Origin of the sequence: Clostridioides sp. ES-W-0018-02, from assembly GCF_020658175.1 — a bacterium.
GTDB lineage: Bacteria > Bacillota > Clostridia > Peptostreptococcales > Peptostreptococcaceae > Clostridioides.
The window spans coordinates 57672-115342 of the sequence record NZ_JACVVY010000007.1; the positions used below are offsets into that span (position 1 = coordinate 57672).

General features: G+C 28.6%; 61 protein-coding genes and 4 tRNA genes (2 of these 65 cut by a window edge). 9 read left to right on the top strand and 56 right to left on the bottom strand.

Annotation, left to right across the window (positions count from 1 at the left end; translation table 11 throughout):
* Nucleotides 1-731 carry the 5' portion of an amidohydrolase family protein gene (locus IC219_RS15295; RefSeq protein ID WP_227825060.1) on the bottom strand. It extends 454 nt beyond the left edge of the window, so 731 of the gene's 1185 nt are visible here — the first part of the coding sequence; its start codon is at nucleotides 729-731; the stop codon falls past the left edge of the window.
* A 43-nt stretch (nucleotides 732-774) separates the two neighbouring features.
* Between IC219_RS15295 and IC219_RS22065 the strand changes: the two genes are divergently transcribed.
* Nucleotides 775-882: a hypothetical protein gene (locus tag IC219_RS22065; RefSeq protein WP_227436595.1), complete on the top strand. Its 108-nt coding sequence runs from the start codon at nucleotides 775-777 to the stop codon at nucleotides 880-882.
* Here the strand turns inward: IC219_RS22065 and IC219_RS15305 are convergent.
* The 5 genes from IC219_RS15305 to IC219_RS15325 form a co-directional block, all read right to left on the bottom strand.
* Complete coding sequence (locus IC219_RS15305; RefSeq protein WP_227436436.1) at nucleotides 874-1791, bottom strand: SufB/SufD family protein; 918 nt, start codon at nucleotides 1789-1791, stop codon at nucleotides 874-876. The genes IC219_RS22065 and IC219_RS15305 overlap by 9 nt on opposite strands.
* Before the next feature lie 21 nt (nucleotides 1792-1812).
* Nucleotides 1813-2541, bottom strand: a complete 729-nt coding sequence (locus tag IC219_RS15310; RefSeq protein WP_227831473.1) for an ATP-binding cassette domain-containing protein — start codon at nucleotides 2539-2541, stop codon at nucleotides 1813-1815.
* Between the two features lie 194 nt (nucleotides 2542-2735).
* Nucleotides 2736-2936 carry a hypothetical protein gene (locus IC219_RS15315; protein WP_003420681.1) on the bottom strand — a complete coding sequence of 67 codons (201 nt, stop codon included), beginning with the start codon at nucleotides 2934-2936 and terminating at the stop codon, nucleotides 2736-2738.
* A 111-nt stretch (nucleotides 2937-3047) separates the two neighbouring features.
* On the bottom strand, nucleotides 3048-3428 hold the full coding sequence (locus IC219_RS15320; RefSeq protein ID WP_227436439.1) for a VOC family protein: 381 nt from the start codon (nucleotides 3426-3428) through the stop codon (nucleotides 3048-3050).
* Nucleotides 3429-3680: 252 nt separating this feature from the next.
* Nucleotides 3681-5039, bottom strand: a complete 1359-nt coding sequence (locus IC219_RS15325; RefSeq protein WP_227483294.1) for an MATE family efflux transporter — start codon at nucleotides 5037-5039, stop codon at nucleotides 3681-3683.
* A gap of 511 nt (nucleotides 5040-5550) precedes the next feature.
* On the opposite strand from IC219_RS15325, the gene IC219_RS15330 reads away from it, so the two are divergent.
* The gene (locus tag IC219_RS15330; RefSeq protein ID WP_227436443.1) at nucleotides 5551-6003 is read left to right on the top strand and encodes a staygreen family protein; all 453 of its coding nucleotides are present in this window, start codon (nucleotides 5551-5553) and stop codon (nucleotides 6001-6003) included.
* Between the two features lie 159 nt (nucleotides 6004-6162).
* Here the strand turns inward: IC219_RS15330 and IC219_RS15335 are convergent, their stop codons facing one another.
* The 6 genes from IC219_RS15335 to IC219_RS15360 form a co-directional block, all read right to left on the bottom strand.
* Nucleotides 6163-6780 (bottom strand): DUF488 family protein, encoded by a 618-nt coding sequence (locus IC219_RS15335; RefSeq protein ID WP_227483295.1) that lies wholly within the window; start codon nucleotides 6778-6780, stop codon nucleotides 6163-6165.
* Between the two features lie 47 nt (nucleotides 6781-6827).
* Nucleotides 6828-7433, bottom strand: a complete 606-nt coding sequence (locus tag IC219_RS15340; RefSeq protein ID WP_227483296.1) for a hypothetical protein — start codon at nucleotides 7431-7433, stop codon at nucleotides 6828-6830.
* A gap of 284 nt (nucleotides 7434-7717) precedes the next feature.
* The gene (locus tag IC219_RS15345; RefSeq protein ID WP_227483297.1) at nucleotides 7718-8530 is read right to left on the bottom strand and encodes a MerR family transcriptional regulator; all 813 of its coding nucleotides are present in this window, start codon (nucleotides 8528-8530) and stop codon (nucleotides 7718-7720) included.
* Nucleotides 8531-8611: 81 nt separating this feature from the next.
* Nucleotides 8612-10024, bottom strand: a complete 1413-nt coding sequence (locus IC219_RS15350) for a potassium/proton antiporter (RefSeq protein WP_227483298.1) — start codon at nucleotides 10022-10024, stop codon at nucleotides 8612-8614.
* A gap of 481 nt (nucleotides 10025-10505) precedes the next feature.
* Complete coding sequence (locus IC219_RS15355; RefSeq protein WP_227831474.1) at nucleotides 10506-11288, bottom strand: DUF2268 domain-containing putative Zn-dependent protease; 783 nt, start codon at nucleotides 11286-11288, stop codon at nucleotides 10506-10508.
* Nucleotides 11289-11566: 278 nt separating this feature from the next.
* Nucleotides 11567-11971 carry a pyridoxamine 5'-phosphate oxidase family protein gene (locus tag IC219_RS15360; protein WP_227436455.1) on the bottom strand — a complete coding sequence of 135 codons (405 nt, stop codon included), beginning with the start codon at nucleotides 11969-11971 and terminating at the stop codon, nucleotides 11567-11569.
* A gap of 232 nt (nucleotides 11972-12203) precedes the next feature.
* Here IC219_RS15360 and IC219_RS15365 point away from each other — a divergent pair, with 232 nt between their 5' ends.
* The gene (locus tag IC219_RS15365) at nucleotides 12204-12530 is read left to right on the top strand and encodes a winged helix-turn-helix transcriptional regulator (protein ID WP_227436457.1); all 327 of its coding nucleotides are present in this window, start codon (nucleotides 12204-12206) and stop codon (nucleotides 12528-12530) included.
* A gap of 90 nt (nucleotides 12531-12620) precedes the next feature.
* Here the strand turns inward: IC219_RS15365 and IC219_RS15370 are convergent, their stop codons facing one another.
* The 22 genes from IC219_RS15370 to IC219_RS15475 form a co-directional block, all read right to left on the bottom strand.
* A complete protein-coding gene (locus tag IC219_RS15370) occupies nucleotides 12621-14456 on the bottom strand; it encodes a glycerophosphodiester phosphodiesterase (RefSeq protein ID WP_227831475.1) in 1836 nt (611 codons plus the stop codon).
* A 492-nt stretch (nucleotides 14457-14948) separates the two neighbouring features.
* Entirely contained in the window at nucleotides 14949-15398 is a 450-nt protein-coding gene (locus IC219_RS15375) for a GNAT family N-acetyltransferase (protein ID WP_227483301.1), read from the bottom strand.
* A gap of 314 nt (nucleotides 15399-15712) precedes the next feature.
* The gene (locus IC219_RS15380) at nucleotides 15713-16117 is read right to left on the bottom strand and encodes a YmaF family protein (protein WP_227436462.1); all 405 of its coding nucleotides are present in this window, start codon (nucleotides 16115-16117) and stop codon (nucleotides 15713-15715) included.
* Between the two features lie 116 nt (nucleotides 16118-16233).
* On the bottom strand, nucleotides 16234-17100 hold the full coding sequence (locus IC219_RS15385; protein ID WP_227483302.1) for a pentapeptide repeat-containing protein: 867 nt from the start codon (nucleotides 17098-17100) through the stop codon (nucleotides 16234-16236).
* Between the two features lie 350 nt (nucleotides 17101-17450).
* Nucleotides 17451-17690 carry a hypothetical protein gene (locus IC219_RS15390; protein WP_227436466.1) on the bottom strand — a complete coding sequence of 80 codons (240 nt, stop codon included), beginning with the start codon at nucleotides 17688-17690 and terminating at the stop codon, nucleotides 17451-17453.
* 104 nt (nucleotides 17691-17794) lie between these two features.
* Nucleotides 17795-18139 (bottom strand): zinc ribbon domain-containing protein YjdM, encoded by a 345-nt coding sequence (locus IC219_RS15395; protein WP_227436468.1) that lies wholly within the window; start codon nucleotides 18137-18139, stop codon nucleotides 17795-17797.
* Between the two features lie 326 nt (nucleotides 18140-18465).
* Nucleotides 18466-20976, bottom strand: coding sequence for a diguanylate cyclase domain-containing protein (locus IC219_RS15400; protein WP_227831476.1), 2511 nt, complete (start codon nucleotides 20974-20976; stop codon nucleotides 18466-18468).
* Between the two features lie 998 nt (nucleotides 20977-21974).
* Nucleotides 21975-22400, bottom strand: coding sequence for a helix-turn-helix domain-containing protein (locus IC219_RS15405; RefSeq protein ID WP_227436472.1), 426 nt, complete (start codon nucleotides 22398-22400; stop codon nucleotides 21975-21977).
* Nucleotides 22401-22683: 283 nt separating this feature from the next.
* Nucleotides 22684-23316: a ketohydroxyglutarate aldolase gene (locus tag IC219_RS15410; RefSeq protein WP_227831494.1), complete on the bottom strand. Its 633-nt coding sequence runs from the start codon at nucleotides 23314-23316 to the stop codon at nucleotides 22684-22686.
* Nucleotides 23317-23421: 105 nt separating this feature from the next.
* Nucleotides 23422-24327, bottom strand: coding sequence for a 4-hydroxy-tetrahydrodipicolinate synthase (dapA, locus tag IC219_RS15415; RefSeq protein WP_227483334.1), 906 nt, complete (start codon nucleotides 24325-24327; stop codon nucleotides 23422-23424).
* Between the two features lie 4 nt (nucleotides 24328-24331).
* On the bottom strand, nucleotides 24332-24934 hold the full coding sequence (locus tag IC219_RS15420) for a KpsF/GutQ family sugar-phosphate isomerase (protein WP_227436474.1): 603 nt from the start codon (nucleotides 24932-24934) through the stop codon (nucleotides 24332-24334).
* Nucleotides 24935-24997: 63 nt separating this feature from the next.
* A complete protein-coding gene (locus IC219_RS15425) occupies nucleotides 24998-26269 on the bottom strand; it encodes a PTS ascorbate transporter subunit IIC (protein ID WP_227825068.1) in 1272 nt (423 codons plus the stop codon).
* Between the two features lie 27 nt (nucleotides 26270-26296).
* Entirely contained in the window at nucleotides 26297-26584 is a 288-nt protein-coding gene (locus IC219_RS15430) for a PTS sugar transporter subunit IIB (RefSeq protein WP_227436477.1), read from the bottom strand.
* A 15-nt stretch (nucleotides 26585-26599) separates the two neighbouring features.
* Complete coding sequence (locus IC219_RS15435) at nucleotides 26600-28681, bottom strand: BglG family transcription antiterminator (protein ID WP_227483306.1); 2082 nt, start codon at nucleotides 28679-28681, stop codon at nucleotides 26600-26602.
* 494 nt (nucleotides 28682-29175) lie between these two features.
* Nucleotides 29176-29697, bottom strand: a complete 522-nt coding sequence (locus tag IC219_RS15440) for a cysteine hydrolase family protein (RefSeq protein WP_227831477.1) — start codon at nucleotides 29695-29697, stop codon at nucleotides 29176-29178.
* A 309-nt stretch (nucleotides 29698-30006) separates the two neighbouring features.
* Entirely contained in the window at nucleotides 30007-30186 is a 180-nt protein-coding gene (locus IC219_RS22070; RefSeq protein WP_227831495.1) for a MerR family transcriptional regulator, read from the bottom strand.
* A complete protein-coding gene (locus tag IC219_RS15450; protein WP_227831478.1) occupies nucleotides 30183-30311 on the bottom strand; it encodes a winged helix-turn-helix transcriptional regulator in 129 nt (42 codons plus the stop codon). The genes IC219_RS22070 and IC219_RS15450 overlap by 4 nt, the downstream gene beginning before the upstream one ends.
* Before the next feature lie 196 nt (nucleotides 30312-30507).
* Entirely contained in the window at nucleotides 30508-31362 is an 855-nt protein-coding gene (locus IC219_RS15455) for an acetyl-CoA hydrolase (protein ID WP_227483308.1), read from the bottom strand.
* Between the two features lie 31 nt (nucleotides 31363-31393).
* Complete coding sequence (locus IC219_RS15460) at nucleotides 31394-31906, bottom strand: DUF1097 domain-containing protein (protein WP_227436486.1); 513 nt, start codon at nucleotides 31904-31906, stop codon at nucleotides 31394-31396.
* Entirely contained in the window at nucleotides 31899-32168 is a 270-nt protein-coding gene (locus IC219_RS15465) for a hypothetical protein (protein WP_227436488.1), read from the bottom strand. Before IC219_RS15465 ends, IC219_RS15460 begins: the two co-directional genes overlap by 8 nt.
* Nucleotides 32169-32218: 50 nt before the next feature.
* The gene (locus IC219_RS15470; protein ID WP_227436490.1) at nucleotides 32219-33175 is read right to left on the bottom strand and encodes a flavodoxin family protein; all 957 of its coding nucleotides are present in this window, start codon (nucleotides 33173-33175) and stop codon (nucleotides 32219-32221) included.
* Between the two features lie 26 nt (nucleotides 33176-33201).
* Nucleotides 33202-34590, bottom strand: a complete 1389-nt coding sequence (locus IC219_RS15475; protein WP_227831479.1) for a hypothetical protein — start codon at nucleotides 34588-34590, stop codon at nucleotides 33202-33204.
* A 342-nt stretch (nucleotides 34591-34932) separates the two neighbouring features.
* On the opposite strand from IC219_RS15475, the gene IC219_RS15480 reads away from it, so the two are divergent.
* From IC219_RS15480 to IC219_RS21795, 3 genes are all read left to right on the top strand, one after another.
* Nucleotides 34933-35814 (top strand): LysR family transcriptional regulator, encoded by an 882-nt coding sequence (locus IC219_RS15480; RefSeq protein ID WP_227436494.1) that lies wholly within the window; start codon nucleotides 34933-34935, stop codon nucleotides 35812-35814.
* A gap of 108 nt (nucleotides 35815-35922) precedes the next feature.
* Nucleotides 35923-36156: a transposase gene (locus IC219_RS15485; protein WP_255606218.1), complete on the top strand. Its 234-nt coding sequence runs from the start codon at nucleotides 35923-35925 to the stop codon at nucleotides 36154-36156.
* Nucleotides 36153-36275 (top strand): hypothetical protein, encoded by a 123-nt coding sequence (locus IC219_RS21795; protein ID WP_413926954.1) that lies wholly within the window; start codon nucleotides 36153-36155, stop codon nucleotides 36273-36275. Before IC219_RS15485 ends, IC219_RS21795 begins: the two co-directional genes overlap by 4 nt.
* 308 nt (nucleotides 36276-36583) lie before the next feature.
* Here the strand turns inward: IC219_RS21795 and IC219_RS15490 are convergent, their stop codons facing one another.
* From IC219_RS15490 to IC219_RS15530, 9 genes are all read right to left on the bottom strand, one after another.
* Nucleotides 36584-37891, bottom strand: coding sequence for a M20 family metallopeptidase (locus tag IC219_RS15490; RefSeq protein ID WP_227831480.1), 1308 nt, complete (start codon nucleotides 37889-37891; stop codon nucleotides 36584-36586).
* A 63-nt stretch (nucleotides 37892-37954) separates the two neighbouring features.
* Nucleotides 37955-38434 (bottom strand): L-2-amino-thiazoline-4-carboxylic acid hydrolase, encoded by a 480-nt coding sequence (locus IC219_RS15495; RefSeq protein WP_227831481.1) that lies wholly within the window; start codon nucleotides 38432-38434, stop codon nucleotides 37955-37957.
* A gap of 46 nt (nucleotides 38435-38480) precedes the next feature.
* Entirely contained in the window at nucleotides 38481-39344 is an 864-nt protein-coding gene (locus tag IC219_RS15500) for a PTS system mannose/fructose/sorbose family transporter subunit IID (protein ID WP_227436499.1), read from the bottom strand.
* A complete protein-coding gene (locus IC219_RS15505) occupies nucleotides 39344-40099 on the bottom strand; it encodes a PTS mannose/fructose/sorbose/N-acetylgalactosamine transporter subunit IIC (RefSeq protein WP_003425166.1) in 756 nt (251 codons plus the stop codon). The genes IC219_RS15500 and IC219_RS15505 overlap by 1 nt, the downstream gene beginning before the upstream one ends.
* Before the next feature lie 27 nt (nucleotides 40100-40126).
* On the bottom strand, nucleotides 40127-40615 hold the full coding sequence (locus IC219_RS15510; RefSeq protein ID WP_227825074.1) for a PTS system mannose/fructose/N-acetylgalactosamine-transporter subunit IIB: 489 nt from the start codon (nucleotides 40613-40615) through the stop codon (nucleotides 40127-40129).
* A gap of 17 nt (nucleotides 40616-40632) precedes the next feature.
* On the bottom strand, nucleotides 40633-41034 hold the full coding sequence (locus IC219_RS15515) for a PTS sugar transporter subunit IIA (protein ID WP_227436503.1): 402 nt from the start codon (nucleotides 41032-41034) through the stop codon (nucleotides 40633-40635).
* A 2-nt stretch (nucleotides 41035-41036) separates the two neighbouring features.
* Complete coding sequence (locus tag IC219_RS15520; RefSeq protein ID WP_227831482.1) at nucleotides 41037-41534, bottom strand: PTS sugar transporter subunit IIB; 498 nt, start codon at nucleotides 41532-41534, stop codon at nucleotides 41037-41039.
* Nucleotides 41535-41557: 23 nt separating this feature from the next.
* Nucleotides 41558-41962 carry a PTS sugar transporter subunit IIA gene (locus tag IC219_RS15525; RefSeq protein ID WP_227436507.1) on the bottom strand — a complete coding sequence of 135 codons (405 nt, stop codon included), beginning with the start codon at nucleotides 41960-41962 and terminating at the stop codon, nucleotides 41558-41560.
* Nucleotides 41963-42192: 230 nt separating this feature from the next.
* The gene (locus IC219_RS15530) at nucleotides 42193-44760 is read right to left on the bottom strand and encodes a sigma 54-interacting transcriptional regulator (protein ID WP_227831483.1); all 2568 of its coding nucleotides are present in this window, start codon (nucleotides 44758-44760) and stop codon (nucleotides 42193-42195) included.
* Nucleotides 44761-44925: 165 nt separating this feature from the next.
* On the opposite strand from IC219_RS15530, the gene IC219_RS15535 reads away from it, so the two are divergent.
* A complete protein-coding gene (locus IC219_RS15535) occupies nucleotides 44926-45669 on the top strand; it encodes a PHP domain-containing protein (protein WP_227831484.1) in 744 nt (247 codons plus the stop codon).
* An 86-nt stretch (nucleotides 45670-45755) separates the two neighbouring features.
* On the opposite strand, the gene IC219_RS15540 is transcribed toward IC219_RS15535, so the two are convergent.
* The 6 genes from IC219_RS15540 to IC219_RS15565 form a co-directional block, all read right to left on the bottom strand.
* The gene (locus tag IC219_RS15540; RefSeq protein ID WP_227831485.1) at nucleotides 45756-45938 is read right to left on the bottom strand and encodes a hypothetical protein; all 183 of its coding nucleotides are present in this window, start codon (nucleotides 45936-45938) and stop codon (nucleotides 45756-45758) included.
* A 558-nt stretch (nucleotides 45939-46496) separates the two neighbouring features.
* The gene (locus IC219_RS15545; protein ID WP_227436516.1) at nucleotides 46497-46742 is read right to left on the bottom strand and encodes a hypothetical protein; all 246 of its coding nucleotides are present in this window, start codon (nucleotides 46740-46742) and stop codon (nucleotides 46497-46499) included.
* 243 nt (nucleotides 46743-46985) lie between these two features.
* On the bottom strand, nucleotides 46986-47465 hold the full coding sequence (gene rlmH / locus IC219_RS15550) for a 23S rRNA (pseudouridine(1915)-N(3))-methyltransferase RlmH (protein WP_227825079.1): 480 nt from the start codon (nucleotides 47463-47465) through the stop codon (nucleotides 46986-46988).
* A gap of 68 nt (nucleotides 47466-47533) precedes the next feature.
* Nucleotides 47534-49636: an EAL domain-containing protein gene (locus IC219_RS15555; protein WP_227825080.1), complete on the bottom strand. Its 2103-nt coding sequence runs from the start codon at nucleotides 49634-49636 to the stop codon at nucleotides 47534-47536.
* Between the two features lie 12 nt (nucleotides 49637-49648).
* Complete coding sequence (locus IC219_RS15560) at nucleotides 49649-50446, bottom strand: MBL fold metallo-hydrolase (RefSeq protein ID WP_227436522.1); 798 nt, start codon at nucleotides 50444-50446, stop codon at nucleotides 49649-49651.
* A gap of 84 nt (nucleotides 50447-50530) precedes the next feature.
* Entirely contained in the window at nucleotides 50531-51994 is a 1464-nt protein-coding gene (locus IC219_RS15565; RefSeq protein WP_227831486.1) for a M1 family metallopeptidase, read from the bottom strand.
* A 124-nt stretch (nucleotides 51995-52118) separates the two neighbouring features.
* On the opposite strand from IC219_RS15565, the gene IC219_RS15570 reads away from it, so the two are divergent.
* Nucleotides 52119-53177, top strand: coding sequence for a DnaD domain protein (locus IC219_RS15570; RefSeq protein ID WP_227436525.1), 1059 nt, complete (start codon nucleotides 52119-52121; stop codon nucleotides 53175-53177).
* A gap of 8 nt (nucleotides 53178-53185) precedes the next feature.
* Nucleotides 53186-54178: an ATP-binding protein gene (locus IC219_RS15575; protein WP_227436528.1), complete on the top strand. Its 993-nt coding sequence runs from the start codon at nucleotides 53186-53188 to the stop codon at nucleotides 54176-54178.
* A gap of 365 nt (nucleotides 54179-54543) precedes the next feature.
* Here the strand turns inward: IC219_RS15575 and IC219_RS15580 are convergent.
* From IC219_RS15580 to dnaB, 7 genes are all read right to left on the bottom strand, one after another.
* Nucleotides 54544-54618, bottom strand: a tRNA-Thr gene (locus IC219_RS15580).
* A 26-nt stretch (nucleotides 54619-54644) separates the two neighbouring features.
* Nucleotides 54645-54720: transfer RNA gene (locus IC219_RS15585), tRNA-Val, on the bottom strand.
* A gap of 4 nt (nucleotides 54721-54724) precedes the next feature.
* Nucleotides 54725-54799 (bottom strand) — tRNA-Glu (locus IC219_RS15590).
* A 6-nt stretch (nucleotides 54800-54805) separates the two neighbouring features.
* Nucleotides 54806-54881 (bottom strand) — tRNA-Lys (locus IC219_RS15595).
* Between the two features lie 307 nt (nucleotides 54882-55188).
* Nucleotides 55189-56478 (bottom strand): adenylosuccinate synthase, encoded by a 1290-nt coding sequence (locus IC219_RS15600; protein ID WP_227831487.1) that lies wholly within the window; start codon nucleotides 56476-56478, stop codon nucleotides 55189-55191.
* A gap of 81 nt (nucleotides 56479-56559) precedes the next feature.
* Nucleotides 56560-56868 (bottom strand): hypothetical protein, encoded by a 309-nt coding sequence (locus IC219_RS15605; protein WP_227825081.1) that lies wholly within the window; start codon nucleotides 56866-56868, stop codon nucleotides 56560-56562.
* Between the two features lie 204 nt (nucleotides 56869-57072).
* Nucleotides 57073-57671, bottom strand: partial view of a replicative DNA helicase gene (gene dnaB, locus IC219_RS15610; protein ID WP_227483326.1) — the 3' portion only. Its footprint extends 730 nt past the window's final position; the window shows 599 of its 1329 coding nt (coding positions 731-1329); its start codon lies beyond the right edge, outside the window — the gene reads right to left on this strand; its stop codon occupies nucleotides 57073-57075.

The window sequence follows — 57671 nt, forward strand, 5'->3', positions numbered from 1 at the left end:
AATACAGATTCTCTCAAACTGCCAGATTCATTAAATATTCCATTTGTGCTATTTCCATATACAGGCGTAACTACATCTCCCTTTCCCAAAATATTCATTACTTCATCTATATATGATGGATACTCCCCTATATATACCACTAATGGTAAATTTAATTTTTCTGCAATTTGCTTTGACTTCTTAATTATATCTATACCATCTGTACTAGATTGAAATTTACTTGCTTTTACTTTTATACCTTTTATCTTTTCCATGTTTTTTTCTACAATAGACTCAATGTTATCAAAATTTATAACATCTAAAGATGTTGATTCATTCAATATATTTAATCCCTCATTGGTTACATTTAAAAATGAATACACTTCAGTCTTACATTCATCCATATATTTTTTCTTAAAATCGTAGTAATTTACAGGACCTGCTGTACCTGCATCAAATATAACTGTTGAACCTTTTTCAATTCCAATTGAATCAGAATCCATACCTGTAGGTAATTTTCTCTTATAACAATGGGTATGAACATCTATAAATCCAGGAGAAATATACATGTTGTTAGCATTTATTATCTCAAACTCTTTGTTTATGAGTATTTTTTCTTTTCTTATCATTTCTTTAAGATTTAATCCAATATCACATATCTTTCCATGTAAAACCAAGATATCTCTTTTCTCAAATTTGATACCATCTTTTGGAGATATTATTGTGCCATTTCTTATAAGTAAGTTTTTCATTTATTCCACATCCTAATTACAGTATAATTTCTCTAATAGTTTTATCTTACATAAAGAAAATAAGTCTAAAAATAAAAAAATTTTAGACTTATTCATTATATTATACTATATTAATTATATTAAATTAAATAAAAACTTGGACTTACTTTAAAAAACAATTTAGTATTTGTTGTTCTGCTTCTTCTTCTGTAAGTCCTAATGTCATCATCTTTAAAATTTGGTCTCCTGCAATCTTTCCAATTGCTGCTTCATGTACTAAAAGAGCATCTGGATGGTTTGCAGCAATTTCAGGTATAGCACTAATTTGAGAATTTCCCATAATTATTGAGTCACATTGAACATGTGCAGAGCAAAGAGAATCCCCAATAACACAAGGATTAAATTTTTGTTTAGAGTTGTCTTGACCAACTGTACGAGAAATTACTTGAGCAGAAGAATTTTCACCTTCCAATATAACCTTCATATTAGATTCTGCAACTTGATTTCCATGAGTTAACAACTTTTCAAATACAACTATCTTTGCTCCTTTACCTAAAGTGGCATCCATTTCTCTTTTAGTTGAATCAACGCCTTTAATCTGAATTGTTTCCATTTCACAATATGAATCTTCACCCATATTAACAATCGTAACTGGATTTAAAATTCTTTTTCCTTCTCCATCACCTTCGCCATAATGTTTTTCCACATATTTTAGACGAGCTCCTTTATGTAAGAAGAATCTATGTATTCCATTGTGTTCACTGTCATCATTACCACAATTATGTATACCACAACCAGCAATTATAACAACATCTGCATTTTCTCCAATTTCAAAATCATTATAAACCATGTCTTGTACACCAGCTTCTGTTACTATTACTGGTATATGAACATTTTCTCCTTTAGTGTTTGGTTTTACTATAATATCAATTCCAGGTTTATCAGTCTTTGGAGCTATAGTTACATTTTCAGTTGAATGTCTTTCTATACCTTGTCCATTTTTACGTATATTGTATGCTCCTAATGGAGTTCCACGAAGTTCAGCAACTTTTTCTAAAAGATTTAAGTCTATTTTGTTCATTTAATTTGCCTTCCTTTCTAATTAATTCATTTCTTTCATTAATTCACAGTTTGAATTAACTTGGCACATGATTTCAGGTAATATAGCATCTTTTGTTCCATGGCTTTTTACTGAACCATCTTGTAAAACAATTATTTCATCAGCTAACTCTAGTATTCTTTCTTGGTGAGAAATTATGATTATAGTTTGGTCAGATTCCCCATGAATTTTCTTAAAACTTTCATTAAGCTTTCCAAAACTCCAAAGGTCTATACCTGCTTCAGGTTCATCAAATATAGAAACCTTTAAATCTCTAGCAAAAAGAGTTGCTATCTCGATTCTTTTCATTTCCCCTCCAGAAAGAGAGTTATCAACTTCACGATTTAAATAGTCTTTTGAGCACAATCCAACATCTGTAAGATATTGACAACACACATCAGTAGACAATGGTTTTCCATGAGCAAGAGTAAGCAGGTTTTCAACTGTCATACCTTTTATTCTTGGTGGTTGTTGAAATGCATATCCTATTCCTTTTTTTGCTCTTTCTGTGATGCTAAGATTAGTTATATCTTCTCCATCTAAAAGTATTTGACCGCTAGTGGCTTTTTCAATTCCCATAATAAGCTTAGCAATTGTGGATTTTCCTCCACCATTTGGTCCTGTGATAACAATAAGTTTGCCTTTTTCAAATGAAAGGCTAACATCATTTATTATTCCTAGCTCCTCATTGTTAGACTCAACATTAAAGGAAAGATTTTTTATTTCAAGCATAATACCCCTCTTTTCTGTAAAATATTACATTTATATCCATTCTTTTATTATATCAGTACTTTTTATATCTCAGCAACTCTAAGGGATAAAATATATATTAAATATAAAACAAAGTTATGAAAAAATAAAAAAGATGAGTTTTCATAACTCATCTTTAAAAATCAGTATTATTTAATTATATATGTATCTAAAAATTAACCTTCTATATACTCTAATATTATTTTTTGATTATCTTTTAACATGATTTCTTCTTTTTTAGATTCAATCCCATTCTTTTTTATTTTTACTTCAGCTACAAAAGCGTCATTACCTTCAACCATTTCTAATAATTCATACGCTTTTTTACGTCCTATTTTAGTTGCTATATCTTTTAGTACTGCCATTTTCTTAAACATTTTATCACCTCTACTCAAATTTTACAATTGATTTTTAATTATATAATTATCGTTTAATACTAAATTATAATAATTATATCAGATATTGAGTAAATTTAACACTTTACAAAATTATTTATCTTCTCTGACTAAGTAAGAATTTCCATCTTGGTCTTTAAAAGAAAACATTCTTCCATAAGGCATCTCCATTAATTCCCCTACTTCAACTTTATTCTTTGCTATCTGTTCATAAGTTCCATGAATATCTCTTGTACTTAAAATTATTGATGGATGCAATAAATTTACATCTTGATTTTGCTTCATCATCAGATTTTTATCATACAATACAAATGTTGTAAATTCATTTTTACTTGGTGCTACTTCCACCCATTTCATATCTGGACCCATTTCTTTTTCATAAGTTACCACAAAATTTAATTTTTCTGTCCAAAACAATTTTGCATCCTCTTGATTATTTACATAGAGAGTTATTTTTCCTATTTTATTTATCATAAAAATACCCACCTTTATTATTAAATAAATATCTAATATTTTTTATATTTAATAATATACCCATATATATTTCTAATATTTGTCGCCAAATTATGTAATTCTCTACAGTATATAATTTATAGTGTCCATATAATTATATACTTAATTTACATATTTTAATTTTTCTATATATCATACTTATAATTATGATATTCTCTAAATAAAAAATCACTTTTAAATAGAATTTACTATCTAAAAGTGATTTTATATATTCTATGCAACTTTGTGTTTTAGCCACTTCGTTCCTCTTAATCTCAAACAATATAATGTTCCTCTAACAAGCCAATCTGTATACATACCTATCCAAATTCCTAGCACTCCAAATTCTAATACAACCCCTAATACGTAACCTGTAAAAATTCTAAAAATCCACATTCCTATTACGGCTGTCATCATTGTATATCTAGTATCTCCAGCACCTTTCAGCCCTGCTGATAATACAAAGGATATAGGCCATATTACCATAGCTAAACAATCACTTCGAATCAATTGTGTTGATACATCAATTACATTCGAGTTTTGAGTATACATGCTTGAAATCCATGGTGCAATTGGTATAAATATAGCACCTACTGCAAATAAGCAAACCGTTGCAAATTTAGTTAGATACAATAAGGTACTCTTAGCCCCTTTGATGTCTCCCCGTCCTATATATTGCCCCACCAAAGTGGTAGCAGACAAGGCCAATGCATTTCCAATTACATTTATAATAGATGCAATTGACATTCCTATTGCATTTGATGCAATCGCTGATGTTCCCATAGTAACTATAAATATTTGAACAATCAATTTACCTGCATTAAAAAGTAATTGTTCAACCCCTGCTGGTATACCTATATTGAATATAGATTTTTGAGTTTCAACATCAATCTTAAATGGAAATATTTTACCTATAGATATAAATTCATTCCCTTTAAACAAAGCCCTTACAATAACTATACATCCGATTATTCTGGCTATGGCAATAGACATAGCTGCTCCTGTTATGCCATAAGAAGGTGTCTGTAAATTTATTCCTAAAGTATTTAAATCAACACCATATATAAGTATATATCCTAATGTTACATTTACTATATTCATAAACATAGTCACATACATAGGTTTCTTTACATCTCCACAACCCCTTAGAATACCATTTGCTATCTGCTGTGTTGCAATAAATGGATAGGTGAATAATGTAAACTCTATGTATAGTTTTGCATTTGATTTTACCAATTCTTCTGCTGAACCATAAAACAAATTGATTACACCTATTCTAAAAATCCACATTAATACTGTTATTGTAAATGATAATATTACACCAGATATTAATGCTTGCTTGATAGTTTCATTTACTTTTTCATTATCTCTTTTCCCTATTTGTTGAGCTACAACAACAGTAGCACCAACAGATAGCGCAGCAAATACAGATATAAATATATTGTTGATTGAATCAACCATTCCAACTGCAGATACAGCCTCTTCCCCAATATGACCTGCCATCATTGTATTAAATACCCCTAAAAGCATAACAAATGTCTGCTCTATCATTATAGGAATTGCTAATCTTATAACATTCTTCCTTATAAACATTCCTTTTCCTCTTTTCCCTCTTTATATAAATTTAATTTTTAATTAGTTTATCAAACTATGAATTGATATCATAAGGTTTAGAATTGTATTTTCAACGTTATAATATACTGTATTCAAATAATATAAATCTTGTTTAATATCATTTGAACACAGTATATCTTTATAATTATCTTATGTTTATTATTCTTTATGGATACTAGATTTAAAATATTTATGAGTTAAATTAACCAGTTAATATAGCTGGACATCAAACGCAATCACTGTATTTCGATAATATTGTACCACTATTGTACAATAATAACAATTTCATAATATTATCACATATAAGTCCTGTAATAACAATTTGACACTATTACCAACCTGTACCTATTAGTGTAGAATATCTTATTAGGCTTGTTAATTCACTTTGTATCCTAATTCTAATCATTTATAAAATCTTATAAGATATCTGTAACAAAATCACATCAATTTAAATATTGTATCTTATAGACTATTTTTAGGATGTGATACTTTGGTTAATTTGAATGCGAATAATTTAAATGTAAATATGGTTTACCCTATTTCTGCCACAGCACCTATACGTTTCAGAAGATATACTGTTTCATACTTAGAAAACATGGAAAATATTTATTTAACTATAGCAACATACTTTGATACACTTGGTTTAGGTACAGTAAGTATTGACAAAGTTTATGGTCAATGGGCTTGGTTCGTTGATGATATATATGACTTAAATCTATTTGTTTTTGTAGGAAACTATCCTTATCAAATTGCTAAAAGTAGATATGATACATTTGTTGATATTTTACCAGTGGCTATTACTTCTATTGTCAATGGAGACAGAGTGTTTTTAACTTCGAATCCTTGTTTATTAAACTCAAAAATTACAGTTAGATTTATATCTAGCCATCCTACTCTTAATAGAACAGTTGATTATGGTAATATTAGAGATTTTATTTTTTAACAGTACAACATGATGTGCTATTTAAAACAATGTAACCTTTTAGATAATGATATTAATTTAACATAAAAACCTTAGCTAGTACATCATGTTTAACTGTTACAAATTTATAATAATTTTTCTTATCAAATGGTGTTTAAGTTTTTGGGTAGTTCATATATTTTACTTACCTATTTTTTCTGTTCTATATCCTATTTCTTTATTAGCTAATCTATAGCCTTCTTGTATCATATCTTCTCTTGTTAACGCATTTCCTAATAAATTATCAATACTCAGTTGTTTTCTATCACTAAAATACTTATCTAATAATGACTCTTCTATATCTTCTTGAGATGCTAAATGTCCTTCATGCATTATATATTTTACATTGAAACCTTCTTTATTTAATATTTTTCCTAGTAAAATACTTCTATGACACCTTATAGGCTCTTGCATTGCACCTAATAAAACTATTTTATAACCCATTTGACATCCCTTTTTTAATCTTTCGATTCCTTTTAAAAATACTTCTTCCTTTATTACCTCTTCAAAATCTGCATAACCTTCTTTTGTATATACATCTTTATTAGTTCTTTTTGCCCCAAATTCCTTGCCCATGTATATATATACAAATCCAGCCTTTCTTAGGGATTCATTGAATGCCTCCCTATTATACTGAATATTATATTTAGAATATGGTGTTTCTCTAATGTCAACTACACAGTTTATATTATATTTTTTTATCATATTAATAAGCTTATCAAATGGATAATTTGAATGACCTATTGCAAATATTTCCATACAATCACCTACTATTCTTAAAATTACTATTTTATACAATTGATAATCTATCTTACATACAAGCCCTCTACATTGCAAATATACTTAACTATATCTATACTTCCATTTAACCCTATATATACATTGCTAAATAATCCATTTATTTCTAATCCTATTCCCAAATCCAACATATATATAGAGAAATAAACTCTTTCTCTTAGTGCCAACTTCATAAGAGCATCAATTATATAGTAATTATACCCTATTTCTTTAAAATCAAATAAGGTATCGCTTAATTGTTCTAGATATGTACTCTCCTTTTTACTTAGTACTCTTTTTATATGTTTTTTATTTTCACTTACAAAATATTCACTTACAATTATTATTTCTTTACTGTAACTCATTATAATTAATAGTGCTCTTAAAAACTTATTTTCCTGTATAAAATACTTATCCTTTACTTTATCTAAATCCCAAAATACATCAAGGATACTATGTGGAGATTCCTTATCCATCGTTTTAGGAAAACTATCTATTTTAAAATACCTTTCATTTAGTATTATCTTGTCAGTCCTATCTAAATCTATATATGGTAAATCTTCATTTTCATAATCAATATAAAATCCATTAAATACTTGTTTTACTTTATCAGTTAATACTTTATATTTTTCCACTTTATCACCTCAACGAAAATATACAACTTTATAAATAAAATATCAATATATTTTATTTATAAAGTTGTATATTTTCATATCCTATCATTAATTAATTAAAATTAAACAATTAATTGTATGTCTTATGTTAGACCAGTTTTTCTAAGCTTAGTTGTATAAAACTCTATTTTAAATTGCATATTTAAATACATAAAAATCTAGTAAAATATATTAAATATAAAAATAAGGCCTATCTTTTTATTTAGACAGACCTTACTTAATTACTTATATATTATTTTAATTTACTATAAAATATGTTTCACAGGTATCTGGATTTCTGTTAACCATTCTTCTTCATTTTCCTTATTCCATATCCCATCTATATAAGATTCTCTAAATTGCCCTATTACTTCATACTTATTATCTTGTATCCATTTAAATGCTGCTGCATAAGTTTTTCCTAATGTTGAATATGAGCCATTATGCAATATACAAACTGCATTTTCAACTTCGTCTATTTCTTTAAATTTTAATAAATCTGTGTCTTCTTTTAGGTCATTTATCGCCTGACACATCTCAACATCCATATCTGTTTCTCTATATTCACCATCATGATATATATTAAAACAATAGTCTGGAACCATACATGTACACCCTGATTTCATCATTTCTCCAGCCATTACATTTGGAAACAAATTGAAAAGTTCATCATAATTCTTTAATACTTTTCTCATAGAAGCAATTTTAACTTTTGGTAGAGACTTAATAATTACATTATTCATATCGACTTCTCCTTTTAAGTTTTTAAGGTAATTACGTAGTTTAATAAGCTTATATTCTTCATTCCTCATTACATCTAATATCTCTTTTTCTTTGTTTATTAAAATCCTTTCCACTTCTTCAGGCTTTTCTATTATTTCTTTTATTTCAACTAGTGATATGCCCATTTGTTTTAAGGTGATTATTTGATGCAATTTTGGCAATTGTTCTGTTGTATAGTATCTGTATTTTGTAAATTCGTCTACGTATTCTGGCTCTAACAGCCCTATATCTTCATAATACCTTAATGTCTTTGTAGTTATTTTATTTATTTTAGAAAACATTCCTATAGAAAACATCTCATCACCTGCGCATTAGACTTGATTAATTTAAGTTTAAACCTTACCCTTAGGTCAAAGTCAATATTAAATAAATTATAATTATATTAATTCTTCAATTTTGTCTCCACTTAATACTAAAATATCCCCTCTTTTTATAACAGTTGACCCTTTAGGTACTAAAACCTGCTCTTTTCGTTTTATCATAACTATTAATATGTCTTCTGGTATATTAGAATCCATTATACTCTTGTTAGCCCACTTATTATCATCGTCTATATTTACTTCTATAAGCTTAGAACTAATTTCACCATCATAGTCATTAAATGTTCTTAATACAGGTGTATTATCATCAACCAAGTCTAACTTCCTTGCTACAGCTGGTATCAATGTACCTTGTAGTCCTACTGAAAGTAAGGCTATGAAAAATATTATATGAAATATGTCATTTTCTATAACTACTCCTTGAGTAACTGCATAAATTGCAAAAACTACTGATGCAGCACCTCTAAGACCTACCCATGATATAAACAATTTTTCTTTGTTTGAAAATTTAAATTTTGCTAGAGTTATAAATGTGGCTAATGGTCTTGCAATAATTATCATAAATATAGATATGGCCATTGCTACACCAAATACACTTGGTAGTTTGGAAGGGAAGGATAGCAATCCTAACATAAAGAATAACATTATTTGCATAATCCAAGAAATTCCATCAAAGAAATGAACTAGACTCCTTTTATGAGGTATCCTATTATTACCTATAATGATACCTGAAATATATACACTTAAATATCCATTTCCTCCAACATACTCACTAAGTGCATAAGAAAGTAACACAATAGCTATAATAAATATAGTATAAAATCCTTCTATCTCAAAATTTGAATTTTTCAAAATATAAACAGATAATTTTGCCAATATAAATCCTATTGCCAATCCAAAAGTTATTTGTTTTATTACCATTGGAATAATCAGTTCTACACCAGAATTATTCATCAGTGTCAAAATAATTAATGTTAACATATATGCTATTGGGTCATTACTTCCACTTTCAACTTCTAATAATGAAGCAAGAGAACCTTTTAGGTTTAGTTTTTGAGAACGTAATACAGCAAATACAGATGCAGCATCTGTTGAAGCTGCAATTGCTCCAATTAACAAACCTTCAAATACACTAGTTCCTATTACCATGTAACAAAAGATACCTGTAACACCTGCTGTAATTATTACGCCTAATGAAGACATCATTATGGAAGGTATTGCAACTGGTCTAGCCATATTCCAGTTTGTTCCAAATCCTCCAAAAAACATTATAAATATCAATCCAATAGAACATAATTGTTTTGTTAACTCATAGTTATCAAAATAGATTCCTACCATTCCATCAGACCCAAATAACATACCCAATAAGATAAAAATCAATAATATCGGTACTCCAAATTTATATAATACCTTGCTTGAGGTTATACAAATCAATAGCACTAACCCACTTATAATCATCAATTCTGTCATAGCATCATCTCCATTTCATATAAACTTTACAGATTAAATAATATCTGCAATTGTATTGCCTATTTAAGTATCAACATGATATAAGTTTTATAATTATAGTGTACAAAGTATAATTAAAATTTAACAATCTATTAGAATTTCCATATTATACTCAATTTTATATATTTACTTTAATTATATTCATTTAATCTTTATAGTTTGAATTTTATTTAATTAATATTTCATTTTTCAGTCGATTATTTAGTGTATTTCATATTTTTATAGTAAATTTACAGGTAACTATGAAATACATAATATTTAGATAAGTAATAAGAAACTAGCATGTAGTATTAGATACACTAGATATGAAATCTTCAAAATTTTATCATTGAAATATTTCTTTATATATATTATTGTATATTTCTTACAAATCATTGTCAATTTATTTTTCTCAAAAATAGAATAGTTGCATAATCCTTTTTAGATTATGCAACTTATAGATTTAATCCCAAAACTCCCTTATTACCTCTATAATTTCACTATATGGTAATAAAGTAGCCTCAACTATTGACTTGTTTGTTTTTTCTAAATAATACTTAATCATATAGTAACCACAGGCATATCCTGCACAATAAGGTAGTCCTACTGGAAAATATCCTTGCATTTTAGCTATATCATCACCAAACATCCATGTTGCAAAGTTTTCTGCAAGACCTTCATTTATCATCATTTCTTCTAAAGTTATGTTATTACTCCAATTTATAAATTGAAATCGAATATTGTGATTACATTCATGTGCTAGTGCTACTGGTAACCTATTAATAGTATACTCATTTGGGACTATTGACAAAAATATATATCCTGGAATTCCACCATCACCAAAATATCCATCACTTAATATTGTATAAGGGTTTTTGGGATTTGCTAATAATATTGAAAATTTATACTCCTCAGTGTTCAATTTATACCCCTCTTTTATAAAAGGCTTTATGGAACTTTCAATAGTTTCTTTACACTTGTTCCAAAGTTTGTCATTGGATAGAATATCTATGTTATTTATTTGACTTTCATTAATATCTTTTGGAGATAAAACCCCCATCATATCACTTGCCATAATTACATCATATCCACCTTCTTGTTTTGCAGTGATTGGAACATTTATACACATCCATTTAAACTCAAAAGGCTTCATCAACTCATATCTGTATATATCCTCTTTCTTATTTGCAGGTGCATTCATTATTTTTTTATATATTTTATCTGAGCGTACCTCTACAATATTCATTTTTATCATCTCCTTTAAAATAAAGTATATAGAATTACGTAGCGTCAATGTCAATATATAAACTTATACAAATAAACAAGAGAATCATTTAATTTCATATAATATGACTCTCTTATATATTTGTAATGTGATGGATTTGTATAAGATTTTTAAACATTTATTTTATTTCTTAAAATTAATTATGTTAAAACAAGTATAATATTATCATCTAACTTAAATTCTATTTTAATGTTGTTAAAATAATATTGCTAGCTCTTGATATTAATTATTTTTTTGTATTAAATACTATATTCTTTTGGTGGCTCGCCTGAAAAATCTGAGATTACAGCCTTAGCGTCCTCAAGATAAAATATTTCAAAAGTAGGATTATCTTCATTCTTATAGATTGATTTAACAAGTTCACTAGATTCAATTATTTTTTTCTTTATATCCTTATTGTCTGAGAATATGACTTTTCCACATAGTCTTATCCAAGCAAATTCAGGAGTTGACGTAGTTATTTCTACATATGGACTTTTTTTAACTTGTTTAAATACATCTTTTTCATTACTTGTACAAAAATATAATTTTCCACATTCTTCAATCATAAATTGGAATGGGCGAACTTTTGGCTTTCCATCCGCTCCTATTGTTGCAAAATATTGAACTGGATTTTCCTTTAAAAATTTTACTACTTCATTCATTTCATCTACCCCCTAAAATAATTTGTTGTATTTTTTATTTCTTTAATAATATAATAAACTCATTAGTATCTATTGTATAGTAAGCACTTTAAAGTACTATAGTTACCTAATAGAAACTATTGGCACAGTTTATTTTTTTAATACTTATATATTTAAAAGAAATTTTTATACGTATTCCCTAAAATGATATAATACTTTAAAGAAGATTATTAAAGAAAGGATGTTGTGATTTATGAAAAAAGATTTACCTGAATGTCCTGTAGAGATTACTTTACAACTCATCAGTAATCGATGGAAGGTATTAATTATACGAGAGCTATTAGATGGTACTAAAAGATTTGGTGAAATCAAAAAATCTATTGGAGATATAACTCAAAAAGTTTTAACATCAAACTTAAGGTCTATGGAAGAAAGTGATTTAGTAACTAGAAAAGTTTATCCAGAAGTTCCTCCAAAGGTAGAATATACTCTAACAGAAACTGGTTATAGTCTTGAGCCAGTTCTAAATTCAATGCATGAATGGGGAAATGATTACAGACACAAAGTTATTAACAAATAAAAATAACCGTATCTCTTCACTATGATACGGTTATTTAAAAATATTATAAAATAAATATATTATTATTTTGCAATTTGCACATTTTTTAGTCTAATACACTTCAATTATATCTTTATTAGAATCATGCCTAAATAAATAATTAGCTACTCTATTTATGAATCCATTTTTCTGCCAATAAATTGCATCATCTACTAAAAATGGATTATCTGTAATTATACTATCTACATTTAAAATAATCATTTTTTTCATTAATTTACTGCTATTAATAGTCCATACAAAAACTTGTTTTCCTTTTTGATGTATGTTATCTACTACCTTTTTATTTATAAAGGTGGACTCTATTCCATATATGTCAACATAGTCCCAGTCATAAAAATTCCCATATGCAACTGCTGTTAAATAACAAGTTACCATATTGGGATTTAATTTTTTAACCCTTTTTAATACATTTTTATTCATGGATGCTACAACGCATTGATTATCTATTCTATTTGATTTAATTAGCTCTAATACTCTTTTTTCTACATCAGTTTTTTCATGACCATTAAGCTTTATTTCTATTAGCAATTTTATTTTGCCTTTAGAATACTTCATTGCCTCATCAAGAGTTGGTATTTTCTCCCCAGCAAAATCTGACCTAAAATGACTTCCTACATCATATGTCTTAATTTCATCATAATTCACTTCCCAAACATTTTTATTTACACCAGCGACTCTTTCAAAATTAGAGTCATGAAATAAAATCAACTCTCCATCTTTAGTTTCTTGAACATCAATTTCAGCATATTCAGCTTGAGTTATGAAGGTTTCTTTAAATGCTGCTATAGTGTTTTCTGGAGCAACCAACGCTGAAACCCTGTGAGCCGTTGCTGTTGTGTTGTAAAAAAATGAAGTATTAAATAAAATATCATTATTTAAAGAGTACATCATTGACTCAATATGTAAGATAAATAAAATTACTACTATTTTCAAAGTAACTTTTAATACTGACTTTATTGAGTTTTTTTGTTTTTTTAGATTCTTTTTATAGACACGAATGTCATTATATTCATAATAAAATGCAGAAATAAATCCAGTACTAATTATAAATATAGCTATTGATGAAATAAATGCTGCATAATCATTAAACATAATGCATCTACTAATAAATATATCTTTTAAAAAGTTTGCATTTGTGTAATTTTTAGTCCATATTCCTATCAATATAATAATAACATGATAAATTATATACCCCATAACAGTAATTATTAGAGATAATCCTAAGGAATAAAGTATTAATTTTATTGCTTTTCCTTTTGTAAGGCTAGCACTTTTTTTCCTTGCTTCTTTAAAACTATTTGTATTTAGAGTTACCTCATGTATACTAAAAATCCATCTAATGACTGATATATATAATATTAAAATTAAAACCATATAAATTATATTCAGAACAATATTAGAACTTATATAATCCAATATATATTCAGGAAGTTTTATTTTCCCTATAAAGCCTGAGGTTAGGGCTATATTCGTTAATGGAACTATTAGTAATACAAACACAAATAATAATATATTTTTAGGATTCAATATGTTTATAGATTTTCTTAAGGATAATTTAATAAGTTTAAACAAAGTAATTTTTTCAGAAATTCGTGATTTATCAAAACAAATAATCACTGAAGTAAATTCAAAAAACATATAAAACGCCAATATTATAATTGACAGTATGGCTAATATTATTGATAGAGGATTCGTTAATATTTCTCCTATGTTATCAGTACTTAAATACACTATATTTGCACTTTTCATAGAGCTACTTAATACAAGTTTGATTGATGGTAATATAATCAACAAAGCTAATCCTTTATGAAATAGCTCAAATAGAATTAATGTACTCCAGTTATATTTCACCAATTTTATAAAATTATTTAAAACTTTCTTTTTCATGATATCCCCTTAATCTTTTTATTATATTTTAACCTGTAAATCACTTAAATATATATTATCTTTTAATAATTTATAATTTAATATCTCTCAAATTATTATATTTACAACTATTCACAAATAAAAAAGCACTTTCTTCTTCTTAAGAAAGTGCTTTTTACTATTAACTTGTATTTGCTTATATATTTAATATAGTGCTGAATCTATAGAAAATAAAATAAATTATTTTCAAATTTAATTGCTAGAATTAAAATTATAAGGTTTATCATTTTATAATATTATTTTATTGGACATATCAAACAATAACTAAATATAACTTTCTTCCTTCTTTACAGTCATATTTTAGTGTATTATCATTTGTAAGTTCTGTAGCAAATATAGTATCATATTTACCCAAATAGATTAGGACAATTACAATTTTATTTAAGTTGTAGAATTCTCTATATGCATATTTATATTTTCATATGCATATTTTTTCATTTAACTATATCTATATTAACTTAGCCTCATATGTAATATTGGAAATGGATTCCCTTGCCCATCTATTTCAGACCTATCAAACTCTTTAAATCCTAAGTGAATATAAAATCCCACTGCTTTTTTATTTTGTTCATTTACATCAACATATTTTATATTGTATTTATCTATAGCATATAATATTAGTTTTTTTCCAATACCATTACCCCTATATTCATCTTTTATAAATAACATTTCAATTTTATCTTTATCTATTCCCATAAAAGCTTTAATCATGTTATCAACTTTTAAACAAACCATAGTTTCTACTTGTGTCAAACCAATTTTAACTACTGGCTTCAAAGATTCAATATCTTTTTTTGTCAAAAAATCATGTGTTGCTCTTACTGATGATTCCCAAATTTGTAACATCTCTTGAAGCTCTTTTGCACTCCTTTGTTTAACTTCAAAAACTATTTCAGAGCTCATAATAATCTCCTCTCCATAGTATATTTTAATTACATAGTACAACCTTATGTTAAGTATAATCACGATAAAATTTTATTTTGTAAATAGTTTATTATAATTTATAATTATGTATTTTGGGCAAATAAATTCACTGTTGAATACTAGTTAAAATACCTCTGATACTTATAAATGAATATTCTTTTTTATCAAAGATAGAAGTTATAAAGGACTATGAAAGCTAATATCATAGTCCTCATTAAGTTTAAACATTGTATATAATACACTTTTATACTTTACTTACATTCAATAAATTTGCTACAATAATTTACCTTAGTTTATACTAAAGGTGCTTCTATTTGAGTAGTAAAAAGGAATTTATGGCAATGACCATCACTAACAGTAGTATTTCCACATACTAAGTGAACATGCTTATTAGTTCCTGGTATATTAATTGCTGGACCTGTTGTAACACATATCTTGTGGAAATGGTCAAGAAAATCTACATTATCATTTATTTTATGAACATGATTTGTTCCGCCATTTATTGGTATAACTTCACCTGTAACTCCTGCAGCACGATGATTATGTCTATCTTCACATTCTTCTGCTAATTTAACACTTTCTGAGTATTCATGGACATGTGTCATTTCTTCATAGTCATTATAGCACTTATTACACTTATTATATTTATAATCCTCATACATATAATTTTTTTCACATTTACAATTTTGACAACTCATTTTTATATCTCTCCTATTATATTATATATTAAGAAATTCCTCTAAAGAATCTCTAATATATACTATGAACTGGAGTCAAAAAGGTTCATATTTTGTAAAGTTATGTAATAATTTAATTATTTATCCCAGTATTTAGGATGTACTAGTGTATCTGGTAACTTCGTATTAGAATCTCCCTTTGCAGTATTAATCTGTAATTGTGTAAGGAATACACTATTTTTAAGATTTGCCCCTCTAATATCGCAGTCTCTTAAATCTGCCCCTATCAAATTAGCACCACTTAAATCTGTTTCCCTTAAATTAGCCGCTATAAGAAATTTACCTTTTAAATCTGCTCCTATTAAATTTGTTTTTCTAAGGTCTACTCCTATTAAATCTATACTTTTACTTAATTTTTTCTTATTTTTAAAATTAGAAGTCTTTACAAAGGATTTAGCTTTTTCTAGTACAAAGTCACTAGCTTGTGACAATAATGAATTAACTTTTGTTCGATGTGATATTATATCTAAATCTATTAGTTGTTCTGGACTCATATTAGTTAGCTCATCAGTTTCTTCAATTATTAGATTGAGTTTTTCTTTGATTGAATTAGGTATATCTAATGTAGATGCTTCTTTAAGATACCATAACATTTCATGTAACTGCCTCATAATTAAAAATACTTCAAACATCTGGTTTGCTAATTCTGGCTCTTGTATCCAGTTTTTTCCCTTGTATGTTACCTGTGCTACCTTTTGACCCGAACCAAAGCAATCATACGTAGTACAGCCTCTAAATCCTTGATTTCTAAGATTTTTATGTACAGAACATTTAAAATCTGATTGTAAGTTAGTGCATGGCTTACCTGATTCCTTATCAGCAGGAAAACCTTCTGAAGCAGAAAAATAAAGTGCCACACAACAAAGTCCAAAGCACTTTTCACAATCAATTTTTAAATCTTTAAATAATTGATTATTATATGTATCTCTATGTATAGCTTTCATATTTACTCTCCTTTTATTTTTACATTTTATAATATAAATTAATATTTATTAACAAGTTATTTTTAAACTATTTATACAAAATTACTTCTTCTTAATTATAAGTTAAAGTGTCCTTTATTCCAATAGTATACAGTAATCTATCAATATTAATATTTGTGACAATGCCTTTTTCATGCCAATAGTTTTTGCATCCACAATGGTCTAATATTACACATTGCAGAATAAACTAAAAATTTTTCGCTTTTTATTCTCCAATGTGAATTGATGTTTGTATTGCATCATTAATTTTCTTTTTAAATATATAATCTAAATTTGTCACAAAAAAAGAAAGAAATCATAAGATTTCTTTCTTAACCAATAATATATTCTAGTAATGTACCTTTTTCTATGTGTTTATCCATTTCTAATCTTTCATTTGGGCCAAATGTTATCCATAACTTTGCTTCCCCATTTTCGTCACACCCAACTACTGCTTCTCCATCTTCACTATCTTCACAGCATCTGTATACTATAGGTACTACTTTTTTCATTTCTTCCATTACTTTATTTACATAATAATCTTGTTCTTCACCTTTTAAAAAATAACACATACGTTACCCTCCTAATGAATTTTCTATTACTACATTAAAGTCTTAAATTTATATTTGTATAATAGCTATATAGATTATTTCATAAATACCACAAATTTTTTATACTATGCTTTTTTGACAACAGAAGACTTTAGTTTCATAGCTCCAAAACCATCTATTTTACATTCTATATCATGCCCATCAGATGGGTCATGAATTAAACGTATACTTTTTACTTTTGTTCCTATTTTTATAGATGATGAACTTCCTTTTACTTTAAGGTCTCTGATTACTGTCACAGCATCTCCATCATTTAACACATTTCCATTTACATCTTTAATAATGTTTGTATCTTCTTCTGTATCTAGTTCTAAAGTCCACTCATGAGAGCATTCTGGGCAAACTAGAAGAGTTCCATCTTCATAAGTATATTCTGAATTACATTTCGGGCAATTTGGCAAATTTTCCATATTCATATGTCCTCCATTTATTATTTTTAATTTTATTTTTAAATATATAAAATTTCTTTTGAGCCTATATGATACCACATTATACTTATATTGACAAATATAGCCTTGTACTTATAGTTTTAAATATTTATAAAAGAAAAAACAGTCAATCTGTTATAATCAACTGCTTTTAAAACTAATACTATTTTTTATAAATTGATATTTCAATATCATTACAAAATTTACCTAATTCCTTAAATAAGAACTCTAATATTTCCTATAGTCAACGAAAATATTTTGTCTAAAGTAAAATTTAATTTATGCCCAACATAGTACTTCTTTTACTACTAAATCATACTGACACATAAATATGCTTCCTTTTGATTCCATGTTATAAGAGTCTTATTAATATCTATAGAGTCATAATTACAATACTGCCCAATATGTAATTTAGGATATGTACTCTTAAATCTTTTATTTCCATACAATAACAAATTATCTTCCTTATCAACAACATAAATACATTGATCAATACTATCTATAATAGCCTGGTATTGCTGCATCTGTTGATTTAATTTCTTCTTTTTCTTACGTTGCAAAAATATTGATAGAACTTGAGAAATCAAAGCTAATGTACTGACTTCTTCTTGTGTCCATAGACGTAGACCAGTACATTCATCAAATCCAACAAATCCTCTGAATACCTCATCTTCTCTATATGCACATTGAAGTGTGGAATGTATGTCTTGACTAGAAAACAATTCCTCTAATTCAGGACTTAATGTATGTACATCACGACAATAGAAAACAGAATCATCTTCAAAGAGTTTTTCATAATCTCCATAGTCCTCATAATCAGCATTTTGCAAGTATTCTATTTGAGGAATGATTCCCTCATTACACCATTCATAAGTATTAGAAGTGTATCGACCATCTTCTGAATTTTCAAAGATATAAGCACGACTCACATTAAACTGCTTACCAATAATTTCAAGTATCATATTAATCGTCTGGTCTATATTATCGGTCTGATAAAGGACACGGAATATATAACGTGTAAGATTATCAGAAGATTCGACGTATTTTTTTTCTGAATCAATAGCTGTCCCAAGAGAAGAGTAATTCAATTCTTCCAAGCCTTTAAAGGCATCATGATTATAGATGACATAATTGTTTTTACCCAAACTTTTTGCCTGATATAAAGCCTTATCAGCTCTTGTATACATTTCCTTGAATGTATTACCATCTTTCGGATATATAGAGATTCCAATACTACAGGTTACTTTTACAGAGCTTTTTTCTTTCTGAAATAGATGACGGAACATATACAGCAATTCTTCTGCTTTCTTTTCTGCATCTTTAGTTGAAGAAATGTTCTTCATAAAAATTGCAAACTCATCTCCACCTATTCTGCCAACAACATCACTATCGCGCATTATTTTTTTCATGCCTGATGCCATCTCTGTGAGCACTATGTCTCCAATCATGTGACCTTCTGTATCATTAATATGTTTGAAATTATCTGTATCAATCATAAATAGCGCACCCATAGCATCTAAATTTTGTTCAACATATTCCTTAATCTGCTTTTCTGTTTCAGCACGATTATAAATTCCTGTCAATGCATCTTTCTCTGCTATGTATTGCAATTTCTCAATCTGTTTTCTTTCTTTTGTAATATCAAGTCCTACACTATAAAAAGATGGTATTCCATCCCAACTGTCTTCTCCACTAATATAACATAGAGTGATAGTCCATATACGTTCTTCTTTTGAGCGCGTATATGCTCTTGCTTCAAATACAACATTATCTCCAGACTCTTTTAAATCTTGCGCCATCATCTTCGCACGCTTATAATCCTCAGGATATAAATATAAACATTGGCTATTAAGTTCCTCTTTAAACTGCTCCTTTGTATATTCAATCATATTCAGAAATATATCATTATACCAGAGTATTGTAAGATAATCCCTTGCATCCATTCGAATCATTCCTGCTGGAATAGTTTTCAGGATTGATTCTCTTTCCTGATCTTTTTTTGCAAGTTTATACTCAGAACTGTACATATCATAAGACAACTCTATGCGTGCTCTGTGTCCTTCCCAATTTATCATACGATTTTTAATCATAAATGTTCGCTTCAACTTGGAATTGTAAAACTCCCATTCATATGTCTCATCTTTTTTTAAACATGAATTGGTACAGAATGGACATGGGGAAGTTCTACCTTGAATTACCTCATAGCATTTTTTCCCAATCACCTCATTTGCTGATGCCTGTAGAGTATTACATGACTGTTTATTTACGTACAACAACTCATATGTATCCATATCACTTATATATACATTTCCAGCATACTCTGACATCATCCACTTAAAACTCTCTGTACTTTCTTTTTCCATCTCATATAGTTCATTCTGTCTAATTTTTAACTCATCAATATTTGAATATATGATATAGACTATTGCTTTTCCATCCTCCTGTGGCTCAACTAATATACCAGTCATTATTACCCAAACATATTCTCCATGATTTACTGGAATGCAAGTTTGATATTCTACACTTTTCTTACCATTCTGATAAGCATCTAAAAAATGACTTTTCATAGCTTCAAAATGATAAAGATTATCTTCATAATAATGTCTAAGACTAGAAAAATGAGACAAAAATTCTTTCTCTGTATATCCCAACAACTGATAAAAAGCTGTATTTCCCCAGATAATTGTAAATGAATCATCTAAAATATGCTTACTAACTCCAATATCCATAGCTTTTAGCATGTCCTCTGAAATAACTTCATTATTTGTTACTTTCTCTTCTTTACACATTCGATGTGTCCCAGTATCTTCTTGCTTCATTTTTAATTATCCTCCTCTCTTTATACCCACTTCTAATCTATTGTGCTAATTAGCATAATGATAAAAGTGAATAATCAGTGTGTCAAATTATTTTATTTACAATATTGTTTTATTTAACTTTTAAATTTTCACACATCGTCCAGCTTGAATGCTAAAGGTATGGCTATTGTTGATTTCCCTAATGCTACAACTTCAAAAATTATACAAATTGATTTCTTCTAATTTAGGCAATAGGTTTGATTTGTTGCAAACAAAACTTGATTAATTTTATATATAGGGTGGAACTTATTGTTTCTTAACCATAATTTTCTGATATTTATCTAAAATTTGCCTTCTTTTAATGAAATTATATCATAACTTGAACTTTAAATCAGTCCTTTTCTAAATAGAAAAATAAGATAAAACCATTGAAATTATGGAAAAAATAATAGAAAATCATATCAATTTAAATATACTATCTACAGTGTTTTGTATTAACTCTACAAGTCTGATTGACCATTGCTATTTTTAATACGTATTTTTAAATATTCTTCTAAATTATCTTATAAAACTATATGTTTTTCGAGTTAATTATATATTAATATTCATTTTTTTAAACTTAGAGATACTATCTATTCTTAAATTCTTTTTAATATCAATTAAATATATTCTTTGTTTTTTATTCTATGTTATATACTATACACATAAAAACTGTATCTATTACTTATAGTATAGTTATTTGCTATACTATAAGTAATTTCTTCACTAAAAAATAACCACATAAGTAATTATCTTATATGGTCTATGTTAATTATTCATTATTATAAAGTTTTATTTTTAAGTGTACTACAGTAAATGTACTAAAATTGTTTAATAAATTTATTTTCTTTCTTATCAATAATTAAAAAGTAAGTGGTTATACCTAGATAATTATTATCTAATATAGCATCAGAAAAACTACCTCAATCTTCAACTAAAAGTAAATCTGTAGGTTTAACTTTTTTAAAATTTAATTTATTCTATTTTTTTATATAGTCCAGTATATAACTAATTCCCATACCTATAAAACTACCAACTATCCCCCACATAAAATTACTTGTGACAAATCCAATTGAGATGCCAATTATAAAACCACCTATAATTAAATTATCTGATGGGTCATTTTCTTCCTCATTTTTATCATAATCTGCGATATTATCAGTAGGTAATTTACCTGGTACAATCGTATCTTCAGCTTCAGTTTTATTTGTATTAACTATCAAATCATCTAAAGTTACATTAAATAGATTTCTTAATAGTATTAAATTTTCTATATCTGGATATGTTTTATTGGATTCCCATTTTGATATAGCTTGCCTAGATACATTTAGCATTTCAGCAAGTTGTTCTTGTGATAGATTTCTTTCTTTTCTTAGTCTTTTTAAACTTTCCCCCAAGTTCAACATAATCACCTCATCTCAATTTAAATTATATTTATTTATTGATTTATTCACAAGACTTATATAGTTGCACCATGTTAACTATTAGTTGCATTGCTGAATTTATCTACATTTCAAATAAAAAAATAATAAAGGAGTTGCCTTAAAATTGATTTTTTTCTAATCAAATTTTAAATTCAACTCCTTTTTTGGAATTTTAAATGAAATTTATTTCTTGAAAATAAGCTACTCTTCGTAAAAAAAAAGCTGTTACACATCAATCTATAATTGTTCAGCAACAGCTCTAACTTTAAGCTTTTCTTATATTTTTAATTGTTTCACGAATCTTTCTGGCATTTTCAGCAATATCTTCAACACTACCCTTGGTTAATAACCCACCAAATCCACACACATCAACACCATTTTCCAACCATATATGCAAGTTATCAAGAGTAATTCCACCACTTGCCAATATTGGCGTATCAGGTATTGGTGTTTTAAATACCTTTACTAGTTTAGGTCCATAGAAATCTGATATTGGAAAAGCTTTGATAAAGGTAGCTCCTAAACTCAATGCATCTACTGCTTCTGTTAGTGATGTACACCCTGGTGCGTAAGGAATTTGATATCTATTACAAGTTTTTGCTACACCTTCATTGTAATTCGGTGCAATAATGAACTGAGCTCCATGTAAAATGGCATGACGAGCTGTTTCACTATCCAAAACTGTTCCAGCACCCACACAAAGTCTTTTACCATACTTTTTGCTAAGCCCTTGAATGATTTCTCCAGCATTATTCAAGGTATAACTCATTTCTATAACTGGTACTCCACCTTTAATACAGCCTTCAGCAATCTCACATGCACGCTCAAGTGTTTCCACTCTTACAATTGCTAGAGCTCCACATTCTACCATTCTTTTAGTTATATTCATCTTTTTCATACCATTCACCTCTACATTCATCAAAGCATTTTGATTCTTCATTAATTCCAATCCCATTTTACAATACTATATTAGTTATATGTCAATGTGATGTCACTATCTGTGTTATCTATTCTCACAGTTTTTATTGAATAAAGTTTTATAATTTTCAACTACTTGCTTAATTTCTTCAAGCAATTCTCCCATTGGCTCAATTACAGGAAGTCGTGCAGTCCCAACATTAATTCCATTCAAGACAACAGTTTTCTTTATAACAGATGGAATAGTCCCAAATTTTAGGATACGACGAAGTTCTTCAATACTATTTTGAGCTTTTTGAGCTGCTCTTAAATCACCCTTAATAAAGTTATCATAAATAGCAATATCAATCTCTGTTAAAAAATTTGCTGTGGCTGCTACAGCACCTTGCCCACCAGATTTCAAAGTATCAAGAATAAGGGAATCTGAACCTGAAAATACACTAAAGTCTTCATTCCTAGTTATTTCAATATAAGCTTTTATATTATCAAGCTTACCACTACTATCCTTTATTCCAACAATATTCTTTACCTTAGATAATTCATGTACTGACTCAGGTTCAATATTAATTCCAGTCTTACTTGGCATGTTATACATCATAATTGGTAAGTTAACTGCATTAGCAATAGTTTTATAATGTAAAATTAATTCCTGTTGTGTTGGTGTTACAAAATATGGCGTAATAATTGATAATGCACTTGCACCTATTTCTTCCATTCTCTTGGATAAACTTATAACTTCACGAGTTGAATTACCTCCTGTTCCAACAAAAACAGGTACACGATTGTTAGTGTGATTGATAACAATCTTTGCAAATTCAACCTTTTCATCATCTGTAAGCACATGACATTCACCATTAGTTCCTAAAATAAATAATCCATAGATTCCTCTATCAATTAGATAATCAATCAATTCACATGTTGCGTGTGGATTGATATTTTGATTTTCATCAAATGGAGTTATCATTGCACATATAATACCTTTATATTTCATAAAATTATATTCCCTCTCTAATAGACTTTCCAAGACTTCCTCCTGGATGCCACTTTAAATACTGCTTTGCATCAAGACCTTTAGCGTACTGAAGTGCAACACTTAATGATTGTAATACTATAGTTTCAGCAAGAATTGATGCACGAGGAGCCTTATTAAGGCAATCTCCTTCCTGTTTAACGCCTGCAAATAGGAATATATCAGAAGAATTTTTTAAGTATGAATCAACATTACCACTCACCCCAATTATTTTTGCTCCATTTGCTTTTAATGTTTCAACAGTTGCTTTTAATTCTTGAGTTTCACCACTATTCGATATTGCAATAACAACATCACCCTCAAGTACTTGACCACTTGACCCATGTACTGCTTCTGTACCATGCAATACATATGCTGGTGTTCCAGTAGATGAAAGTAATGAAGAAATATACCCTGATACATGACCTGGTTTACCAATACCAGTTACATGCACACGTCCATAACTTCTTTCTGCTTCGAAAATTAAATCACATGCTTTGTTTATAGATACTTCATCTATTGAAGCAATGAACGTTGCAACTTCATTAGATAGATTCTCTAGAAATACAGGTAATGTATTTTCTACCATAGATTTATCCTCCTTAAAATTATAATAGGAATACCTATTATCCTTGTATAATATTAATATGTTTTAGATAGGTTTTATAAATTGTAAAATATTATGTAATATTGAACCAACCACGTTATAATCAATATTAGGGAAAGTTGCTCCTTCTATACCAAGTGTTCCATAAACTGGATATAGTATAACTGGTAAGAATGCAAGAAATAATCCTACAACGAATGAGCCAACAATAGCTCCTCTCCATCCTCCTGATGCATTACCAAATACCGCAGCTGTACCACCTGAGAAGAAACATATATGAGCAGCTGGAATAATTACTACAGGGAATATATTAGGAAATGATGCCATAATAACAATTGCTAATAGACCAGCAGCATATGCTGAGATAAATCCAATAATAACTGCATTTGGTGCGTATGGAAATACTGTTGGTACATCTAATGCAGGACGTGAACCTGGAATATATTTTTCTGAAATAATTACGAATGCTGCAGTTATTTCAGCCAAGAACATACGAACACCAGACATTAATATTGACATACCAGCTACGAATGTAAATGCTTCTATAAGAGGGAATACTAACCAATGTGTTGAGCCAGCAAGTTCCTGAGTAAATGCGTGTCCAGCTTTTAAAGTTGCTACATAGAATAAGATTAACATAACTATAGACAGACCCATTAAGAAATCTCTAAATATTGATAACCACTTAGGAAATTTAATCGTTTCTGTTGTTTCTTCTTTATGCTTTGAAAATAAACGACCAATATAACCTGATAAGCCATAACCAATCATGTTGAAGTGACCAATAGCTTGTTCATCCCCACCTGTCAGTTCACGCATAAATGGTTGACAGAATTGAGGTAATGCAGCAGACATAAATCCTAAGATAGTACCACCCACTAAAATAGTAATTGTGTTATCGAATCCATGTGCTTTCATAATCAAAACTAATACACAAGAAAAGAATAAACTATGACCTGTTGTAAAGAAAATATTTTTGAATCTTGTAATACGTGCAAAAACTAAGTTTAATATGAATCCAAGAATCAATGTACATGAAACCGCAAAACCATATGTACCTTGTGCAAGTGCAGTAGCTGCTTCTGGTGAAGCTATAACACCTGTAATTCCAAAACCTTGTTGAAATAATTTATTGAAGTTCTGTAATGCTCCAGTCATAGCTGAAGCACCAATACCAAATATCAAGAAACCTATAAGTGTTTTTGAAGCTCCAGTAAATACTTCAACAGCTGGTTTCTTTTGAAGAATCAATCCTATAAATGCAACTACACCAAGTAAAACAGCTGGCGTACTCAATAAACTAATAATAAACTCCATAAATAGCCCTCCTTATTCTATTAAATTTTATTTTTCTTTTGATGCAAGAAATTTTTCTAATGCTGTTTTAATTTCATTACGGTCAACAATGTTGTGAATTCCAATTATATCAAATTTCAAATTTTTATTTTTTAACTCTTCAGCAACATCAATTAATGTTTCTACAGCATCTCCATTGAATCCATTTAAGGAGTCTAATGAACCATGCTCTACTTCAATTGGAAAATTATTTTCCTTAATAATTTGTTGAGTCTTTATTTTTAACATCAAACTTGAGCCAACTCCTGCTCTACATGCGATTAAAATTTTATACATAATTAAATCCCCCTTTTATAATTCATGTGTTTTTATAAAATCAATAATTTCATTAGCTTCCTTAGCATTATCCAAAACTCTAAAGAATTCTTCTTCTTCCAATAGTTCAACTAACTCTGACATAGCACGTAAATGACTATTATTATCTATTGCACTTAAGCAAAATACATATTTTACAGGGTCATTATTATCATTTCCAAATTCAACAGGATTTTCTAAAGTAGCAATCCCTATTGCAATTTCTTTTGCCCCTGCTTCTGGTCTAGCATGTGGAAGTGCCACATGTTTTGTAATTACTATGTATGGTCCAGACGCTTTTGCTGAATTAACCATAGCATCTACATAGGCTTCAGTTACTTTATTATTTTCAACTAAGACAGAAGCTGACTGTCTAATAGCTTCCTCCCAATCTTTAGCTTTTATCCTTAGTTTTATTAGCGTTTCATTAGTAATGTCACTTAGCATAGGTCCTTCTCCTTCCTTAGACGTAAAATTTTCTATCTGTGTAAAATAGGCTAATAACTCACTTGAAAGCATACTTTCAGAAGTTACTTTCGCATATTTTTTTATTATATCCATAACCTCATCGATTTTAGGTTGCCTTAAAAAAATATCACCCAATTGAATGTACACTTCACGTGTAACCTTATATTTTTCTTTTGGGGTCATAACAGGACTAACTTTAATCACTGGCACATCTGTTTTTAAACCCTCCGCCTTATAATTAGTTGTAAACACAATGTCTACAGATTCACTAATATTTCCCAGTTCAGAGGATTCTAGTATTGGTAGAAAATGCAAATCAGGGAACAAGCTTGTAAGTTCTGCATGTAAAATAGCTGAACTGCCAACACCATTTGAACAAACTATCAATGCTCTCCTTTTTCTAGGTCCATCAAACTCTTTTTTATCTGAGAAAAGGGTTGCAAAATGCATAGTTAAATATGCCAATTCCTCTTCTTGAATGTCTTCTCCAAATAGCCCACAAAACTCTTTCATTGCATTACTCACAATTCTATAAACTAATCTATATTCTTCTTTTACCTTTTCACAAATTGGATTATAAATAGGTAATTTAAATAAAAGTCTGTAATAGGCTGGTCTAAAATGAGAATATAGTCTCTTAAATATTTTTTCTTGACTTATATAATAAACTCCACTTAAATATCCAAACTTTGTCATCATTTTATTTACAATTTTTGAAATAACAGCTCTATCTTCTGTATCTTCTTCATCATTTCCTACTGATATACCTAAAATCCAAGCACTAATATACATTATATTATGAGATTTTATCTTCTCTTTACTCTCATATACTTCTAATAACTCCCTAGCAAATTTGTATTCCTTCATCGAACTCATGACTGCAATATTAGGAATATCTATATTTTCTTGAATAACTATTCTATTTGAATACATTCTTGCTTTTAGAAAGATAAAGATATATATAAACTCTATTAATCTATCTTCAACAAAAGTAATTTCATATTTTTTTACAAGCTTTAATATAATTTTTTTAGCTTCTTCAAAACTATCTAACTTATACTCTTCAATAAAAATATCAAATACTCTTGAACTTTTCTCATTAGATAGAGTTTCTATAATGTTTTTAATAAGTACTCTTCTAATTTCCATCTCATTCCCGACTAGGTAATATCCGTTTATACGATTGTTCTTAACTTTAATGTTCTTTTTTTCAAGTTCTGGTATCAAATCTTTAAAATCAAGATTTACAGTAGACCTACTTACTTTTATAGAATCTATAAAATGATTAATTGAAATATCCTCCAGATTAATAAAAAGCATTAAATACATATATAAAAGTCTTTCTGTTTTGCTAAAATAGTAAGTATTCTTAGAATAGTTTTTTTCGAGGATTTCTCTAATTGCATCTTTTGTATCTTTTTTAACAATAATATCTTTATCAGCTCTTAAATATATAAGTGGTACTTTTTTTACTTTAAGTATGTCATTGATTTTATTTATTCTATAAGTAATTTGCCTCTTTGATGCATTAGATTCTTCTTGTAGTTCGTCAGCTGTAATCAATGTGCTATTTAATAAAACCTGAAGAATTGATACAATTTCTTTATCCACTTCTATTAATCCCTACTTTCTTGTTAAGATTAGTCTTTATATTATCACTAGATTTTCATCACCTCCACAATATTTATTTTATTTGATAATTTTAGCCTTTTCAATTTCATTTAAGTCTAACTTTTGTTTTAGATTAAGACAAAAATTAAACTTATCTAAAATACAAACTATAATACATGTATAGATTCTATAGATAAAAAAAGAGTTTCTTAAATAAAGAAACACAAGAAAAATTGATTTAAATAATAAAAATTATATTGATTATGAATAAATTACTACAACTAAAAAGCACATTAATTCAAAATAAAATTGATGTGCCTTATATATAACTCTAATATATTAAGTCTGATTTTTAATTTGGAATTTAACATCCCTTGTTGGAATTTAAATTTGAAATCAACTTATGTAAATATAAATGTCACAGTCTATGTTCCTTATGATTTTAATATTTTAGACTAAATAAGTTAAGTTTTTTCTTATGTAATAATCTATATTTATTTCATCCTTCTAAGTGTTTCGTCCACTGAAATACATTCTGCATATCTTTCATTCCAGATAAATTCATTGTAGTATTTATATGATTGTTCTGCTGACATAAATGAATTATCAACAGTTGTATTTGCATAAGCTGGGACTATTATGTTAAATCCATGTTCAAATCCACATTTTATAGTAGCATCAATACAGTAATCTGTTTGAAGTCCAGCAATAATTATATTTTTTTCACTAGTACTTTTTAAGTATTCTAGTAAGCCTGTTCCCTTAAAAGCACTATTTACTCCTTTATCAAAGATTTTTTCTTCATCACATGGTTTAAATTTTTCATATATTTCAAATCCGTTTTTACCTTTAGTCAACTCATTTTCAACTCCATCGTCATGACGTACATAGATTACTTCTATATTATTTTTTCTTGCTGTATCAATTAAGCTTTCTATATTTACTACAAATTCATGAAATTTATATAATTTTTCATTTGTTATTAGTTTTTGTGTATCAACAATTAATAAAACCATACCTATTCCTCCTTGAATATTCCTCTAATAATTTCTTTATATTTTACTATAAAAATAAATATTAGCCTATAAATTTTTATTGTGAAAAACCTATTAAAACTAGGCTCCAGCTTAAGAGAATATCTACAAGTAATTTTTACTTAAATTCAATTAATAAATAAGAGATAATCATATCACTCACTTAGCATATGATTATCCCTTACATTCTTAAAGAGTTTGTTCTTTCTCTTATAGCAAAAGTTCTAAGTTGTTTATACTCTTACTTTTTCTTATTTCTTGAATCTTTTTAATTTCTATCTCCATTTCTCTCTAAAAATTTATTGTTGTAATATCATATATATCAAACTGATTATATTTTCTATATCTGTTTTCATCATTTTTCTTGGGATTTACTAAGCCTTTGTTCTCATAAAATTTTAGTGTGTCTCTAGATATTCCTAAAAATTTAGATACTGTCCAATTGTATACATTGTATCCTCCTACTGTTATATGAGTTCTTCATGTTCATTAAATTTCTTCCTATTAACAATTCCAACACTTTCTAAAACTTGAAGTATCACAATCATCATACCATTTGTAATCTTTGGAATTACTCTTTTTACTTCATAACTCAAGTATAAACTTATTAATATGATACATTGTAAATATTATATTATCTACATGTATCTAACAATGATTCTTTACCTTTAAGATACACTCTCACATATTTAACTTTTACTTCAAAAGTTTTTCTAGACACAAAAATGTTCCCTTCATGATAACAGTTTTATTATTTTAACTATTTGTCATCATAAAAGGAACTTCTTGATTTTATCTCATTGGAATATATCCACGATACTGTGAATATGCGTCCATAGTTGCTATATCGCCTAAGAATACTGAGGCAATATTAAATTGTGGTTTTAAATATGGGAACTCTTCTTCTTGTGCCCATTCTGGCTTTTTGATAAATGATTTTGTCCCCTCAACCACAGCTTTATACCATTCTTCTTCTCCTTCAAACCATAGTTCTACTACACGATCAAAGGCAGTTGCTCCATAGTTAATCATGATTTTACTACTTACAAAACGATTAACATAACAGCAGTTTGTAAAGTATGGAACTACCTCATCATAGAACCATCCTTCTCCTTCTTCTTTAGAAATTCCATCTGGGTACTTAATCATAAATTGCCAACGATAGTTTGGTCCATCTTGTACAGTACGTCCTTTTCCTCTAAAATCTTCTTCCCAGTTTATTGGAACAAAAGCAAATATAAATGGTGGACATCCATTATCCCCACCTACTGCACGTCCTGCATCTCCACTTTCTGCATTCTCATGAACTTTTTTATTCTCCACATCTGGTATACACCCTTGCCAACGGAGAACATCCATAGGCATGTATTCTGTCATAATTCTATTTGCCATTTCAGGCATATGTTCATCTACAATCCAATAATGCTCTGTTAATTGCATCTTACGTACACCAAAACGTTCGCCTTCATCTGGTGTAGGATATGCTTGATAAAAAGCATATTTAGTACAATATGGTCCAAAATTACTAATACTATCTGGAATATGGTAGCGATATAACCAGTCCATTAATTTAGGTCTATACTCTTCCTTAGCAAGTCCTACATATATTAAACTTCTCATTATTTTAAATTCAAATCCCATAAACATTCTCCTATAATCAAATTATATTCATATGCTTTCAATTTCCCGTTTTTTTATCTTTCTCCAAAATACATACAGTAAATAAATCTACGCCTGCTCCTACATACCATACTCCTACTGCCATAGCCACAGCAACTTGAATACAAAGACTTTGTAAGTTAATAATACTTTCACCTGTCATAATAGTTAGACCTATGGCCCAACCACAAAGCCATGATGGTAAGAAAATTACTTTTTCAAATAAGGATGCAATTATAACTGCAAAAAAACCTAATATACCAAGTGTTAAAAATAATTCTAGATTTGGGTTGAGATTTATGTATTCCATAATTATAATAGCCAACACTGCCCATAAATCTCCACACCAAAAACCAAACATTATTTTTAATCCATCTTTTCGTTTATTACCATTTGTTACATATAATCCTGCACAAATTAATGCTACTGCTCCAGTTTTTATTCCTATATAAGGTGCTAACACTGCCCATAAAGGAGGTAGTAAAGCAATCCCTATGGATAGTGTTAATATTTCTTTTTTCTTTCTATCCATTTCCTATATTATAATTAGTAGTTTCTATAGCTTGATTCATTCCCACTAACCTTATTGTTATTGGATTTGCAATCATAGATACTACAAAACAAATTAAGTGTAGTGGTATAAACATAGCAATGAACACTGGAGCTAATCTAACATTGTAATATGCAGGTACTAAAGCAATAATTGCTTCTATAGTCGATATGATAAGTGCTATTTGGATATTATTTACTATATTAATAATTCCAATTTGTTTAAAGTGTGGCTTTTCATTCATATAATAAATCTCCTATAACACTAATTAAAATATGAATCTTCATATTTTAATTATTCTCCTAATGAAAGTTCCGCATGCTTTTCTTTGGTTAATGGTTCTATAAAATTGTAAGCGGCTTTTCTTTCTTTAAATTCTGGTGTTTTACGAACTTCTGCATAATGACCTTCCATTTTCTTAATATCATCACCATGTATAAACTTACCTGCTAAAGTATCATGAGCATGACCTAATTGCTCTTCTGGGAAACTAAATACAGTTTTTCCACTTGCAGTATCTAATTCTCCAACTATACCACATAGAGCACATATTGATTTTTTAGTACCTGGCTCAAGGTAGAATAATCTATTATTACAATGTGGACAGACTCCTTCTTCTCCTTTGTATAAAGCTTTTTCAAAATCTTCTGCTGCTTCAACTATGTTTAAACCTATTTGATGAACTTGAGCAAGTTTTGAGCCATCCATTACTAATTCCTTTGCCCATGGGAACCAAGCATTATCTATAACTTTCCACATTGGTATTAATGCTAACATAGCATGCTCACATTGAACTCTTGTACCCCAGTCTGACCCTCCTATTCCCATGAATGATATTACTTTATCATTAAGCATTCTTGGGTCTGGAGTTTTTCCTCCTGTAGCTTCTGCAACTTTTATTCCTATAATATTATTTCCTCTATCTGCTCTTGGTCCAAAACGGTCCATTATAGTATGGAATAGACCTGATGCTCCTTCCTCAAATATAGGGTCTGAAACTACTATCCCATCTGCATCTTTCATTTTGTCAAGTAACCATTCAAAATCATCCTTTAATACACACATACTACCTTTTCCAGATAATAAAGTCTTAACACATGCACAACATCCAGTACAATGTTTAATGTTAAGAGATGACATTTGAATAAATTCTACTTCAGCTCCTGCTTCTTGAGCACCTTTAAGTGCCACTTTACACATGGTGTCATTATTTCCATTTTTTGTTCCAAAAGAAATACCTAGTATTTTCATTTTTAACTCTCCCTCTTTAGTGTTTATTAATCTTCTTTCATTTTTAATATATAGAATCCATCATCTAGGGCATCTACAATGATGTAACCTCTATCGTCAACAATAAGATCTTCTGTTACTGCCAAGCGTGGTCCAGGGAATCCTGGGAAATAAGATTCTTCTGGCGTTTTATTTGGATTTGGTGGTATAAAATATGCTAACTCTTTGATGTAATATGGATCTGATACATCATAAACCCTTAATCCTGCATGGAAATAACAGCAATATACTCTATCTCCTCTTTGCTCTAGCCATGGTTTATTATCCATTGGCTCATGAAGGTTATGTGGACCAAATGGCCCTGGTTTTCCTAGCCCTGCAACATTAAAGTTAGGATATGGGAAATCCTTTGGTACTTCAGGATATGGGAATTGAGCAATTAATGTTGGTCTTGTTGGATTACTAACATCAACCATATGTATATTATTCATAGCTTGAACATCTGTAATACTCTCTGGCTTAAAAAACTGGAAACGTTCTCCCTCATTTTGCACAACAACTAAATCTCTTCCTGGTAATGGTAGTGCTGTATGAGTTCTTGCTCCTGCGAGTTTACTAGAAAATGCAGGCATAAATGGTAATTCACCTAAGCATCTTGGTCTTGTTAAATCTTCAACATCTAATACAACTAAACCAGCTCCTCCATAACCACAATATGCTTTTCCATCTCTTACAAATGGTGGTCCATGAAGCCATCCTTTATCCATAAATTCTGGGCAATGAGGTGCTCCTGCATCAAAAGTTCTATCTGGGTATCCATCTGCATATTGGTCTGGTCTCCACCACTTACCTATTTCCACTGGATTAGTTGGATCTATTATATCTATAACTCTATAAATCAGACCTTCAAATCCAACACAATCACTTGATAAATGTACATATCTTCCACCATTGTACATAAATCTATGAACACCCATTACATGCTTTAATCCACAATCCCAGTAACCTAAAAACTTAGGATTTAAAGGGTCTTCTTTTAAACTATATATTCTGATTCCTGCTTCACACTTAATACTTGCTAATTTAGCTTGATCTACAAGTGCTCCTGGTCCACTTCCACAACTCATAGCTACTATCATTAAATCATCTGCTATTTGAATTTTTGGAGTAGTTGTTGTAGGATACTCTTTTGGATTTAACATTTGAAAATGTTTTATAAATTGTGGATTATAAGGATCTGTCACATCACTAATCATTACTCCATTTTTTTTACTTCCCCCAAAACAACATCCATATAAATAGTATTTTTCATCTCTTTTGTACAGAGCCATCTGAAACATTCCACAAGTTCCATCTAAGTTATTAAAGGAACAAACTTCAAGATTTTTAACATATCCGTTATTTCCTTTTCCTTTTGCATAAAATTTATCTTCCATTTTTTCTCCCTTCTCATTTAAAATATTATTAATTGCTATACTTTCATTTTATGAGACAAACTTACTTAAATCCAATATCGTTTTCATGGGAATATATAAGTTATTCTTATTATTGAACTACTCCATATTAACTACCTTTCCAGCCTACTTATGTTGAGGAGGGAGTAGTTAATCTATCTTTGATAATTTTATAAAACCTAATATAGAAATATGTCTAAAACATATATTTTTATACAAATATTTTCCAATATTATTTAAAAGTAAATTTTCTTATACTATAATAAGTTTTAATTATATATGAATAAGGTCTACAAACAATAAAGTTTAAATAGGGGTGATTATTTGAATACTAAGCAATTGGAATATTTTATATCTGTAGCAGAAAATCTAAGTTTTACCAAAACAGCAGAAAAGTTTTATATTTCCCAAACTGCTGTTACACAACAAATAAAAGCTTTAGAAGAAAAAATAAATGTGACTCTATTTACAAGAAGTAAACGACATGTTGAGCTAACACCAGCTGGAAAAGTTTTTTTATCTGAGGCTCGTACTATAATAAAAAATATCAATGACGCTATTGAAAAGACACAACAATTTGCACATGGTTCTTTTGGAACTTTGAGTATCGGAATCTTAATAGGATATGAAAAAAACAAATTCCAACAATATTTAAAAGAATTTTCTAATACATACCCTAATATATCTATGGAAATTTGTACTAACGAGATAACTGAACTTTTAAACTTAGTAAAAAATAATTTTATGGATCTTGCCTTTGTTATTAATCCAGAGAATCAACCATTAAAAGATTTTGAATATAAAACTGTAGAAAGATATTCTTTGGTAGCTCTTTTACCCCATGGTCATCCACTTTGCAATGAGGATTCTATTGATTTAATTGAGCTACAACATGAGAAGTTTATTTTTGTAAAGGAAACAGGAGATGAGTATGGGCAAAAATCCATGATACAGAATAGATATCGTGAAGCGGGATTTGTACCTAATGTTGTACAACGTTCAAATGATTTTAATACTATTGAGTCACTAGTAGCCTCTAACATGGGTATATCCATTTTACCTTCATTTTGTGTTGTAGATACTATGATAAAACAGGATATTGCAATTGTACCTATAAATGAAGTACAAAATAGAATCGAGGTTGTAGTTGTATGGAATAAAAACAATACAAATCCAGCATTAGAAAAATTTATTTCTATAATATAAAATTAATTAATATTAACTTGGTCTTTAAAATAAAGTGTGTATTCTTCTAAAAAGTAATGATAATTAAAATATTAAATATCACTATATAAATGAAGGTGCACACTTTTTATGTTTAACAAAAACAAAATATTAAAAAAACTTATTGAAGAATATGATGTTAAAACAACTACAGATGTTCAAGACATGTTAAAGGATTTATTTGCAAGTACAATTCATCAAATGTTAGAAGCGGAGCTTGATGAGCATCTAGGTTATGATAGGTATGATAATAAGAATAAAAATACTAAAACTCTAGAAATGGATATAGAAATAAAAATGTTAAATCAGATTTTGGAGAAATAACTTTAAATATTCCAAGAGACCGAAATGGATATTTTGAACCAAAGGTAATTAGAAATTGGACTCAAATTTTAGCTCATTTAAGTATTTACTTTGAAGAAAGAATTTTAACTTTAAGTTAATAAAAAAATATTTCAAAAAATTCAAGAAATTTTCTTAAAGGGATAATAATTTTTGCAAAAATGGAAAAGATATCAAAATAAGCCTATGATTTTTAAAGCCATAGCCTTATCAATAAATATTTAATTATCACTTAAAAGATAAACTTTTATTTAAAGAATACACATAAATATTTCCAAACTCAAAAACCTTATTGTTTTAATAACACCACCAAGTTCAGCTGCTATTTTTATTCCTATTTTCCCAGTTCCAGGTATACCTACCTTTAATGTATTCTTAATTATATTTGCACATAAGTTCTATTTTCCTTTTACAATTCTAATAGTTTTATTAAAGCCAAGGTATATATCTCCATATTCTTTCGTATATGCTCTATTGGTACTCTTTCATCTGCTCCATGACCACCAGTTTTATACTCTAAGAACTTAGGTCCAAACGCCACCATATCTTTAAACCAACTTGCATATGTGCCACCACCCATAGCAATTGTATATCCATTTTCATCTGTTACTTTTTCATAGGCTTCTAATAACTTTTTAAGTACTAAACTACTCTCATCCACATAATGTAAGTCTTTATGATCAATAATCTTTATTTTCCAACCATTACAAAAAAACTTTTTGAATCTATCTATTATATTGTTTAAAACTATATTTTTACCATACCTTATATCTAGCTCACATATGATTTTTTCTTCATTCACTTTTAATATTCCTAAATTTAAAGTAGTGCTTTTGAACACCTCATCATATTGATTAATTCCCAATGCATCTCCATAATAGTCACTGCAAAGGTATTTTGAAACTAATTCTATATCTTCTCTATACTGAAAATCCATATTATCTTTAACTATCTTTATTATCATTTTAGATATAGCATTTTCTCCCTTTTCAGGATTACTTGCATGCACAGCTACTCCTTTAGTAGTTAATTCTGAAATAATTCCATTAATAATCTTTGCAGTACAATAAGACGGAACAACATTTTCTTTAGTTCCTCCATTTACTATTATGTAAGGTTTACTTTTATCAATTTTAATCTCTTTTTCTATCCTTATATGAACTCTTCCTTTTTCTCCATTAACCACTGGATACATAGCATCTGGAGTAAAGCCCATACTTGGAATTTCTTCACCTTTATCTAAGTAATATTTGATACACTTCATACCTGTTTCCTCATTTGTACCAAAAATTAATCTTATTCTTTTATTAATTGTAGGGTACATATCCTTTATGTTTTTCAATACATGTATAAGCATAGATACAGCCCCCTTATTATCTATGGCACCTCTTCCATAAATAACATTGTCAATTACTGCTCCCGAAAATGGATCTACACTCCAGCCATCTCCAGGAGGAACTACATCTAAATGCATTGGAATTCCTATTAATTCTTCTCCCTCTCCAATTTCTGCATATCCAATATAATTATCAATATTTTTAACGCTAAAACCCAAACTAGTGCAGTAATCTAAAGTTTTATCTAAAGATTTTTTAGGTCCGATACCAAAAGGACATTGTGAAATAGGTTCACCTTGTTGTGTATCAATTTTTATTAATTCTTTTAGGAATTCTACTGTTCTATTTAAACTATTATCTACACTTCTGCTTATATCCATAAATCAACCTACTTTCTGTTTTTTAAAGCCTGTTCTTAAAGAACAGGCTTTTAGCATTAAAAACTATTTTCTTGTGAATACTAATTCGCAAACTTCATCATCATGAGCACATTTTTGAGCAAACTCTAATCTAACACCTTGTGCACAATCAACTCTTCCATAATCACCGTAGCAAGCTAATCTACAAATTTCTTTTCTTTCTTCTTTAGTTAATCCATACTCTTTCCAAGCAGCATCTAATGGACAGTGATGGAATTTTAAAACTCCATTCTCATCTGTATTTTCTACTAATTCCATTTCAAACACTTTTTGTCCTTTACTGTTATATAACATTTCTGCCATTTTTCCTGGAGTATCTGCTACACTATATTTTTGACCTCTCATTTTGCCAAATCCATATATTGCTTCTTTACATATACCATCTGGATTAACTCCTAATTTTTCAGCTTCTTTCATAAGAAGATAGAACCATACTGCTCTTTCTCCTGTTGCTCCTCTAATTCCTTCTAAATATTCCTTCTCTGTATACATTTTTTCTGACATGTCTTTCTCCTCCTAAAATTAAATTCTATATTTTAATCATTGTAAATTAGAATATTCCAATTAATGATCCTACTAATGCTACTACAACTAAAATTACTAATAACTTAGTTATTGTCCACTTCTTGTATTTCATTCCCCAATATACGAAGAATACAACACCAAGTGGTAATAAACCTGGAGCAATCATATTTAATGTGTCTTGAACAACAATTGCTTTACCACCAATATCAAATGATAATGGAGTTGAAAGCTTAACTGTAGTTGCAGATAATGCTCCCATCATAAACATTCCTAGAATTGAAGCACCATCAATTATCTTATTGACAATACCACCTGATAGAATTTTCTTAATTGAATCTCTACCTAAAGAATATCCTAAATGGAATAAGTAATAACCTTCGCAAAATAGTAATATACTAAACATTATTGGGAAAAATGCACCTATAACACTTCCTTCTGCTCCAAATGAAGCACCTAAAGCCAAGAATATTGTTTGAAATGTACCAAAATCTAAAGTATCTCCAATTCCAGCCAAAGGTCCCATAAGCCCATTCTTAACACCTGAAATAACTTCTCCTGGGATTTTTCCTTCAGTAGCTTTCTCTTCTTCCATAGCTAAAACTGTACCATGAATTAACCCTCCCCATATAGCTTGAGTATTAAAAAATTGTAAATGCCTCTTTAACGCATCTATTAAATCTTCTTTTCTCTTATATAACTTTTCTAAAGCCGGAGTGAAACTTGCACAAACTGCTAATGCTTGCATTCTTTCAAAAGAGTTAGATAATTCTGCTGTCCACCACCATCTTAGATATGTTTTTGTTACATCTTTCTTCGTAAGTACTCTTGTCTTATTAACTTCAGTCGTACCTTGTTCATTTTTAACTTCTTTGTTTTTTATTTCTTGCATTATACTTCACCCACCCTTTTATCTTCTTTCATAAATGTAATTAAAAGAGCTATACAAACACCAAATATTGCAGCTGCAGTAATTGATATTTCAAAATATTGAACCATAAAAAATCCTATAATAAACATTGGTAAGAATTTATTTTTACCTATAGTAAATATTGTTGTTGCAAAACCTAATGCAGGTAATATACCACCCATTACTGTTAATCCATTCATTAACCATTGTGGTATAACATCTAATAATGATTGAACTAAATCTGCTCCAAAAAAGTTACATACAAAAACTATTGGAAATCTTAAAACAAACCCAAATATTAAAGAGTAAAGTGTTGCACATCTCCAGATACCTTTTGTATTACCTTCTTCGGCATACTTATCTGCCTTATGAACTAATACAGCATTACCAGTTCTTCTTAAGTTATTAACTAATACTCCTATAACACCTAAAGGTACCGCAATAGATACTGCAACTTCTGCATTAACACCAGTTTGAAGTGCTACTGGTATTGCAATAAGAGCAGCTAAACATTTATCTGATGGAATATTTCCTCCTGCTGCTACCATTCCTAGATAAACCATTTCTATACTTGCACCAACAATCATACCAGTTGTTACATCACCCCAAAGTAATCCAAGGCTAAAACCTATAAATAAAGGAGACTTTAGTGTTGAGAAAAGGGTATACCCTGCAAGACCTGCTGCAAACCAATACCATAATCCTGTTACAATTGCCAACATCAAAACAGATTCCATTTATAATTCCTCCTAATTTATAAATTTTTATTTAAATTTCTTTAACGCATTTTCATACGTCATAGATGATTCCTCTGGTATAACCTGTAGAACTATTTCAACCCCATTTTCATTAAGTTCATTTAGTTGTTCTACATCTTCATTTCCTAATGAAACAGCTGTAAATACCATCTTCTTTCCTGCTTCATTTGGAATACCTCCTAATTGAATCTTTTCATACTTAAGACCTGCCTTATACGCCTTATTTGCCATATCAACGTTCTTAAATAGAATAAATATATTTTTATCTCCTAAAGTATTGTTTTGGAATGCTTGCCCTGCATCTTCTACTGTTAAAATAGCCACTTCTACTCCTGATGGTGCTGCCATCCTATATACGTCAGCCATAAATTCATCTTGACCTAAGAAGTCATCAACTATTACTATTTTTTGAGCTTGAGCGATTTTCACCCATTTTGTTATAACTTGTCCATGAATTAATCTATGATCTACTCTTACTAATGTTATTTTTGCCATTATATCCACCTCATAATTTATATTTTTTTAAATTCTTTAATTAAATCCACACAAAGGCTATTATTTTTTCTGACGATTCTTTCTGGTAATGTATGTACTTTATCTTCTTTGCTTAATTCTTCATCTACGATTAAAATTGTCTGTAAGCTAAGTCCATTTATTGCATCTATCCCTCTTCTTATAGCAACAGCTATTGCAACATTTGATGTAGATCCCCCATACAGATCTGATATTATAATTTTCACATCCTCTTTATCTACTATTTCTTCAACCTCTTTCATGAATACAGAAACATCTTTTTCAGGGCTTAGTGATAAAACTTCGTATTGATTTGACAATCCAAAGTTTTTATTTGCTTCTTCTACTAATACTTTTCCCCAAGTTCCATGGCAGAGTATGATTGCCTTATATTTATTCATTGCTAAACAAACTCTCCTTTATAGCGATTAATAATGTGATTTAACTCTACTTCGTCCTCGTCAGGTACCATTTGAATTGATACATTAATATTTTTTTTAATAAATTCATCTATTAAAAGAAATTCTTTTTTATTAATGTATACACTTTGAGATATTTTCTTTTTTCCTATCCCTGTAGGTATTCTTCCAATAATAAGTTTTTTAATATCAATTCCTTCTTCTCTCATTCTATTTGCAGTATCTAAGTTTTTAATTAATACAAAAACGTTATCATCAGCTTGGTTATTATAAAAATACCTCCTTGATTCACTTACAGTTAATATTGATAAATCAATATTCTTTGGTGCTGCCATTTTTATCAAACCTTTAGCAATAACATCATTGGTTGTTTCATCATCTACTACTACTATTTTTTTAACACCTAGATGCTTAACCCATTTATATATCACTTGACCATGTATTAATCTATCATCACATCTGCAATATTTTACTAAAGACATTTTTAATCGAACTCCTTTTTCTATTACATTGAGCCAAGAACTTTATTAATATGGTTTATACCAGTTTTCCCCGCTTCAATACATGTCTCTGCTAACTCTTCTAAACTTTTTCCATCTCTATTAATTAAAGCTTCAAGTAGCATTGGAAGATTTACTCCAGTAAGTGCATGAAACTTTCCACCTTTTTTAAGGTTTAAACTTGCAACATTACTTGGTGAACCTCCTAATAGGTCAGCTAATACTAAAACTCCGTCACCTTCATCTAATTCATTTAACTTTTCTACAAAATTTCTATTTAAGTCTTCAATATTATCATTCCTATTTAGTTTAATTGCTGCTGTTCTTTCTGCTGGTCCTGCAATAAGTTCACAGCTTTTTATAACTTCTTCACTAAAATTCCCATGAGTCATAACTATTATCCCAATCACCAATCTCACCTCACTTTTCTTGTCACTTTTTATATAAGCAATTGTTGTGCCAACTTATGTGTATCAATAACAAATGGCTATTTTACAGGATTTAATCAAATCTTTTTACTTAATTTATAAAAAAAACTCACTTTTTCAATATGTATCAAAATCTTTTTCAAACCTGTATCAAATCTGTATCAAAAATAGGTAAAAAAAAGATAGCCTTTTGGCTATATTTAAATTTTGTATCAACTTTTGAATTTATCTGTATCATACTGTGATTCAAATATATCTAATATATTTGCATATTCCATATCTGAAATAATTATATCGAATGTCTCTTCTACAAGCTTAAAGCTTTCTTTTATAACTAAATATAATTCTTTACTTCTACTAATTCTTTCTTCATATAATTTATAAACTAAAGACTCTTTTATTATTACTCTTTCAATCATACATGAACAATGAAATATAAACTTTACTAAAAGCTCATCTTGAATTACTAAAGAATAATGTTCGCTAATTCTATTAATTACTTCTTTTAATATAAAATAAGCCTTTTCCCCATTTAAAAAAGTCAAAGTTTTACTAATATTATCAATTAGTAATCTATCAAAATATCTACCACCATTATCTTTTTCAGCATACATAATTTCCATATCTCCATAATGTTTCTTTATAGATTCTATAATATTAAAATATAATTTCTCTAATGTCATTTCCGGAGTTAAGGCCTTTCTAGTTGCTTCTATTACAATAGGTGTACTTACCATATCTATTGCTTTTACTTCTTTTCCAGTAGCATCATGAATAACTTTAGCAAATGTTAAAATAGATCCCATATCAGTTAGAATTAAAATTCCCTTTCCTTTGTCAATTTCATTGGCTATTTCTACAGCTTGGACTAAAATATCCTGAACTCTATCTTCTAATCCCATATTGATTGCCACCGCATGGTTACAATCCAGTAAAGTATTAGCTACATTCACCATGCTAGATGCCGTAGATTCACCATGCATTATAACTAATATTGCTATACTCTCCTCATTTAATCCCACATAAGATAAATAAAGAAACGTTGCTAAAAAAATTGCTTCATCTTCTGGAAACTCAACTCCATACATTAACGACATGCTAGATAATATTTCTTTTGCTATGTTATATTCATATGCTCTTTCCTTCATAATCTCATCTTTATTAGGATGCTTTACTATGTTCCCAATCTTTATTCTTTCAATTAAATTCTGAATATGTAGGGCTATAGCTTTTATTAATTTATCTAATCCTTCTCTTTTGCTCCATTTATCATGCTTTTGTAAAATATACTTCACAGTAGTTGCAATTGAATCATTAACAATATTGTTATAAGCTGTTTGATTACTACTATTATATATAAAAGTATTCATTAAATTATAGGAATACTTCTGTATATCTTCATCTATAACGCTTCTAATTTGTGACTCTTTAATCCCTTCCTGTTGAAGTTTATTCCAAGTTTCTTTTATCATTCCATAGAAATCTAAATCATATTTTTTATTTTCTATTAATAAATTTTCACTTTCAAAATTCTTTTCTTCTGGTAAAAAAATAATATCCTCTTTCCCAATAAAACTGAAGTTTTGTACAAACTCCTCTTTTCTATTATTTCCATATAATGATTCTCTAATATTGTTTGGTAGAAGAGAAAGTCTTACATATACACATTCTCTTTTATAGGTCATATAATCTAAAAAAGCTCTTGCACAAATTAATTGTATGTCGCTTTTTAATTGTCCTATATTTCCCTTACACTTATATAAAATAAATGCCTTAATAACTTCTTTTGAAACCTTTAACTTAACACCAATCCTAATACTTTCTTCTTTAAAAAAATAACATATAAGCTTCATTCTCTCTTGAAAGCCTCTTTCCTCTAAAGACGGAATCTTTATAGTTACAGGTATTCTTCTTAAAAACGTTTCCAACATTGCTATCTCTGGGTCTTCTGTAGTAGCTGCAATTATCATAACCCTACACTCATGTACCTTATTAGCCTCTCCTAATCTTCTATATATACCTTTATCCATAAGCAGAAATAACATTTCTTGTCCCTCTGCAGATAGTCGATGAACTTCATCTAAAAACAATATTCCATTATTAGCTTCATGTACAATACCATATTTATCTTTATCAGCTCCAGTAAATGCTCCTTTTACATATCCAAAAAGCTGTGCTAATAATAATTGCTGATTATCAGAATAATCAGCACAGTTAAATATGATAAATGGTGCATTATCACTATCTTCTTTTATAGTTAAACTATACTTATACATATATTCTGCAAATATAGATTTACCAACTCCTGTAGGTCCTATTATTAATGTACTCAACCCCTTAGGTGGATATATTACTGCTGCTTTAGCTTGCTCTATCTGGGACTTTAAACTTCCGTCACATCCTACTAAATTAAAAATATTGTTCTCTTTTTTTATACCCTCTACAATATACTCATCTTTGATAGAATCATTTTCACTATATTCGTTTATAGAGTTAATATTATCAAATATCCCTGTATTTAGTTTCTTTCCTAAAATACTCTCAATACGTTCTTTATATAAGTACTGAACAGGTTTTCCCTTTATCTTTATAATGATATTTTCCTTTATTAATTGATTTAATTCCTTACTAGCATTACTTCTATTTATACCTACTTCAGTAGCAATATGTTCTGCATCAAATCCAAATCTAATGCCATTATTAAGGTTCAAGTGTTCTTCTGTTAATCTTTTCAAGCAAATTAAAACTTTTTCTTTCCTTGATAGCTTCTTTTGTATCATAGTTAACCTCCCCTATAAGCAGTAATACTGTTAAATATTTATTATTAAGCTTAATTCTACAATATTTCAATATTTTTGTCTAATTGTGTAACTATTGATTTTCTTTCCTATTCATTTTATAATATAAATTACGTTACCCTCATCTTTTATAGAGGAGGAATTTATATGAATTTTTTATCAGATTTACACACCCACTCTATAGTCAGTGGTCATGGCTATAGCACTTTGTTAGAAAATATTAATTATTGTAAAGAAAATGGAATTAAGATACTAGGTACATCTGAACATGGTCCTAAGATGCCTGGTTCTCCCCACAAATGGTACTTTCACAACATTCAAAATATCCCAAGAATCATAAATAACATTATAATCTTAAGAGGATGTGAAGCAAATACACTAGACACTGAAGGAAACATAGATTTAGAACCCTTTGTCATTTCTCGATTAGATTATCTTATTTTGTCATTTCATGAAGCCGTTTTTTCACCAAATACATTAGAGAATAATACTAAAGCCTTAATAAATGCAATAAATAAGCATGATAATATTGAAATATTAGGCCACCTTGGAAACCCAAACTACCCAATCGACTATGAATTAATCATTAAATTAGCCATGGAAAAGAATATCTTAATAGAGATAAATAATTGTTCTATCAAAGGAGTGTCAAGAAATGGTAGCTCGGATAATTGTAAGTATATTGCTACACTTTGCAAAAAACATGGTACTAAAATCATACTAACTTCAGATGCTCACATTTGTTTTGATATAGGTAACTATGAGTATTCTGAGAATATCTTAAAAGAAATTAATTTTCCAAATGAATTAATAATGAATTATCCTAAAAAACTTATTAATCATTTTCACCAAAAAGGTAAATTACTAGATGTTGATTATACAAATATTTAAGTAATAATACATGCTTGCTTTAACTCTTATAAAAATTAGAGTATTATCCTATTTAAAATGCCAATCTCATATTAACTACAAATAGACTATAATTTACGTATTTGTATACTTTTTATATACTTACTTTTCAAATTTACACAATTTATTCCAAGTAAATACAAACAGGATGGGTTACCTTGTTCTTTAGGCAACCCATCCTTCATTAAGTATATTATCACATCATCATTTATTTGTATCTCTATGCTATCTATTTCTCTTTTCTTATTCATTATTACCTTTGAAACACTGCTCCATTATAAATCCAACAGAGCATATATTTTGCTACAATTTTATAAAATAATATTAAATTAGAGTTAATTGTTCATTGTTACTTGTTTCGTCAATATCTTGTTCTCTAAATAAATCATGTCCAGGTAAAATAGCTAAGTCATCTTCACACAATTCCTTAGCTTTTTTACTATTAATTTATTCTAGCTGTTATAAATCCAGCATAATCATCTTTTAAGTCGTACTCATAGCTTTCTTAATCTATGAAGTTACTACTTAACACATCTTTTAAGTTATCACCTAAATTATTTTTAATTATTTTGAAATAATCACTAGGTACTTTATTTAATATAGTTCTACTGTTATTCAGATTAATTATACATATATTTCCATTACAGTTAATTTAATTTTTATTAAACCCTTTATTTTTCAAATAATCTTTTGGGAAAATGTGATGATATTCATTTTTATTGACTATAGACAGTACTGACTGTGTATTTATTAGAGCTCCGTCCAGTAAGCTTCTAAGGTTGTTCCTAGAAAGAATAAGAGCATATGTTTTACTTAATGCATTTCTTAATGCAAATGAAATATGTTAACTGTAATGAATAAGGCAAATATCCATGACTAGTTAAAGGTAGTTCTGTTGTTATAAAGTCTACAGCATGTAAATATGCTTTCTTGCATTTCTCCGCAATATTTTTTAATTCCTCTGATGATAAATTTCTTAATTTATTCATTTCTTCTTTAGTTACACCTAAACCGACACAAGATGCTAAGTTTCTTAAAATTTCAACTTCAGCCACTTTTTCAAAGTTTTTCTCTTCTAAATCAGACCTCACCTAATTTATTATTTTATACTTCATTGTTTAATCCCTCTTTATATACTTATTTATCTATATTTTAATCAATTTCGATACTTTACTAAATCTAATCTGATAATTTATATCAAAATACTATATATTATTTGTACTTTAACTTATTATATGCCTGTAAAATAAAAGTAGCCTTAACCAACTTATTTCAGTGGTTAAGACTAACGTGCTCCCTTACTTATGATATGGTTCTCCATTATTTATCCTATAAGCCCTATAAATCTGCTCTAACAATATCAACCTCATCATCTGATGAGGAAAAGTCATCCTAGAAAAAGATAATCTATAATCAGCCCTATCCAAAACATCATCAGAAAGCCCTAAAGAACCTCCAATTATAAAACAAAGACTACTGTTACCTCTAACTGCTAAATCACTCATAGTCTTAGCCAGTTCTTCAGAAGACAAATTCTTTCCATCAATAGCAAGAGCTATAACATAGCTGTTATGCTTTATCTTACCTAAAATCTTCTTTCCCTCTTTATCTTTTATAATTTCCATTTCCTTAGCACTTAAATTTTCGGGAGCTTTTTCATCATCTAACTCTATAATTTCCAACTTGCAATACTTAGAAAGCCTCTTTCTAAATTCATCAATACCTAACTTTAAATATTTTTCTTTAATTTTACCTACTACAACTATACTTATATTCATATACTTCTCCTAAACTTAATCTTATTACAAATTTATATACCAATATGACTTACAAACTATTAGTAAGACTATTTAGCAAGTTCTCGATTTGCATAATCTATAAACTCCTCAAAAGGTATAGCTTTACTATAATAATATCCTTGATATATTTCACATCCTAAGTCATACAACTTATCTCTCTGATTTAAATTTTCAACATACTCCACGATTATATCAAAATCTAGGTTTTTTGAAAGATTTACAATAGACATTATGATTTCACTACTTCTTTTGTTTGTAAGTATCTCTTTAACAAGTGAACCATCTAACTTAACTATATCAAAATTATTATTTTGGAGGTATACAAGGGAACTGTGTCCCATTCCAAAATCATCCATAATAAGCTTTATACCCAAATCATGTATTGCATTTATTCGATCTATAATTATCTGAGAACCTGACAATGCAACCTGCTCTGTGATTTCTATACCAAGCATATTAGGGTTGATATTATTATTCTCAATTATATTTTTTATTTGCTCTGGTAAATTAGGAGCATTAAGTTGGTCTGGAGATATATTTACAGAAAATTTAATAGGATTTATTAATAAGCTTTCACTTTTCTTTAAATCAACACATGCTTTATTAATAATATACTCTCCAAGTTCATCTAAAAAACCTTCTTCTTTAGCTAAAAGTATAACAAGTGGCGGATAAATAAATCCACCTATTGAATGCCTCCACCTAAGTAACCCCTCTGCTCCTACAATATTCCCATCATAATTAACTTGTGGTTGATAAAAAATCTCTATATCTTCTTTTTTCATAGCAAACTTTAAATCTGATGCTAGCATTTTTGATATTGAACCTATTTTTCCACTATGATTTAAAATATTTGGTTGTTCTCCTGTTAATTCGCATTTTTTTACTAAATTTGTTAAATTTTCTATATTATTTTTAAACATGTAAATATATCTATTTTGTGACATCTTTATAAATGGAATATAAATCATAACTCCTACACACAAATTAAACAATTGCAACAAACTTCCTCTTATTGAATCTGTAGCCATATATCCACTTAAAAATATAGGTGATGTCCATTCTACTGCAGAAACTGTACAAGGTACAATACCTGTAGACATAGCTACATAACTTGTAATTGTTAGAATCATAGGTGTAATTATAAATGGTATAAACATGATGTAGTTAAAAACAATTGGAATCCCAAAAACTAGCATCTCATTTATATTAAAAAGAGCTGGTATTGAAGCAATTTTAGCCAGCTTTCTTACATTTATACGTTTCTCACTAAGAAAAATGGCAATTACTAAACACAACAAAGCTCCACATCCACCAAATAAAACCATTGTATCAAAAAAAGTCTTAGTAAAAATTTCTGTTGGTAATTGATTATTATTAACTAAATTTATGTTAATTGCCATCCCATTTTCAAATAAATTTTTTGCAACTGTGTCAAGTACATTACTTCCATGAATACCAAAGAACCACATAAAATGCATTAGAAATATAAATAGCAAAGCACTCATAAGGTTTCTTCCCATACTATTAAATATATTTGAAAATAAATTATAAAATATATCTTGAAAATTTGAACTTCCAATTAGATTTATTACTATTACACGCAAAATAGAAAATAAAAATACTACAGTTATAAATGGAATTATAGCTGAAACCACCATATTAAAATCAGCATCAGCCCCCTCTGTATGAAACTTTACACTTGTTATAAAAGACTCTGTGAGCTTTACAAATAACATAGAAGACGTTATGGAAACAATAATAGCTGTAAACAACCACTTTGTTTTAAATATCTCCACATAAGAATCTATTTCACTACCATGTGAAAATACTAAAAAAGAGCACATTGCAACTATAGGAACAAGTACTGTATACTTGCTCCCATAGATTTTTCCATAGCTATAACTTATTGTCAACAATATTATTAATGAGATAATTCCTAAGGTAGAATCATTTATAAATGTAAGCATATTTAAAATCTCACCATTAAATAAACTTGCTATATATTCTTGATAAATTTTTATTGGAAGATTCAAAATAACAAGTGCAATTGAACCAGTCATAATAGCAGGTATTGCTAAAATCATCCCTTGCTTTATAGAATATAAGATTTTATTATCCTCAACATTTTCGAAATTTCTTTTTAGCAAAGTTATTCACCTCTACTTCATCTTATAAACATTAGAAACATCATTGCGTGATAATACATCTAGTTTTACATCTTGCCCAACTACTATATCGTTTGATGCTAATACTCCCTTTGAAGTTTCATATGCCAATTCTGGAAAATTATTTTCTTTACTTAAATGTGCTAATAATATAGATTCTGTACCTTTATCAATAAGTTCAACACAGAAATTTGCTGCATCTTCATTAGATAAATGTCCTGTATCTGACATTACTCTTTTCTTTAAAGCATATGTATATGAACCCATCATAAGCATATTAGGGTCATAATTTGATTCTAATACCACTAATTTAGATTTATATAGATGTTTTTTTATATTTTCAGTAATACACCCTATATCAGTAGCTATAGACATTTTTTCATCGTTTTCTGTATAGAAATTATATCCAACTGGGTCAGCTGCATCATGTTCTATTGAAAAAGGTCTTACTATAACATCTCCTAATGAATAAGTTTTATCATTTTCAAAGACCTTCATATTTTTGTCCTTAATATCACCAAGCTTGTCTTTCATAGAACACCATGTCTTTATATTAGCAAACACTGGTATGTCAAACTTTCTTGACAATATACCTGCCCCTTTTATATGGTCAATATGCTCATGAGTTATAAATATCCCTTTTAATTTATCTGAATCTACTCCAATGTCTTTAAGACCTGTAGTTATTCTCTTTCCACTTAATCCTGCATCTACCAGTATATTAGTATTTTTATATCCTATATAGTGGCAATTTCCACTACTACCACTTCCCACTGAACAATACTTTAGCATTATTTCACCTCTTTTTCTGCCTTATAAATTATATTATACCAAAAAAACAGAGTATTAAATAAAATTTAATACTCTGTACGAAATTTACTTGTATTCACTTATAATCTTATTTATATCTACCCCTTTACTGTTCCATAACTCTACAAAAGCTCTTCCATTGGCATTTTTATATTTGTATTTATTGTAATATTCATTTAGTGTTTCAAAGAATACCTTATCTCCAACTTCTTTTCTTACTTCATTAAAAGCTGTTGCTCCTTTTGTATAAACATTTAAACTGTATTCAGTAGAATTTTTATACTCATTTGATGGTTTAAATATGTTTTCACTCAAATAACTCTTTGTTTGTATTTGCATAGTTTTTATAAGTTTATTTGCCATTTCTTTTCCATATTTTTGTTCAAAATAAACTATTGTAGAATATTCAGTAAGTGCTTCGTCTAACCAAGGTTCACTTATTTCATCATTTCCAACAGCAGAATACCACCATTGATGTGCTGTTTCATGTGCTATAACATACTCAAGTAAAAACTCATTTTTTTCATTATATAAGCTTTGGTCTATCATAACAAGCATTGGATATTCCATTCCACCTATAAAGAAATCACTTGCTACAACAGAATATTCTTTATATGGGTATTTGCCAAACAACTCACTAAATATATTTATTGAATCTTTTGCAATCTCTGTTGCTCTGCTAGAAAGTTTCTTATTTAAATTGTATGTACTAATAGCTACACCTTTTGAATCAACTTTATTTACATCAAATTTACTACTTAATATAAATGCAAAATCCCTAACGTTTTCAGCTTCTATCTCATACAACATTTTCTTGTTATCATGTTTGTCATTAACAAGTTTACCTGTATGAGCAATCTTATACTTATTTGGAATCAATAGTTTCACATGAAAATCACTAGTTTCACTATAAAATGGGTCCCCAATAGTTTCATAACTCTTTAGATTCCATCCTCTTTCATCATTAACACAAGCTATAGGAAACCAATTAGTAATATTTATAGTGTTTTCTCCATATCCAAATCTTCCCACTGAGTTTGGTATTTTTACGTTATATTTTATATCCAGAGATATCTTTTCATTTGGCTTTAACTCTTTCCCCAATTCTATTTCTAGTATATCATTTTTATCTCCTTTGATTTTATATTCCATTTTACTGCTATTATTTAGTATGTTTTTTATATCTATATATCCTTCATTGAATCCATTAGGATAAGCTCTTGTCATCTCATCTTTTTCAAAAGGAGCAAATTCTTTTTTAGAAAAAGCATTCGGATATATATGGAAATATATTTTATCCATGTTTGATTTTGTCTTATTTATGTACTCAACACTCTGATTGCACATTAACCTCTTAGTTTCATCATCAAATATAACATCCATATTATATTGATTTATCTTTGAATTAGATTTTTCTTTATACGTTTCTAAACTGTCATCCTTTTCTATGAAGCAACCTATTATTAGTACCATAAATAAAATTGCTACTGATAATGTTCTTCTTACTTTTTGGTTGAATTTTATAACCAAAATATCTCCTCCTTTTTAAAATGAATACTTTTAGAAAATATTTACATGCTAATCTTATGACCTTTTATTTGTTTACAACCAAATGTAATACAAAAAATGATATAATTTAATCTGAGGTGATAAAATGTTTTTCAAAGAAAGCAATGAAATAGATTTAGGTGAAATCACTATTCCCAATATCTTTATAGATATATTTATGCCAATGGCGGACGGGTTATACGTAAAAGTTTATCTTTTAGGCTATAGACAGGCTTGTGATATTACTTCTAATCCTAAGTTTGACAATAGCTCAATAGCCAAGAACCTAAATATACCTTTGTCTGATGTACTATCTGCTTGGAAATTCTGGGAAGAAAAAAAGATTATAAAAATACATGATAATGGAGAATATGATAATTTTAATTATTCAATAGAATTTTTAGATTTAAAAAATTTCTATATCGAAAATATATTAGGTAATAATTCATCTGTAAAATCTAATACAGATAAAGTTGTATCTACTTCTGAAAATCCAAGTATTAGAAAGATGTTCAATTCTATAAATAAAATAGTTGGTCGATATCTTGACCCAAGTGAAAAAATAAGTATTATGGATATAATGAATAAATACAACATGGGCCCTGATATGATACTTTGTGCTTATGAATATGTTAAAGATAAAACTGGTACATCTAAACCAGTTAAATACATCGAAGGCATTATTAGAAACTGGTATGATTCAAATTTATATACCCCAAAAGATGTTGAAGACAGCTTCTTGATTAGAAGTGAACGATATATTTTATATAAAACTATTTTCAATGAATTGGGATTTTCAAGACAAGCAACGAAATCAGAAAAAGAACTCATGGATGCTTGGTTTGATAAATTTGACATGGATATGGACTTAATAGTAAATGCATGTTCTAAATCTAAGAATATACCAAACCCAAGTATATCTTATATAAATGGAATAATTAAAAATTGGCACGAAAAAAATATAAAAAATTTAAATGATTTAAAGCAAAAAGAGGAAGAACGTATAGTTAAGGAGAATATTAATAAGAAGCAGATTAATACTACTCAAAACAACAATACTTACAAGAAAACTAAGTTTCATAATTTCAACGAAACATTTACTCAATATACATCTGATGAACTCGATGAAATTATTAAAAAAAGTCAAAAAGAAAAGTTTAAGTAGGTGATTAAATGAATGAAGATAAAATAAGAAAAATACTGGCTAAATATGCCAATAAAAGAGATAAAAATGAGCTACTATTGGAACATAGAAAAAATGAGGTCTATAATAGAATTCCTGAGATAAAATCTATAGATGATGATATTTCTAAAATAGGTCTTAACTTAGCTAAAACAGTTCTTTTAAATCCTAAATCTAAAGATGAAATTGTAAATGAGTCTAAGAAAACTATAGAATCTTTAAAATTGAGAAAAGAAGAACTTTTAGTTAAAAACAACATATCTCTTGATTACTTAGAAATAAAGTTTCAATGTGACTCTTGTAAAGACAAAGGATTTTTACCTAATGGTGAAAAATGTTCTTGTCTAAAACAAGAAATTGTAAATGAGGCTTATAAAATGTCTAATTTAGATAGAATTTTAAGTCAGGAAAATTTTTCGAATTTTAACTTGAATATATTTTCTCCTAAGAAGAGTCCTGATGGAGAAATATCTCCAAGAGAAAATATGTTAAATAACCTAAGTATCTGCGAAAATTTTGTTCATGACTTTAAGGTAGATAATAGTGAAAACTTATTGTTTTATGGTTCTACTGGACTAGGTAAAACATATATGTGTAACTGTATTGCAAAAGAATTGTTAGACAAAGGTAATGTTGTAATTTATCAAACATCTTTTAGAATTTTAGATATTCTTGAAGACTATAAATTTAGAAGAGACCCAAACAATCAAATAAGTGAAGAAAATTATAAAAACTTGTTTGATTGTGATTTATTAATAATAGATGACCTTGGTACTGAACTTAATAATTCTTTTACTAGTGGAGAAATTTTCAATATTGTAAACACAAGACTTGTTGCTGGTAAAAAGATTATTATATCAACCAACTTAACACCATCTCAAATAGGAAATACTTATACTCAAAGAATTCTATCTAGGATTTTAGATAAGTTTAGAATTTTAGAATTTACTGGAGATGATTTGAGATGGGAGAGATTTAAATAAAGTAGCCCTTAAAAAACATTTTTTTATTTTTAAATAGAGAGGTAAGAACATACTTGCTTCTCTGTTTAAAACTTATACTATATAATCACATTATCCATTCAGTTTTTCTAATTATATTCCTAATATACCTTTTAATATACTAATCATTTATCTAGTTTGTAATTTTATATATATTAATATCATTCTTAATATATTGCATTATTTAAATTTATTATAGTACATTTATAGACTCTGTTTCTAAATATATGATATTGTATAATATTTAAAAATTTAATTATAATTAATTTTTGACGCAATTAAAAAAAAGATACCTAAAAGTATCCTGTAACATAGAAAATTATATTAATTTACATGTATGTATTTTGTGGAGCTGGTGATAGGAATCGAACCTACAACCTGCTGATTACAAGTCAGCTGCTCTACCGTTGAGCCACACCAGCATATATAGTATTTTTCATCTAAAAACTGGTGGGACTAACAGGGCTCGAACCTGTGCCCCCCTGCTTGTAAGGCAGGTGCTCTCCCAGCTGAGCTATAGTCCCATATTGGTGACTCGTAGGGGAATTGAACCCCTGTTACCGCCGTGAAAGGGCGGTGTCTTAACCTCTTGACCAACGAGCCATGATTTGGTGATCTATCCGCGACTCGAACGCGGGACACCCTGATTAAAAGTCAGGTGCTCTACCGACTGAGCTAATAGACCACATTTTTTCGACTTTTTTCGTCGTTTCTTTCACTCACAAGTTATATTATAACTGCTGTATAACTTTTAGTCAACAGTTTTTTTTATTTTTTTTAGTACATAATTAAAATAATCCTGAATCATTGATTTTCAACAAAATCATCTAAATAAGACATCTAATTCAAGGGGACAAATTCGACCTTAATTTTATTAAAATATACATAAATAATTTTAACTCAATATAAAAGAGCATCTCTAATAATTGTAAGTATTATCTTGAGATACTCTTTTTTTAATCATTTATAATTTAAATCACTTACTTAAGATACTAAGCAAATATGTTTTTTCTTATTATAGTTTGAGCTCTATTAGGCCCAACAGAAACCATATCTACACTTACTCCAATCAACTCTTCTATTTTAGCAATATATTTCTTTGCATTTTCTGGAAGGTCATCAAAATTGTCTACTTGAGTTATATCTTCATTCCATCCATCTAATTCTTCATATATAGGTTCACATTTTGCTAAATCATCTAAAGAAGCTGGGAAATCTGTTATTATTTTATCGTCCATTTTATAAGATGTACAAACTTTAATTTTGTCAAATCCAGTTAACACATCTAATAACATAAATGAAATACTAGTTAATCCATTAACTCTAGCTGCATATTTTACTATAACAGCATCAAACCACCCGCATCTTCTTGGTCTACCAGTAGTTACTCCAAATTCATGCCCTTGTTCTCTTATCTTATCACCAGTTTCATTTATTTGTTCTGTAACAAATGGACCTTCTCCAACTCTTGTAGTATAAGCTTTTACTATACCAACAACATCCTTTATCATATTTGGTCCTATACCTGCACCAATAGCAAATCCCCCAGATATTGGATGAGAAGATGTAACAAATGGATAAGTTCCTAAGTCTAAGTCTAATAAAGTACCTTGTGCTCCTTCAAATAACACTTTTTTACCTGCTTTTACCGCGTCATATACAATAACTGATGTATCTGCTACATATTTTTTTATTTGTTCTGCATACCCAATATATTCATTATATATAGCTTCAAAATCAAATAATTCTTCTTTTCCATATATGTTTCTAACTAATTTGTTTTTAGCTTCTATCTGAGCCTTTAATTTTATGGCAAATTTATCTTTATCCATTAAATCACATATTCTGATTCCAGATCTCTCTGTCTTATCCATATAGCAAGGTCCAATACCTTTTTTTGTCGTACCTATCTTTAAATCGCCTCTAGCTTCCTCTGATAATGCATCTAGCTCTTTATGGTATGGGAATATAACATGAGCTCTATCGCTAATTTTTATGTTTTCTGTATTTATATTATCTTCTTTAAACATTTCTAATTCTTCTAAGAATCCTTTAGGGTCAAATACTATTCCATTTCCGATTATGTTCACTGTCTTTGGATTTAAAACTCCAGATGGAATTAAGTGTAATGCATATTTTTTACCTTCAACAACTAATGTATGACCTGCATTATTTCCACCTTGTCCTCTTACTACTACATCTGCTTGAGTAGCAAGATAATCGATAACTTTACCTTTACCTTCATCTCCCCATTGAGAACCAACAATTGCAACTGTTTTCATGTAATTCACCTCTATATTTTATATACTCTCGAACGCTTTACTTATTTATTCTATCAAATATTCGTATTTTTTTCAACTTTTTTAACGTTCTCCAATATTTAACAGATACTCTTCTATTTTTGAAAAGTCATCTATTTTTTTAATTTCTGTGCTATTTTTTATAACTTTTTCTATAAACTTGTCCATGTCTAAAAGTTTTTCTAATTTACATACATTAATTATATTTCCAAAGTTTGTATTAGTCATGTTTATATGATATTGATTGTCCACAATACTAGCATAAACAACAATTGATTCTTTTAAATTATTATCAACTATCCTAAATAAGTTTATTTCATCAAGTACTTTAATTATATTGGGATATATACATTTTAAGCTTATTTTTTCCATATTATTCCTCCTGATAATTAATACTTATACACAGATAAAGCAAGCTAAAAGCTTGCTTTATCTACTTATTCACACTTATCAACAGGCTATCTGTGGATAGTGTGGATAATTTTTTAGCTAAATTTCAAGGTTTAGACATATTTAGTGACATGTATCCACATTTTTCCTGTAGAAAGAAAGGATGTTCTGTGGATATTAGTTAAATTATAGGTCTCTCAACTTATCCCCAAATCTTTGAACCTCACCAAGCCAAACTAGTTCCACAGAACCAGTTTCACCATGTCTATTTTTTGCTATTATTATTTCTCCTATATTTTTACTCTCAGAATCAGCATGATAGTATTCATCTCTATACAAAAACATAACTATATCTGCATCCTGCTCAATTGCTCCAGATTCTCTTAAATCAGATAACATAGGTCTATGGTCTGCTCTTTGCTCTGGGGCACGTGATAACTGAGATAATGCTACTACAGGACAATTTAATTCTTTTGCTAATACTTTTAATGACCTTGATATTTTAGATATTTCTTGTTGTCTACTTTCATTATTACCTTCACCTTCCATAAGTTGAAGATAATCTATAAGCACTAAATCTAGACCTTTTTCTATCTTTAACTTTCTGCACTTTGACCTTAATTCTGATATTTTTATTCCAGGAGTATCATCTATGTGTATTTTTGCATCTGACAGTACTGCCATTGCATCTATAATCCTAGGCCAATCATTATCATTAAGTGTTCCAGTCTTTATCTTTTTCAATTCTACACTAGATTGCGAAGATAGCATACGTTGTACTAACT

Excerpts from the sequence above, each read along its gene's own strand:
- IC219_RS15505 (WP_003425166.1), bottom strand. The coding sequence starts at position 40,099 with ATGGAATCTGTTTTGATGTTGGCAATTGTAACAGGATTATGGTATTGG.
- IC219_RS15365 (WP_227436457.1), top strand. The coding sequence starts at position 12,204 with ATGAAAAAAGATTTACCTGAATGTCCTGTAGAGATTACTTTACAACTC.
- IC219_RS15430 (WP_227436477.1), bottom strand. The coding sequence starts at position 26,584 with ATGTATAAAATTTTAATCGCATGTAGAGCAGGAGTTGGCTCAAGTTTG.
- IC219_RS15385 (WP_227483302.1), bottom strand. The coding sequence starts at position 17,100 with ATGAAAGCTATACATAGAGATACATATAATAATCAATTATTTAAAGAT.
- IC219_RS15425 (WP_227825068.1), bottom strand. The coding sequence starts at position 26,269 with ATGGAGTTTATTATTAGTTTATTGAGTACGCCAGCTGTTTTACTTGGT.
- IC219_RS15360 (WP_227436455.1), bottom strand. The coding sequence starts at position 11,971 with ATGAATGAAGTAGTAAAATTTTTAAAGGAAAATCCAGTTCAATATTTT.
- IC219_RS15535 (WP_227831484.1), top strand. The coding sequence starts at position 44,926 with ATGAATTTTTTATCAGATTTACACACCCACTCTATAGTCAGTGGTCAT.
- IC219_RS15500 (WP_227436499.1), bottom strand. The coding sequence starts at position 39,344 with ATGCAAGAAATAAAAAACAAAGAAGTTAAAAATGAACAAGGTACGACT.
- IC219_RS15320 (WP_227436439.1), bottom strand. The coding sequence starts at position 3,428 with ATGATAAATAAAATAGGAAAAATAACTCTCTATGTAAATAATCAAGAG.
- IC219_RS15400 (WP_227831476.1), bottom strand. The coding sequence starts at position 20,976 with ATGAAGCAAGAAGATACTGGGACACATCGAATGTGTAAAGAAGAGAAA.
- IC219_RS15495 (WP_227831481.1), bottom strand. The coding sequence starts at position 38,434 with ATGTCAGAAAAAATGTATACAGAGAAGGAATATTTAGAAGGAATTAGA.
- IC219_RS15515 (WP_227436503.1), bottom strand. The coding sequence starts at position 41,034 with ATGAATAAATATAAGGCAATCATACTCTGCCATGGAACTTGGGGAAAA.
- IC219_RS15465 (WP_227436488.1), bottom strand. The coding sequence starts at position 32,168 with ATGAATGAAAAGCCACACTTTAAACAAATTGGAATTATTAATATAGTA.
- IC219_RS15475 (WP_227831479.1), bottom strand. The coding sequence starts at position 34,590 with ATGGAAGATAAATTTTATGCAAAAGGAAAAGGAAATAACGGATATGTT.
- dapA (WP_227483334.1), bottom strand. The coding sequence starts at position 24,327 with ATGAAATATAAAGGTATTATATGTGCAATGATAACTCCATTTGATGAA.
- IC219_RS15345 (WP_227483297.1), bottom strand. The coding sequence starts at position 8,530 with ATGTTTTCTATAGGAATGTTTTCTAAAATAAATAAAATAACTACAAAG.
- IC219_RS15605 (WP_227825081.1), bottom strand. The coding sequence starts at position 56,868 with ATGGAAAAAATAAGCTTAAAATGTATATATCCCAATATAATTAAAGTA.
- IC219_RS15510 (WP_227825074.1), bottom strand. The coding sequence starts at position 40,615 with ATGGCAAAAATAACATTAGTAAGAGTAGATCATAGATTAATTCATGGA.
- IC219_RS15540 (WP_227831485.1), bottom strand. The coding sequence starts at position 45,938 with ATGAATAAGAAAAGAGAAATAGATAGCATAGAGATACAAATAAATGAT.
- IC219_RS15380 (WP_227436462.1), bottom strand. The coding sequence starts at position 16,117 with ATGAGTTGTCAAAATTGTAAATGTGAAAAAAATTATATGTATGAGGAT.
- IC219_RS15485 (WP_255606218.1), top strand. The coding sequence starts at position 35,923 with ATGTTTAACAAAAACAAAATATTAAAAAAACTTATTGAAGAATATGAT.
- IC219_RS15370 (WP_227831475.1), bottom strand. The coding sequence starts at position 14,456 with ATGAAAAAGAAAGTTTTAAATAATTTTATAAAATTGGTGAAATATAAC.
- IC219_RS15520 (WP_227831482.1), bottom strand. The coding sequence starts at position 41,534 with ATGTCTTTAGTAAAATATTGCAGATGTGATGATAGATTAATACATGGT.
- IC219_RS15600 (WP_227831487.1), bottom strand. The coding sequence starts at position 56,478 with ATGAAAACAGTTGCAATTGTTGGTTCTCAATGGGGAGATGAAGGTAAA.
- IC219_RS15560 (WP_227436522.1), bottom strand. The coding sequence starts at position 50,446 with ATGCTAAAGTATTGTTCAGTGGGAAGTGGTAGTAGTGGAAATTGCCAC.
- IC219_RS15355 (WP_227831474.1), bottom strand. The coding sequence starts at position 11,288 with ATGAATATTGTAGAGGTACGCTCAGATAAAATATATAAAAAAATAATG.
- IC219_RS15530 (WP_227831483.1), bottom strand. The coding sequence starts at position 44,760 with ATGATACAAAAGAAGCTATCAAGGAAAGAAAAAGTTTTAATTTGCTTG.
- IC219_RS15325 (WP_227483294.1), bottom strand. The coding sequence starts at position 5,039 with ATGTTTATAAGGAAGAATGTTATAAGATTAGCAATTCCTATAATGATA.
- IC219_RS15470 (WP_227436490.1), bottom strand. The coding sequence starts at position 33,175 with ATGAAAATACTAGGTATTTCTTTTGGAACAAAAAATGGAAATAATGAC.
- IC219_RS15375 (WP_227483301.1), bottom strand. The coding sequence starts at position 15,398 with ATGAGCTCTGAAATAGTTTTTGAAGTTAAACAAAGGAGTGCAAAAGAG.
- IC219_RS15310 (WP_227831473.1), bottom strand. The coding sequence starts at position 2,541 with ATGCTTGAAATAAAAAATCTTTCCTTTAATGTTGAGTCTAACAATGAG.
- IC219_RS15455 (WP_227483308.1), bottom strand. The coding sequence starts at position 31,362 with ATGTTTATGGGATTTGAATTTAAAATAATGAGAAGTTTAATATATGTA.
- IC219_RS15405 (WP_227436472.1), bottom strand. The coding sequence starts at position 22,400 with ATGTTGAACTTGGGGGAAAGTTTAAAAAGACTAAGAAAAGAAAGAAAT.
- IC219_RS15490 (WP_227831480.1), bottom strand. The coding sequence starts at position 37,891 with ATGGATATAAGCAGAAGTGTAGATAATAGTTTAAATAGAACAGTAGAA.
- IC219_RS15335 (WP_227483295.1), bottom strand. The coding sequence starts at position 6,780 with ATGGAAATATTTGCAATAGGTCATTCAAATTATCCATTTGATAAGCTT.
- IC219_RS15575 (WP_227436528.1), top strand. The coding sequence starts at position 53,186 with ATGAATGAAGATAAAATAAGAAAAATACTGGCTAAATATGCCAATAAA.
- IC219_RS15410 (WP_227831494.1), bottom strand. The coding sequence starts at position 23,316 with ATGAAAAAGATGAATATAACTAAAAGAATGGTAGAATGTGGAGCTCTA.
- rlmH (WP_227825079.1), bottom strand. The coding sequence starts at position 47,465 with ATGAATATAAGTATAGTTGTAGTAGGTAAAATTAAAGAAAAATATTTA.
- IC219_RS15460 (WP_227436486.1), bottom strand. The coding sequence starts at position 31,906 with ATGGATAGAAAGAAAAAAGAAATATTAACACTATCCATAGGGATTGCT.
- IC219_RS15390 (WP_227436466.1), bottom strand. The coding sequence starts at position 17,690 with ATGTGTTATTTTTTAAAAGGTGAAGAACAAGATTATTATGTAAATAAA.
- IC219_RS15350 (WP_227483298.1), bottom strand. The coding sequence starts at position 10,024 with ATGACAGAATTGATGATTATAAGTGGGTTAGTGCTATTGATTTGTATA.
- IC219_RS15440 (WP_227831477.1), bottom strand. The coding sequence starts at position 29,697 with ATGGTTTTATTAATTGTTGATACACAAAAACTAATAACAAATGAAAAA.
- IC219_RS15570 (WP_227436525.1), top strand. The coding sequence starts at position 52,119 with ATGTTTTTCAAAGAAAGCAATGAAATAGATTTAGGTGAAATCACTATT.
- IC219_RS15420 (WP_227436474.1), bottom strand. The coding sequence starts at position 24,934 with ATGGTAGAAAATACATTACCTGTATTTCTAGAGAATCTATCTAATGAA.
- IC219_RS15395 (WP_227436468.1), bottom strand. The coding sequence starts at position 18,139 with ATGGAAAATTTGCCAAATTGCCCGAAATGTAATTCAGAATATACTTAT.
- IC219_RS15305 (WP_227436436.1), bottom strand. The coding sequence starts at position 1,791 with ATGAACAAAATAGACTTAAATCTTTTAGAAAAAGTTGCTGAACTTCGT.
- IC219_RS15315 (WP_003420681.1), bottom strand. The coding sequence starts at position 2,936 with ATGTTTAAGAAAATGGCAGTACTAAAAGATATAGCAACTAAAATAGGA.